Origin of the sequence: Thalassobellus citreus (genome assembly GCF_044385915.1) — a bacterium.
Taxonomy (GTDB): Bacteria; Bacteroidota; Bacteroidia; order Flavobacteriales; family Flavobacteriaceae; genus Thalassobellus; species Thalassobellus citreus.
Genome location: NZ_JBISCC010000120.1, coordinates 173,015 through 230,685, shown reverse-complemented (window position 1 = coordinate 230,685; position 57,671 = coordinate 173,015). Strand labels below are relative to the sequence as shown.

Here is a 57,671-nt window from a genome sequence, read left to right as displayed (position 1 = left end):
ATCTTTAAGACGCAATGTTTTTAGGTAGTGGTGAAACCTGTCTAATCCAAATGTTTGTAACATGCGTACAGCAGGTACATTTAAAGATCGTGATAAAGCGCGACTAGCAGGTACAGCACCATCGTAGGTTTTATTATAATTTTCCGGGTTGTAACTTCCAAATTGGGTAGGTATATCGGTAACTAACGTATTGGGTAATAAATCGCCAGCATCTAACATAGCAGCATATAGAAAAGGTTTTAAAATACTGCCTGTGCTTCGGGGTTTATTAATAATATCTACATCTTTTTGATGCGCTTTATCGGTAGGGGTATTGCCTACATAAGCTAAAACCTGCCGTGTTTTTACGTTTAAAACTAAAACCGCTGCATTATAAATTTCATTCTGACTTAATTGGTTATAATGATTTTTAACAATAAAATTAACCCGTTTTTGAAGTTTAGAATCAATAGTTGTTTGTATGCGTTCCCCGTTATTTAATTGTACTATTTTTTGCAATAAATGAGGTGTTGTTTGTGGTAACGGATAAGGTTTTTGTGGTAAACCTTCCATAACAGATAAGTTATAAGTAAGCGAATCTATAATTTGATTAGCAAATAATTTTTTAAGAAGTCTGTTCCGTTTTTGTAATAATCGTTCTTGGTTTTTACCTGGGTAAATTAAACTAGGAGCATTGGGTAAAACAGCTAAGGTGGCACTTTCTGCCCAAGATAATTCGTTAGCATTTCTATTAAAATAACGCCATGAAGCAGCATCAATACCCACAACATTACCTCCAAAAGGCGCATTACTACTATAATATGCTAATATTTTTTCTTTTGATGTTCGAAACTCTAATCGTGTGGCTAGAATAAGTTCTTTTAGTTTTTCAAAATATGATCTTTTTTGCCCTTTTCTAGATAAGCGAATCACCTGTTGTGTTAATGTGCTACCTCCTCGTTTTATACCTTCAGATTTTAAATTATCTCTTAAAGCTTTAAATATTGAAATAGGATTAAATCCTGGGTGTTTATAAAAATATTCATCTTCAAATTGAATAATGCAGGTTTTAAATTTCTCTGGAACACTATCATTATGTGGAAATCGCCACTGTCCATCTGAAGCTATTTGTGCGCCCAAAAGTTCGTCATTTGCACTTGTTATTACAGTTGCTGTAGGATCTTTAAATAAGGGGTTAGGTAAACAAAAGTAATAGGCAATCACAAGGATGGTTATGATTACCGATTTTTTTTTATGGCGTTTTATGTAGCTTGCTATTTTGTTCATTTTTTTACCCTTCCGTCTTTGATTTATTTTCTGAAATCAAATCCACCTTCCCTTAAAAAAGGGAAGAAATTATTTTTTGTTTCAATTAAAAATTGCGTTTTGTTATAATGTTTCTACTTTTTAATTCTCCTCCTTGTTTTAAGGAGGAGTGGATTCTATTTAGACACTTCGAAATAGAAGACGAGGTGGTTCAATCTTTAAAATGACTTTCTATCTCATTCAAAACTTCAGGTAAATTTTCAAAAACTAATTTGTTTTCAAATCGAATGACTTTAAAACCTAATGCTTCTAAAATTTGAGTTCTTTCATAATCATAATTTTGTTGGGCAAAATCTAAATGAATAGCTCCGTCTAATTCTATTATGAGTTTTTCTGAAGCACAATAGAAATCTACTATAAAGTTTTTAATACTATGTTGTCTTCTAAATTTTCTGTTTTTAAGCTGTTTTCTTTGAAGAGATTTCCATAATGTAGCTTCTGCTGGAGTTAAGTTTTTTCGCAACTCTTTTCTCCGTTCTTCTAAGTATTTATGGTTGTGAATTTGTTTTATGTTTTTTACCCTTCCGTCTTTAAATCTTATCAGATTTAAATCCACCTTCCCTTTCAAGGGAAGGAGTTGTTTATCGTTTCAATTTAAAATTACGTTTATTATAATATTTTTTACTTTTTAATTCTCTTCCTTGTTTTAAGGAGGAGTGGATTTAATTTCTATACCTCGAAATAGAAGACGAGGAGGCTTTATTTCCTAAACTCATATTCGCGTTCTACTTTACAAATTCTCACGTTATACCAACTGTACCAATCTTGTCGTCCTTTGTGTTGAGCTTGTAAATGATCGGTTTGTTGTTTCCAGTTTTTAATAGCATCAAGACTTTCCCAATAGCTAACAGTAATTCCTACTTCATTTCTAGCACTATCTATTCCTAAATAGCCCGATTGTTGCTTAGCAAGTGCTTCCATTTTATTTGCCATTTCAGAATAACCTTTAATATTTTCTTTTTGCGTTGAAGTGAAAATAACTGCGTAATAGGGTTTGAAATTGTTATTCATGTTTTATTATATTTATTCCTTTTCTGTATTCAATGAAGTTCTAACTCTTCCGTCTTTAAATCCACCTTCTCTTGAATGGGAAGGAGTTGTTTTTTGTTTCAATTTTAAATTATGTTTTATCATAATATTTTCTGCTTTTTTTAACTCTCCCCCTTGTTTTAAGGAGGAGTGGATTCAATTTCGACACCTCGAAATTGAAGACGAGGTGGTGAAATAGTTCTTATTTTCCAACAGTAATCCATTTCCCTTTAGTTCTAACTAGATAATCATTATCATACATAGCTTCAGCTTGAACACCGTATAAATAATAGGTTCCTAAATAGGATGCATTTAGCATGACATTAAACGTTTTGGTGCTACGGTTTCCTTTTCTTGGTAAATCGAAATAGAAATTCACGCGGTCGTCTCTAATATCTGTAAAGCGCGCCTGACTTGTTGTAGAGCTTCCAAAATCTGTAAATCGTGTGTTCACAATTTCCCACCCCGATGGGAAAATTTGAGTTAATGCCACATCGTTTACAGGTTCATCTTTTAAGTTGCTTACTCTTACGGTAGCAACAAAATCTTGTCCTTGTTGTAATTTTGAAACATCAATGTTATTGCCTTTTAAATCTTTATAAGCAATGGCCACACTTAATCCACGTTGTTCTGTTAGTTCTTCTCCTAGTGGTAATTTCCCTGAGTTTAAAATACGCACATAAACCAAATTGCCTTTATTGTTTGTAAACGATAAGGTATTACTGCCATCAACAACTTGTAAAGTACGTTCTGCAATGGCATTTTTAGAATTAATAGTTTCTGTTTTTCCGTTAATACTATAATTTAAACTCAAAGCTTTTCCGCTATTGGCATTCACCATTTTTGCCATAGCAAGTAAACTATAAGCAGTGGTTTGTGTGCTCATCCAACGGCTGCTCGATAGGTCTTTTGCAATATATTCGGCAAGTTCGCGCATTTTTGAGTTTTTGGTAAGTACCATGGTTTCTAAAGCCATAGCACGGTTTCTATTTACAGAACCATAGGTGTAATAATTATAACGAATAGGTTTAAAATTAATATTTGCCGATTGTGAAATGTTATCACTCGCTTCTTTTTGTCCTACTAAAGCATAGGCTGCTGCCAATCGCCACTTGGCCTCATTAGAAATTTCTGAAAATTCTCGTAAACGGTTCATGCTTGCTAAATCGGCACTTCCTGCCAATGCCAACGTGTATAATCTGTACGCTTGAGCAAGATCGGAATTATAACGTCTGTAGCTTGGTCTCCAATCTCTAGCAGCTTGTTTTTGGTATTTAATCCAATTACTTTTAAAAGTAAGTGGTAAAACAAAACCTTTCTTTTCGGCTTCAATTAAAAAATGTCCTGCGTAACTAGTTCCCCAATCGTTTGCTGAATTTTCACCCATCCAATAACTCATGCCGCCGTTTGGTCTTTGAAAATGACTTAAGCGTTTTATACCGTTTTCAATATTGGTTTGAATTTGTTGTTTTTTGTCGAAGGTTAAATCGAAAATATCACCTAAGAATAATTGCGGAAATACACTCGAAGTGGTTTGCTCTACACAGCCATGAGGATACTGAATTAAGTATTGTAACCTACGAGAAAAATCCATAGGTGGTAATGTTGAAAATTCTAAAGTAGCAGCATTTGTACCTACAACACCAAAGGTTGAAAAATCCAGTGTTTTAGTAGCGTTTGCTTCTAAAGTTTCATCAATAGCTTTTGAAGTTATTGGGTTTGGGTTTATAACATCTAACTCAACTTTGTAAGTTGATTTCTCACCATTTCCAGATGCAATCACTTCAACCCTGTTTATACCTTTTGCTTTGCTAACATCCAATTGAAAATAAGTCATTTGCTCATCAGGATTTGCAAAAGCAAGTGTTTTTGTTTTTTCGCCAACAACAGTAATACCATTAATTAATTTTAAGCTAATTTTTACGTTCTTCACTTTTGGTTCCATAGCAAATACGGTAACCGGTAAAGTTACTTTTTCACCTGGGCTTAATTTCCGCGGAAGCGATGCTAAAACCATAAGCGGTTTTTTAACTTCAACAGATTTATCGGTACTACCATAAGCACCATCTTTATTGTCTCCTGCAATAACCATAGTACGAACTGCACCAATATAATTAGGTAGTTTTATTGTGTGTTTTTTTGTTTTTCCAGCCTCTAATTTAAACGGACCTAAATAAGTAACTACAGGTTTAAATCGATTGGCTTTTTTGTTTTTTCCGCCAGCAGCACTACCATCACCTCCAATGGCAAATACTTGGTCGATACTTCCTGAATAAGCACCAATAACATCATCAAAAATATCCCAAGTCTTTACGCCAAGTGCTTCTCGTTTATAAAATTCGTTCCATGCATTAGGTGTTTTAAAACGGGTTAAATCGAGTAAGCCTTCTTCAACCATTGCAATGGTATAGGTCATGGCTTTTTTATTTTTTTCTGAAACTTGCACCTCAAAGGTTTGTTCTGGGCGTAATGTATTTGGCATTTTTAATTCGGGTTGTAATTTGGTATTTGGATCTTCTACCATCATAGGAATAATGCCGTATAAACGAATAGGTAAATCATTTTCTGAAATAGCATGTGGTTGTAATAAAGAAATATTTACAAATACATTAGGTGCCATGTCTGAAGTTATTGGCATATCGACAACTGTTTCGCCTTGTTTTGTTTTTACCCATTTATAATCTAACACTTCGGTACCATTTTCTATACTTATTAAGGCACGACCTTGACTACCTGAAGCAAAGGTTATTTTAGCAGTTTCACCAACATTGTATTTGTCTTTATCGGCAGAAAACACTAACATTTTAGCAGCTTCTTTATCGCTAGATGGTGCTTTTTGCCACCAATTTTTATAAAAATAAGCGGTTCTTCCTGTGGCATGACCACTCACAGGGTCTATAACTCTAATGAGGTAACGCCCACGATTATTATCTGGGATTTTAATTTTGAAAGTGCCTTTTCCGTTAGCATCAGTATTTATTTTTGATGTTAAATAAGGCCTGTGATAACTGCTAGATACATAGCTTGATAAATCGTCGTAAGAGGAATTCCACCACCAGCGCCACTCCACTTTATAAACTTTTACTTCAAGATTATTTCGCTTTATTGGTTTCCCTTTAGCATCAACTACTACGACATCAAATGTTTGATTTTCGTCTGTAAAATAAGAGCCATAGGCATTTCCTTTAGGAGAACGTAATCCTACAAAAGATTTGTAAGGAGCATATTGTTTGGTAAAGGCATCCATAGAGAAATCGCCTCCGTTTTCGAAAGCACGCACTAAAAATTGCACATTTAACATGCCAGGTGCATTTTTATCAACTTCTAGTTTTTTAGTTATATGTGCTAGTCCAGCGTCGTTTACGTTGCCTTCAAATACATTAATTTCTTCGGTATTAAATTTACGAGTTGGGTCGTTAAATGTGTACTTTTTATAGTTTTTAAAACTGGTATACGAAGTACTGAATTTTGCTTTAACTTCTGCTTTTAAGTTTTTTCCTGGAGCACCATGAAGCCATTTTACATCTAGAGTTCCTTTTAAAGGTTCGTTACCTGTAAGAATGTCGTTTTCAAAATCTATCTTAATTTTTAAACGATTCGGTTTTACCGTTTCAATTTTTAAACCTTTATAAAATATAGCACCACCAACCGATACTTTGGCATTATAGTTTCCTGTTTTATCTTCGGTAGATGTTGGAACCGTTAATTTATAAAAGTTGTTTAGGTTATCGGTTGTTACATCTTTAAATATCAATTTTCCGTTAGGATCTGTAATTTCCATTTTAACAGGATGTCCTTTTGGTAAGGGATTTGAAATATCGTTAAGTATGAAAGTTAAATGCAAGGTATCTCCAGGTCTCCAAACACCACGTTCACCATAAATATAACCTTTAAGTCCGCGTTGTAATTTGTTTCCTGAAACATCAAATTTACTTAAGGATAATGAGTTGCCGTCGGTTAGTTTCACATAGGTTGTATTTTTTCCTTTTGTAACAATGGCAAAGGCTGCGTGTTTTTCAGCATCAATAGTGACTAAACCTTCGGCATCTGTAACCGCATTTTCAAGAGCTTGTTGCTGAAAATTATAAAGCGTAACCTTTGCATTTGCTTCTGGATTGGTGTTTAAAATATTGGTAACTGCAAAATAATAGGAATTGTTTGTGCCACGTTTTGCAATCACTCCCAAGTTGGAAGCTAATAGATTTTGAGAGACTATTTTGTTTTCGTTATAATAAGCATCATGGCAAGGGTTGTTTTCTTCACGCCAATTATAGCTGTAGTCTTTATAACGATATATTAAATTGTCCCAATATTGTTCTTCGCGTAAATCTTCATCTTCTGATGATGTTTCGGTGTATTCATCTTCATAATAGTCTTCTTCGTAATAATCGTCATAGTCATCATTTTCAGAATTTGAATTAGCTTCACAATTGTATAGCGAATAGCTTTTGTTATAACTTAGCTCAACGCGATAAATAGCTCCTGGATCTGCTTTAAAAAACTTAGATAAATCGATGCTGTAAGCTTTCCATTTTCCTGTGTTTTCTGCTTCGGTTTGTAATTGTATGGTTTGTTTTGCAATGCGTCTACCAACCTTTTTTATATCGTAAGAATTACGACTATTTAAATTATTGTCTTGTAGAAATTGAAGCACATTATCTTCAAAAATTTTAATAATTCTAACATCAACAGCGCTTAAGTTTACAGCTTCAAAATTGAATTTTAATGCTTCTGAATTTGGTAGAATAGTACCGTTACTTATTAGTTTTACTTGAGGCTTTAACTCTTCAAAAGCAATGGTTTCAGAAAATGGTTTTTTAAGTTTATAATTATCGGTGTTTTTGATGCCTTGAAACACATCAACTTGAATATTTCCAACTAATTTACCGTCTGGATATACTTTTAGTACGTTGCCATCTACTATATATTTTGGGTTTTTTACTTTCTGAATGGTTATTAAACCATCAAAATTTTGTTGTTTTTTTAAAGGGTCGGAAAAGTTGATTGAAAGATGTTGTTCTGGCGATTGAATCACATCTACGTCTACAATAGAAAAATTATTGATTCCAGGAATAAGTACCGTGTTTTCTCCTTTATTAGAAGCGTTTATTGGTTTTCCGTTCCATGAAACAAGAATTTTACTGTCTTCAATAACTCTATTAATACTGTCAATTTTAAATTCAAAAGTTTGCCCTTGTTCATGAGCCTCATTAAAAATCAAAGCTAATTTTTTATTGTTTTGAGACGCTTTTACCAATTGTTTCGCTTGGTTGATAGAAATAATATCTGCCGATTTTATAACACCTTCTAAATATTGCCAATTTTTACTGTAAGATTGTAAATTGTTTGTAATAACATTAAAGCTTGGGGTCTTAGTTTTAAACTGAAAGGTGTAGTTTTTAAAACTATCGGGTATGTTTTTGTAAATGCTGTTTAGTTTTACAGAGACTGTATATTCGGTAGCAGGTTCTAAAAACTCATCTGGTGTAAAAAGTAATGCGTGTTTGTTTATCGCTGTTAATTTTCCTTGTATATGAGGTGAAATAGAAACAATATTATCTGTTATTTCTTCATTCATTTCCCAACCTTCAACATCATTTGATAAGCTAATTTCAATAGGACTAGCAACAGATGTTAATCCAGAAGTTGTGTAACTTATATAATCTTTAAACTTGAAAAGATTATCGGTTTCGTTTATTTTCTTTTTACATGAATAAGTAATCGCTATTAAAATTGCAACAGTCAGGAATTTTTTTAATGACATAATTTAGAAGGATTTATATGAAAATGAACAGGTTGAAAGAAAACGCATGGTATTTCTTGTAAATAGTTACGTTCAAGAATTAAAGCTTAGATTATAGGTTTATGTTAATTTGTTCTTAAAGTTACAAGTTTTTAGTGATTATCAATATTAAATTATGAATAATAAATAGGTTGCTTTTTAGGGAAGAATGCTATTTATAATCTGAATATAAATTTCAGTAAAAGCGACTTTTTATTGCTATATTCGTAAACAATTTCATTAGGAATAATAAATCAATAAAACATGCAAACTCTAGCAACTGATTTTCGAATAAACGAAGCGCTTAAAACTTTAGGTATTAAAGCTGTAAATGAAGGAACTTCAACAGGTTTAAATAACTTTTCTAATGGTGATATTATTGAAAGTTATTCGCCTGTTGATGGACAATTAATTGCAAAAGTAAAAAGCACTACAAAAGCTGATTATGAAAAGGTGATGGATGCGGCAACAACAGCTTTTAAATCATGGAGAACGATGCCAGCTCCACAACGTGGAGAGATTGTACGTCAGTTTGGAGATAAGCTTCGAGAGAAAAAAGAAGCTTTAGGTAAATTAGTGTCTTACGAAATGGGTAAAAGCTACCAAGAAGGTTTGGGTGAAGTTCAAGAAATGATAGATATCTGCGATTTTGCTGTGGGTTTATCGCGTCAGCTTCATGGTTTAACCATGCATAGCGAACGTCCTGGACACCGTATGTATGAGCAATACCATCCGTTGGGAGTTGTTGGTATTATTTCGGCGTTTAATTTTCCTGTGGCTGTTTGGGCGTGGAATACTGCTTTATCTTGGGTTTGTGGCGATGTTTGTGTTTGGAAACCTAGTGAAAAAGCTCCACTTTGTGGCATTGCTTGTCAAAATATAGCCGCTGAGGTTTTTGCTAAAAATAATTTACCAGAAGGCATTTCGTGTTTAATAAATGGCGATTACGTTGTTGGTGAGTTTATGACAAAAGATACTCGGATACCTCTTGTTTCTGCAACGGGTTCAACCAGAATGGGTAAAATTGTTGCCAAAGAAGTGGCAGGTCGTTTGGGTAAAAGTTTATTAGAGTTGGGCGGTAATAATGCTATTATTGTAACACCAGATGCCGATATAAAAATGACTGTTATTGGAGCTGTTTTTGGTGCGGTTGGCACTGCCGGACAACGTTGTACAAGTACACGCCGATTAATTATTCACGATTCTATTTACGATAAAGTTAAAAATGCTGTTGTTGATGCTTATAAGCAATTACGAATAGGAAATCCGTTAGATGAAACCAATCATGTAGGACCATTAATTGATACAGATGCTGTGAAAATGTATCAAAATGCTTTGACAAAAGTAGTTGAAGAAGGCGGGAATATAGTAGTTGAAGGCGGTGTGCTTTCAGGTGAAGGTTACGAAAGTGGTTGCTATGTAAAACCTGCTATTGCTGAAGCTAAACCAGAATTTAAAATTGTACAACATGAAACCTTCGCGCCTGTTTTATATTTGTTAAAATATAGCGGTGATGTTGAAAATGCTATAGACATTCAGAATAAAGTTGCTCAAGGGTTAAGTTCTGCAATTATGACTAATAATTTACGTGAAGCAGAACGTTTTTTGTCGGTTCAAGGAAGTGATTGTGGTATTGCTAATGTAAATATTGGAACTTCGGGTGCCGAAATTGGTGGCGCTTTTGGTGGAGAAAAAGATACTGGTGGAGGTCGTGAATCTGGTTCTGATGCATGGAAAGTGTATATGCGCAGACAAACAAATACTATTAATTATACAACCGAGTTGCCTTTGGCACAGGGGATAAAGTTTGATTTGTAGATTTTAAATATGAAAAAACCTTGCCTCAATGCCGATTTTTTCGGGAGAGACAAGGTTTATATCTAAAAAAGATTAATAGCAATGCGAAGCTAATACTTTTTCTTACGTTTGCAAAATTATAAAGTTATCTAAATGTTAAATTCGTGAATAAATTTTAACTGTATTTTACTTTCCGTAATATTCGTATAGATTCTTTATACGAATTATATAGCGTTTTGCTATGTTTTTTTAAATACGGTTTTGCTTCATTAAGTTTATTAATAGCTTCATGAAATAAATTGAAATAACAAATGAGGTAGGTAACGGGTAAGTTTTTTAAATCTAATTCTTCTACTTTAGTAATTGATAATCCTTTTTTTAGTTTTTCTAAAATAGCATTATTAGTGTTGTAGACATGATGCAACACTTTTTTATCATATTGAGGCGGTTCAAATAAAAGTTTGGTTTCAATATTATAATTAGCATTATTTTCAAAATGAATAATGGTTTCTTCAAGTTGGTAATATTTATTTTGGTTTTGAAATCCGAGATTGACGTATTCAATAATTTTAAAGCTATCGGTATTAAAAGAAATAGAGACTTCATCTAAAGCTGAAAAAAACAAACGCACACGTTCATTTATTAGTTCAATATCTACTCTAGAAAAAAACACTTCGTCTTTAACCACCTTTTTTTGTCCTGCCCAACAAACCACAAAATATTCTTTAAATACTTTGTATTGTGCATTGTAGTCTTTTCGGGTATTCATAAAATCGAAAACACCGTTTAAAGTGTGTTCTATGTTGTTTTGAGCATTGTTTTCAATAGCTTCAACTATTTTAGAGTTGATGTCTTTTATGTCTATATCAAAAACTTTTGGCATACTTATGCTGCCATCTCTAAAAAACACAGAGCCTCCATAATATTTCCAGATGTTTTTTCTAAGTGACGTAATTTTTCCAATTCCTCTAATGGTAACTAAACCTACAACTTTGTTATCTGGTAAATGTGGAAAGGGAATGTTTTCGTACTGTACAATGGGCGGATTGGTTAAATATGCGTTAATGAGATTTTGAATTTTACTGTCATCAAAAAAATCGACACCAATAATATTATTATCTTCATCTTCAACCCCAATAACTATATAAGAATTGTTTTTCGGGTTACTATTAGAAAGCGCACAAACATGTTTTAAAAACTTAGCTTTTCCTTCTTTATGACCAATATCTATTTTTCGCTTTTTGTCATAAAAACTGTTCTCATCATTGTGAGCTAAAAGGTGTTTTATAAGTAGGCGTTTATTAATCATAGCTCCATTCCCGCGAAGGCGGGAATCTTATGGTTTTAATTCAATTCCTTTTTAATCAATGTTGAGTTTGCTTGCGCTGTTGGAAATACTAATAAATCTGCAATATTTACATGAGGCGGACGTGATATAGCAAAATAAATAATCTCAGCAATATCTTTAGCTTGTAGTGCTTTAAAGCCTTTGTAAACATTATCTGCAATTTTATCGCCTTTAAAACGTACTTGAGAAAATTCGGTTTCAACTAAGCCAGGGCTAATGGCTCCAACTTTAATTCCAAACGGATTTAAATCGATGCGCATGCCTTCGGTAATGGCTAAAACAGCATGTTTACTAGCACAGTACACATTGCCTTTAGCGTATACTTCTTTACCTGCCGAAGAGCCAATGTTTATAATATGTCCAGATTGTCGCTCGGTCATTTGTGGTATAATAGCTTTACTTACATACAAAAGACCTTTTACATTAATATCCATCATCGCGTCCCAATCATCTATGTTTCCTTCGTTTATAGGGTCTAAACCATGAGCGTTTCCAGCATTATTAATTAAAATATCAATGTGTTTAAAATTTTCAGGTAATGAAGCAATAGCATCAAGCGTTTCTTGTTTGTTACTTACATCAAAATTTAAAATATGAACATTGGTTAATTTCTCTAAAGCTTTCTGTATAGTATCAAGGCGTTGTAGTCGTCTGCCACAGAGTATTAAGTTAATGCCGTTTTTTGCAAACTCGAAGGCTGTTGCATGTCCAATGCCACTGGTAGCTCCTGTTATTAGCGCTGTTTTTGTCATTTTTGTTAAATCAGGTTTCTTTTTAATAGTATTATTTATCTATAAAAATACTTAAACGATTTTAATAAATAAGTGATGTAAAAAGTATTGTTCTTTTTTTAACCAATAATTAACGGCTCTAGAAAAATATTTTAACCAATTGTTAACAGGCTTTACCGAAAAATTTTAACAATTTGCAATGCTCAAATAAGGGCAGTATATTCGGGCTTTTAAAAAAATAAAAATGATGGAAGAAACCAGTACAATTGATATTAAGACAATTAACGAGAAAATTGAAAAGGAAAGTGCTTTTGTTGATTTACTAATGCTAGAGATGAATAAAGTCATCGTAGGGCAAAAGCATATGGTTGAACGTTTATTAATTGGGTTGTTAGGACAAGGACATATTCTATTAGAAGGTGTTCCTGGATTAGCAAAAACCCTTGCCATTAATACTTTGGCGCAAGCTGTAGATGGAAGCTTTAGCAGGATACAGTTTACACCAGATTTATTACCAGCAGATGTTACAGGTACGTTAATCTATAACATGAAGCTTAATGATTTTTCTATAAAAAAAGGACCTATTTTTGCAAACTTTGTTTTGGCAGATGAGATTAACAGAGCGCCAGCAAAAGTACAATCGGCTTTATTAGAAGCCATGCAAGAAAAACAAGTAACTATTGGCGATGAAACCTTTAAGTTAGATAAGCCGTTTTTAGTTATGGCAACTATGAATCCTGTCGAGCAAGAAGGAACTTATGTATTGCCAGAAGCACAGGTTGACCGTTTCATGTTAAAAACAGTAATTGATTATCCTAAAATTGCCGAAGAGCAATTAATAATGCGTGCAAATTTAAAAGGAGCTTGGGATAAAGTAAATCCTGTGGTTTCAGTAGAACAAATATTGAAAGCACAATTAGCGGTTCGCGAAGTGTATATGGATGAGAAAATTGAAAAATATATTCTTGATATTATTTTCGCAACACGTTATCCTGAAAAATATAAACTTGCCGATTTAAAACCATTAATTTCGTTTGGAGCATCGCCTCGTGGAAGTATTAATTTAGCAACAGCTGCAAAATGTTATGCTTTTATTAAACGCCGTGGTTATGTTATTCCAGAAGATGTTCGTGCCGTTGTTTATGATGTGTTAAGACACAGAATAGGTATTACATACGAAGCTGAAGCTGAAAATGTAACCTCGGTAGATATCATCAATAAAATAGTAAACGAAATAGAAGTGCCTTAAAATTGATAATTGATAATTGACAATTGGTTATTAAGTGAAATTAATCAATAATAAATATTCAATAGACAATTGAAAAATGGATACTAAAGAATTACTAAAAAAAGTACGTAAAATTGAGATCAAGACACGTAGGTTGTCTGATCATGTTTTTGGAGGCGAATATCATTCAACCTTCAAAGGTCGTGGTATGACTTTTAGTGAAGTACGTCAATACCAGTTTGGTGATGATGTTCGAAATATAGACTGGAATGTTACTGCACGATACAGCGAGCCTTATGTAAAAGTTTTTGAAGAAGAACGCGAGCTTACCATGATGCTTATGGTAGATGTTTCAGGTTCAGAATTATTTGGTACAAACGAACAATTTAAAAATGAAGTTGTTACAGAGATAGCAGCAACTTTAGCGTTTTCTGCAACACAGAATAACGATAAAATAGGACTTATTTTATTCTCAGATAAAGTAGAACTTTATATTCCTCCTAAAAAAGGACGTTCACATGTGCTTCGTATTATTCGTGAGCTTATTGAGTTTGAACCAGAAAGTAAACACACTAATTTGGCCGAAGCTTTAAAATTCATGCAAAATGTAATGAAGAAAAAAGCCATTGTTTTTGTACTGTCTGATTTTATAGCCGATGATTACCATCAAACCATGAAAATAGTATCAGGAAAACATGATGTTACTGGTATTAGAGTGTATGATAAGCGAGAAGAAGAAATACCAAACTTAGGAATGGTACAAATGCAAGATGAAGAAACGGGTGAATTGATGTTGGTGAATACATCTTCAAAAAAAGTGCGACTTAATTACGGTAAGTTTTATAACGAAAAGGTTAATTATTATAAAGATAGTTTTAAAAAGGCAGGTGCTGGTACTATAGATTGTCGTGTAGATGAAAGCTATGTAAAAAAACTGTTAGGGTATTTTAAAAGAAGAGGTTAATGAGCACGCAGTGCGAAGTTAGAAGTATGATGAAATTAAATATGAAAAGAGAAACTATAATAAGATTGAAAAAAATTAGTGAGAAGACTTCAGGCTTCAAGCTTCAAGCTTCAAGCTTTGTTTTCTTTTTGCTCTTTGCTATGGGTTTAAATGCTCAAGTTACTTCTGCAATAGATTCAACATCCATAAAAATTGGCGAACAAATAACATATCATATTCAAGTAGAAGCCGATTCTACAAATTTGGTAGTATTTCCAGAAGGGCAATCATTTTCACCTTTAGAAATGATAGAGTCTTATAAAGTTGATACTTTAAAAAAAGGAAGCAAATTCAATCTTATAAAAAAGTATGGATTAACCCAATTTGATTCTGGTGCGTACACCATCCCTAGACAAAAAATTATTATTGGAGATAAAACATTTTTTACCGATTCGTTAAAAGTTGAGGTTAATAATGTGGTTTTAGATACAACAAAACAAGGGCTTTACGATATTAAGCCTATTATGGAAGTGAAAAAACCATCGAGTAATTGGTGGAAATACCTTTTACTTACTCTTTTAATTATTGGTATTGTTGGGTTTTTAATTTACTGGTTTATTTGGAGAAAAAAGCCATTAACTGAAGAAGAACAAATTGCTTTACTTCCACCTTACGATCGTGCTAAATTAGCTTTAAAAAAATTAGATGAAAGTCATTATTTACAGAGTGATGAGATAAAAGAATATTATTCTGAGCTGACGTTTATTATTAGAAAATATCTTGATGAAAAAGTTTATGATCGTGCTTTAGAAAGTACTACAGACGAACTTATAAGCAGACTTCATTTACTAAAAGAAGGAAATCAAGTAGATTTAAGCAAAGAAGATATTAAAAACCTTGAAAGTATTTTAAAGCGTGCCGATTTAGTTAAGTTCGCTAAATCTGCTGTCGATGTTGAATTGGCTAAATTAGATAGAAATACGATTGATATTGAAATAGATAATGTAAAAGAAGCCTTACCAGAACCTACAGAGGAAGAAAAGCTTTTAGATGAAAAATATAGAGAAGAATTAGAACGTAAAAAGAAGCGCAAGAAAATTATAATTACTGTTGTAATTGGCGTATTCCTTTTAATAGCAACATTTGTTGGGTTTGGTTTAAAATATGGTTTCCAATATGTAAAAGATACTATTATTGGTCATGATAGTATAGAACTTCTAGAAGGCGATTGGGTAAATAGCCAATATGGTGTACCACCTGTAACAATAAGTACGCCTAAAGTTTTAAAGCGTATACAATTACCAATTCCAGAAGAGGCAAAGGCAAAAATGAGTATGACGTCTTTTGCTTATGGATCTTTAATAGAATCATTTAGTGTTCTAGTAAATACAACAAATTATAAAGATTTAGGAGACAATAAAATAGATGTTGAGCAAGCTTCAGAATCAAGTATAAAAAGTATGGAAGCTCAGGGAGCTGAAGATATTGTTGTTTTAAGAGATAAGTTTACAACTCCTAACGGAGCCGAAGGTTTAAAAACTTATGGAACTCTTAAAACGAAAAATCCAATAACTCAAAAAACACAAGAAGGTAATTATATTTTATTACAATTTGTTTCAGAAAATGTGTTGCAGCAAATTGTTATTACTTATCCTAAAGATGATGTTTATTCAGATGAAATAGTAGATCGTATTATAAATTCAGTTGAACTTAAAAAAGCAGAAGAATAATGTTTGAAGGCATTGAATTTTTAAATAAACAATGGTTCTGGTTGTTGCTTACACTACCACTAGTTATACTTTGGTATATTTTAAAAAATAAAAAGCAAACAGCAGAACTTAAAATGTCTAGCTTAAAAGGTTTTAAAGTCACTAATTCATGGTTGCCAAAAGTTAAGCATGTATTATTTGTATTGCGTTTATTAGCATTGGCTTTATTAATTACTGCATTGGCAAGACCTCAAACGGTAGATGTGTCAACAAAAACAAAAACAACTAGAGGTATTGATATTGTAATGGCAATAGATGTATCGGCTAGTATGTTAGCTAAAGATTTATCACCTAATAGATTAGAAGCCCTAAAAAAAGTGGCTGCAGAGTTTATAAAAGGCAGGCCAAATGATAGAATTGGTTTGGTAGAATATGCAGGAGAAAGTTATACAAAAACACCAATTACTAGCGATAAAGCTATTGTACTACGTTCTTTAAAAAGTATTAAATATAATACGATTATTGAAGGTGGCACAGCAATTGGTATGGGATTAGCGACTTCTGTAAACCGATTAAAAGATAGTAAAGCAAAAAGTAAAGTCATTATTTTATTGACAGATGGGGTTAACAATTCCGGATTTATAGATCCTAAAATAGCTAGTGAATTAGCTGTAGAATATGGAATAAAAACATATACCATTGGTTTAGGAACTAACGGAATGGCTTTATCACCTATTGGTATTTTGCCTAACGGACAATTTCAATATGGTCGTGCTCAAGTTGAAATTGACGAAACATTACTTAAAGAAATAGCTAATGTTACGGGTGGTAAATATTTTAGAGCAACTAATAATAAAAAGTTAGAAGAAATTTACAACGAAATTAATAAGTTAGAAAAAACAGACGTAGAAGAGTTTAAGTTTTATAATTACGAGGAAAAATATCGTTCATTAGTGTTGTTAGCAGGTTTATTACTGCTTTTAGAATTACTAGGACGATTTACAATTTTTAGAAGTTTTATCTAATAACTGTTTTAAAGAATTAATAGTTAATGTATCAATTAGAAGAGAAAATATGGTTTTGGGTATTAGGTGTTATTCCTGTAATATGGCTATTGTTTTTTGTACTTCAATTTTGGAGATATAAAACACAAAATAAGTTTGCAGACAAGACCTTACTTAAAAGATTAAGTCCTAATACATCATTCTTCAAATCGGTTTTAAAAATCGTTGTTTTAAGTTTAGCTTTTGCATGTTTTGCCATTGCTTTAGTAAACCCCAAAATAGGAACTAAGTTAGAAACGGTAAAAAGAGAAGGAGTTGATATTGTTTTTGCAATAGATGTTTCTAAAAGTATGTTGGCAGAGGATATTGCTCCAAACCGATTGGAAAAATCAAAACAATTGGTAACGCAAATCATTAATAATTTGGCAAGCGATCGGGTTGGTATTATTGCTTATGCAGGAAAAGCGTTTCCGCAACTACCAATAACAACAGATTATGCCTCGGCAAAAATGTTTTTACAAAGCATGAATACCGATATGTTATCGTCTCAAGGAACGGCTATTAATGAAGCTATTGAATTGGCAAAAACATATTTTGATGATGAAGAACAAACCAATAGAGTGCTTATTATAATTTCTGATGGAGAAGATCACAATGAAGAAGCAGCAAATGTTGCAGAAGAAGCTAGCGAAGAAGGTATCAGGATTTTTACCATTGGTGTGGGCGATATAAAAGGTGGGCCTATTCCAGAAAAAAGAAACGGTATTGTTTTAAATTATAAAAAAGATAGTCAAGGAGAAACCGTTATTACACGTTTAAATGAAGAAACGCTAAAAAATATAGCTGATGCAGCTAATGGCGCATATATTAATGGAAAGAATACAAATAATGTTGTTGAAAATATCCGTGAGATTTTAAATGGTATGGACAAAACAGAATTTGAAGCAAAACAATTTGCCGATTTTAAAGATCAATTTCAATGGTTTTTAGGTTTTGGTATTTTCTTTTTATTATTAGATATTTTCTTGTTAGAACGTAAAACGGCTTGGTTAAAGAAGCTAAATTTATTTAATGAAAACCTATAGCGTCAACGAAAATATTTTATAATTTTTTTAACGAAGAAAAGCAACAAGGTTTTATATATTAGAATAAAATGAAACAAATAACAACATATATATTACTACTAATTACAACAATATCTTTTGCTCAAGAAAAAGATAAAGAGCAATTATTGGCATTAAAGAAAGCTAATAATTATGTTTATGAAGCTAATAATTTAATAGGGGAAGATGATTTTGTTTCTGCCGAAATGACCTATAGAAAAGCTATTTCAGAAAACCCATCAACAGTAGCAGGTATTTATAATTTAGGAAGTTCATACATAAAAAAAGGAAGCTTTGATGAAGCATTGTTTAGACTTCAAGAAGCGGCAGAATCTGCAACATCTAAAGCAGAAAAACATAAAGCATTTCATAATATTGGAAATGTTTTAATGCAGAATAAAAAATGTAAAGAAGCTGTTGAAGCTTATAAGAATGCATTAAGAAACAATCCTACCGATAATGAAACACGGTACAATTTAGGTTTAGCAAAAGTATGTGCAGAACAGCAAAAGCAAGACCAAAAAGACGATAATAAAGACGACGAGAATAAGGATAATAAAGATAACAAGGATCAAGATAAGGACAATAAAGACAAAGATAAACAAGACGACAAAAAAGATAAAGACGGGGATAACAAAGACCAAGACAAGAAAGACGAAGGCGATCAAGATAAAAAAGAAGGGGACGACAAAAAGGATGATGAGGGAAAACCTAAAGATGAAAAAAATGATAAAGGAAAGGGTGATGAAGAAAAGAAAGATGAGCAAAAACCAAAGCCTCAACCAGGACAAATGTCGCCTCAGCAAATGAAAAATTTATTAGAAGCCATGAATAATCAAGAACAAAAAGTTCAAGAGAAAATGAATGCTGAAAAGAGAAAGGGCGTTAAAATAAAAACTGATAAAGATTGGTAATCTGTCATTCTTGTGAAAACAGGAATCCATTGAAATATTATATTTTGAGAATATAGATTGAAGGAATATGAAGTTTATAAAATACATATCGATATTACTATTTATACTTACTACAAGTATAGCTTCATCACAAGTAAAATTTGAAGCAAAGGCGAGTAAGAAAACATTAGGAATGAATGAGCGTTTACGTCTCGATTTTGAAATGAATCAAGATGGCGATAACTTTCACCCACCAAGCTTTGATAATTTTACTGTAGTTGGAGGACCTAACCAATCTGTAAGTAATTCGTGGATTAATGGTAAGCGTACATATAAAAAAACATATAGCTATTTTTTAGCACCTAAAAAGCGAGGTGATTTCACCATTTCACAAGCACGTATTACAATAGATGGAGAAACTTATAAAACATTACCAATTAAAATACAGGTTACTGCAGCTGTAGATAAACCAAAAGATCCTAACGACCCTAATTTTATAGCATCAGAGAATATTCATTTAGTAGCAGAAGTATCTAATACTAATCCTTATTTAAACGAAGCTATAACGGTAGTTTATAAAATTTATGTATCTCCAACAATAGCTGTCGATAATTTTAATGAAGCAGATAGTCCAAGATATAATGATTTTTGGAGTCAGAATATAGATACTCAAGGATCTAAAGTACAGAACGGCACTTATAAAGGAGAAGATTACAGATATTTGGTTTATAAAAAAGTAGTTTTATATCCTCAAAAAACGGGTAAGTTAAAAATAGAACCACTTACTTTAAATCTTGCAATGCGTGTTCCTACAAATAGACGAGATATTTTTGGAAGTCGATTAATGACACGTGTAAATAGAACTATTTCTGCAGGAAGTAATACTATTAATGTAAAACCATTACCAGAGACCGGCAAACCAGCTGATTTTACAGGTGCTGTTGGTAATTTTGATTTTAATGTGTTTGCATCTAAAAAAGAATTAGATGCTTCTGAATCTTTACAATTAAAAGTTGAGGTTCGAGGAAATGGTAATTTAAAATTATTTAAACTTCCTAAAGTTTCATTACCAAGTTCTTTAGAAGTTTACGAGCCAGAACATAAAGAAAATGTAACGACTAATTTATCGGGTATGAAAGGAAGTATTTCCGATAGTTATACCGTCGTGCCACAATATAAAGGTAAATATCCTATACCAAATATTTCATTTTCTTATTTCGATCTAAAAACAAAAAGCTATAAGCGTTTAACATCACAAGAAATTATAATTGATGTTTCAAACGGACCAACAAATGGTGCTAATACTAATGAAACTGGTGCAGTTTCTAATACAGGAAAGCAACCTGTTGTTTTAAATAATGATCAATTTGCATTTATTAAAACAGCGTCAAATTTTACAAGTATAAAGCCAACTTATTTCTTTAAAACAAATTTATTTTGGAGCTTGTTATTGCTTCCTTTTTTAGCCATTCCGTTAGCTATTGTTGTAAGAAATAAAAAAGCAACAAGAGATGCTGATGTTTATGGAAACCGTATTAGAAAAGCAGATAGGTTAGCTAAGAAATATTTAAAAGGTGCCAAAAAATCTCTTGGACAAAAAGAGGCGTTTTATATTGCTTTAGAGAAAGCATTGCACAATTATTTAAAAGCAAAATTGCACATTCAAACCAATGATTTAAGTAAGGATAAAATCAATAATTTACTAAAAGAAAAACAGGTTGAAGAACAACCAATAAAAGATTTTGTAAGTATTTTAGAGAGTTGCGAATTAGCACGTTATACGCCTATAGATATTGTGACTATGCAAGAGGATTATGACAAGGCAGCTAAAGCCATTTCTTTAATTGATAAACAAGCACGTTAACATGAAAAAGCTAATTTACATACTATCGTTTTTGTTAAGTTTATCTGGTTTATCTCAAAACCAGGCTTTATTTAAAAAAGCGAATGAATTATATAATCAAGGTAAATATGCAGAAGCTATTGATAACTATACAACTATATTAGAAAGCGGAAAACATTCTGCCGACTTGTACTTTAATTTAGCAAATGCTAATTATAAGCTTAACAATATTGCACCAAGTATTTATTATTATGAAAAAGCGCTTCAATTATCACCAGATGATAATGATATAAAAAACAATATGGCATTTGCAAAAAACATGACTATTGATGCTATAGATGTTATACCTGAATCTGGATTTTCAAAACTTGTAAATAATGTAACAAATATGATGCATTTTGATACTTGGGCAAAAATATCGGTTGCTCTCGTATTTTGTTTTGTTATTTTGTTTTTAGGCTATTATTTTGCTTATTCTACTTTAAGTAAGCGTTTGGCTTTTTTGAGTAGTTTAACCGCATTAATAGGTGTTTGTATCACACTGGTTTTTGCTTTTCATAAGTATAATTTAGATAAAAATGATAATCCAGCAATTATTTTTGCACAAGAAAGTAAGGTGAAAAGTGATCCTAATTCTAGAAGTGAAGAGTCTTTTAGATTACATGAAGGTACTAAGGTTCAGGTTGTAGAAGTGTATAACGATTGGAATAAAATAAAACTTTCTGATGGTAAAACTGGGTGGATTCCTTCAAAGGATATTAAAACGTTAAAGGGTTTTTAATTATTCCTTAACAAAAATACTATATATTAGCTTTTTTAAAATTTTTAATTGAAATGTCGAAACGTTTAATTTCTTTATTACTATCAACTATTTTCGTGGTGCTTTTAGTAGCTCCAACGGTTATTCTTTTGGTTGATGATTCTATTGACGTTTCTGCTTTTTATGCCTCTTCTGAAGAAGAAGAAAAAAGCATTGAAAAAAGTAAAGATAAAGAGGTTTTCTTTTCAGAATATAATGGTATTGAATCAGATTTTGTTTTAAATGAAGCAAAAAATAATGTTCAGTATTATTTTAAGAAATATGCAAAGCCACACTTAAATCTTATTTCTCCTCCTCCAGATCATAACATATTATAATTACAGATTTAAAAGGCCTTTTTGGTCTAATTAATTTTTAACAGCTTTTAGTATTTTATACTATTAGCTAAAAATATATTATAGTATGTTTAAAACTATTAAAAAAGACTTACCAGCGAGTATAGTCGTATTTTTTGTTGCATTACCATTATGTTTAGGTATTGCATTAGCAAGTGGCGCTCCACTTTTTTCAGGAGTTATTGCAGGAATTATTGGAGGTGTTATTGTAGGGTCGTTAAGTGGTTCTAAAATTGGAGTTAGTGGGCCTGCAGCAGGATTAGCTGCTATTGTATTAACCGCTATTGGTACTTTGGGCGGTTATGAAAATTTTCTTGTAGCAGTTGTGTTAGGAGGTATTATTCAATTAGTATTTGGGTTTTTAAAAGCTGGTATTATAGGGTATTATTTCCCTTCTTCAGTTATTAAAGGCATGCTTACAGGTATCGGAATTATTATTATTTTAAAGCAAATACCTCACTTTTTTGGTTATGATGCCGATCCAGAAGGAGATTTTGCCTTTATTCAAGTAGATGGAGGAAATACATTTTCAGAAATTATAGGGACTATTAATCATATTAAACCAGGTTCTGCTTTAATTGGTTTAATAGGTTTAGCTATTTTATTGCTTTGGGATAAAGTCTTATCAAAGAAAGGAAAGATTTTTCAAATAATACAAGGTCCGTTAGTTGCTGTAGTTCTAGGTATTATTTTTTATGTTATTACAAAATCAAATGATGCTTTAGCTATATCGTCTTCTCATTTAGTTAGTGTTCCGGTACCAGAAGATGCTTCGTCTTTCTTGGCGCAATTTAGTTTTCCAAACTTTGCCGTTATTACAAATTCAGACGTATGGATTGTAGCTTTTACAATTGCTTTAGTGGCGAGTTTAGAAACCTTATTGTGTGTAGAAGCAACGGATAAAATTGATCCGCATAAAAATGTAACACCTACTAATCGTGAGCTATTAGCTCAAGGAACTGGAAACATTATTTCAGGTTTAGTTGGAGGGCTTCCAATTACACAAGTAATTGTTAGAAGTTCAGCAAATATTCAATCGGGAGGTGTTTCTAAAATGTCGGCAATTATTCATGGGCTTTTCTTATTAATATCAGTAATCTTAATTCCTAGATTGTTAAATATGATTCCTTTATCGGTTTTAGCAGCCATATTATTAATTGTAGGGTATAAATTAGCTAAACCAGCATTATTTAAAAAAATGTATGACTTAGGATGGAAACAATTTATTCCGTTTACGGTTACTGTTTTAGGGATTGTTTTTATCGATTTATTATACGGAATTGGTTTAGGTCTTACCGTTGGTATTGTGGTTATATTAATGAAAAGCTACCAAAACTCACACTTCCTTCATATTGAAGATAAAAGTAATGGTAAACATAAAATTAAAATGACGCTTGCCGAAGAAGTTACCTTTTTTAACAAAGGTGCTATTTTAAAAGAGTTAGATAGTTTACCTAGAGATACTTATTTAGAAATAGATATACTTAAAACAAGATATTTAGATAATGATATTATCGAAATTCTTGAAGATTTTGCCTTTAAAGCAAAAGAACGCCATATTGATATAAAACTACTTTCAAAACGAGGTGTTGTTGAAAATCCAGATAGTTTTATAGAGTTTTTCAAGTTAAGACCAAAGTCTGATATAAGCTTAAGTTAAACCATCATGAAAAACAAAAAGCATAAAATATTAGTACTATCAGACTTAAAAGCGTCTACTAGCAATGTGTTAAAAAGCAGTGTGAGTTTAGCTAAAATGGTTGATGGAGATATTGAGTTTTTTCATGTAAAAAAACCGACGGATGTAGTTGGGAAAGAAAGTCAATTATCGGCATTTCGAACTATTAATGAACAACATAGCGCTACAAAAAAGGATATACAGGATTTAGTAAATCCACTTTCAGAAGCATATGGTATAGCAATAAATTACAGTTATGCGTTTGGAAATGTAAAAAATGAAATTCGAGATTATATTTCAAAAAACAAACCAGATATTATTGTTATAGGGAAAAGAGTTTCAAAAACATTTAATGTTATGGGAGATAGCATTACTCAATTTGTTTTAAAAGAACATGATGGAGTTATTATGCTAGCTGCTAATAATAATGCTTTAGAGCCCAATGAGAATTTGTCTTTAGGATTATTAAACGGCGTAGATGAGTCCTTTGAATTAGCAGAAAACTTAGTAAATTATACAAATACACCACTAAAATCTTTTATAATAGGAAATAATTCTAGTCGATTAAAAGAGTCGAATATGTTTGGTGATAAAAAAACGATAGAATTTGTATTTGAAAAAAATGATAATACTATGTCGAACCTTTCTAACTATTTATCAAAAAATAATATAAATTTATTATGTGTAAATAGAGAGAAGAAGAAAACTGCAAATAAATTAAGTTTAATGAATTCCAATATAAAGGATGTTATTAGTAAGCTTAATGTTTCGCTTTTATTCTCTGGTGGACAAAACTTTTCAATACAATAATAATTTAATTAAAAGCATAAAAATATGAAAGCACATACAAAAGAAACACAAGCAACCATGACGCCACAAAAGGCTCTGGATTTTTTAAAAGAAGGAAATCAAAGGTTTCAAAATAATTTAAAAGCGAATAGAAATTTATTAGAACAAGTAAATGATACTAGCGAAGGGCAATTTCCTTTTGCAACTATTTTAAGTTGTATAGATTCTAGAGTCTCTGCCGAATTAGTTTTCGACCAAGGATTAGGAGATATATTTAGTGTTCGTATTGCAGGAAATTTTGTAAACGAAGACATTTTAGGAAGCATGGAATTTGCATGTAAATTAGCAGGAACAAAGGTTATAGTTGTATTAGGTCACACAAGTTGTGGTGCTGTAAAAGGCGCTTGCGATGATGCTAAACTAGGTAATTTAACAGCAATGTTAGATAAAATTAAGCCTGCAGTTAAAGCAGTAAGTGAGCCTACAGACTCAAGTTTAAGAAATTCTTCAAACATAGAATTTGTTAATAATGTAGCCGATAAAAACGTGCTATTAACTATTGATAGAATTATGGAAGAAAGCCCTGTTTTGGCCGAAATGCAAAATAATGGTGAAATTAAAATTGTAGGAGCCATGTACGATATTCATACAGGTGAAGTTACATTTCACGACTAAATAAAAATAGCTTTCAATGGGAAATATTATTATGAAAAAGAAAGCAACTTTGGTAGCATTAATTATTGTATTGATGCTACCTTTTTTTGGACAAAGTCAAGACAGTAGCTTTGGTAATTGGCTTATTTACATTGGAAACAAAAAATTAAAAAACAACTGGAATATACATAACGAGGTTCAGTATAGAAATTATAACGCTATTGGCGATTTAGAACAATTATTGCTAAGAACAGGTTTAGGCTATAGTTTCAATAATAATAAAAACAATATACTATTGGGTTATGGTTATATTTTATCCGAAAATTATATTGGTAATACTGATGATAAAGTTTCAGTAAACGAACATCGAATTTTTCAACAGTTCGTATCTAAACAAAATATAGGTTCTGTAAAATTAAATCATCGTTACCGTTTTGAACAACGCTTTGTAGAGTCTGATTTTAAAATGCGTTTTCGGTATTTTTTAGGTCTTAATATACCTTTAGGAAATAAAGAAAAAGCCAATAGCAAATACTATTTATCGGCATATAATGAGATATTTTTAAATACTAAAACCTCTATTTTCGATAGAAATCGAGTTTATGCAGGGTTTGGTTATACAATGAATAAAAATATACGAATTGAAGCTGGCTACATGAATCAGTTTTTTGAAACAAGTAGTAGAGATCAATTTAATTTAATCACATTTGTTACTTTTTAAAAAAGTAAAATCGTATTTTAAAACCAATACTTTTAAGTATTGGTTTTTTTTTTGACTAATATGAATTAACTTCGGAATTATTAAAAACTAAAATTACAGATGAAAAATTTATTTTCAAATATAAAAGGCGATGCATTTGGCGGTATTACAGCAGGTATTGTTGCATTGCCATTAGCACTGGCTTTTGGAGTATCATCAGGTTTAGGACCTACTGCAGGACTTTATGGAGCTATTTTTATAAGTTTTTTTGCTGCTCTTTTTGGAGGAACAAGTACACAAATTTCTGGACCAACAGCACCTATGACAGCTGTAAGTATGGTTGTTATTGCCGGAATAATTGCAGCTAACGATGGCGATGTTACTAAAGCTTTACCTGTAATACTAACGGTGTTTTTATTAGCAGGACTTATGCAAGTAGGTTTGGGTGTTTTAGGTTTAGGTAAGTATATAAGGTATATTCCTTACCCTGTGGTTTCTGGTTTTATGACTGCTATTGGGGTTATTATTTTACTAACTCAAATTTTACCATCTATAGGGTATTATCCAAAAGAAGATGTTGAATTTGTAGAAACTTTTAAGCCACAAGCACAAGAAGTTATTTTAGAAAATATTTTAAAAGAAGAAGCTGGAGAAGGTATTTTAGTATTAGAAAATTTTAAAGAAACGGTTAATAGAGCTAACGAAATATCGCAAGATGCCATATTAAATGAATCTAAAACGTTGGCAGCAAAAGAAGCTTCGGGAGCATTAGGTGCCGTTAAAATGTTACCAAGAGCTCTACAAAATATTAATTGGTTAGAATTAATATTGGCATTAGGAACTATTTTTATAATCTATGGTTTTAAACGAATTACAAAAGCAATTCCAAGTACACTGGTTGCTTTAATTGTTATGTCGGGAATAGCAGTTGGTTTTGGGTTAAATTATAGACCTATTGAAGAAATTCCTAGCGGACTTCCAATTCCAAATCTAAAAATATTTACAGGTTTTAAATTAAGTAATATTACCCCCTATGTTTTTACAGCACTTACCTTGTCTTTGCTAGGTGCTATAGATTCTTTGTTAACCAGTGTTGTAGCCGATAATATGACTAAAACAAAACACAAGCCAAACAAGGAATTGGTTGGTCAGGGTATTGGTAATAGTATTGCAGCCATTTTTGGAGGAATTCCAGGTGCAGGTGCTACTATAAGAACCGTTGTTAATATTACATCTGGTGGTAAAACAAAACTATCTGGAATGATTGCGGGGCTTTTATTATTAGTAATTTTATTAGCATTAGGGCCAGTGGCATCAAAAATTCCTGCTGCTGTTCTTGCTGGAATCTTAATTACTGTTGGTATTGGTGTTATGGATTATAAGGGTCTAAAAGCCATTCCTAGTTTGCCTAGAGATATCAAATTAGGGCCGTTAAAGTTAAGTTCAGAAGTATTAATAATGATTGTTGTTCTGTTACTTTCAACTTTTTGGGATTTAATTTATGCCGTTGGTATTGGTTTGGTAATAGCTTCTTTAATGTTTATGAAGAAAATAGGAGATTTAACTGCCGAAAGAAGTGATGTTAAACCGTTAAAAGAAGAAACGTGGAAAGATGAAATTAATTTTCCAGAAAATTTGAAAGAAGAAGTCTTTATAAAACACCTTAAAGGTCCTTTGTTTTTTGGTTCTACAAGCGATTTTCAGCAATTAACGGCCCAAATACCAGACACAGCAAAAACGGTTATAATCAGGTTAGGTCGTATGCAATATATGGATCAGTCAGGGTTATATGCTATGGAAGACATGCTTCAAGATTTAAGCAAGAAAAACATTGAAGTTCTTTTTGTAGGCTTACTTAATCAGCCTAAATATATGATGGAACGTATTGATATTATTCCAGATTTAATTCCTAGAGAACATGTGTTTGAAGATTTTAATATGTGTTTAGAATGGGTAAAAGAAAATGTAAAAGATAAATATTAAGAGAGCTATTATGAAATTAGATAAAGTATTCGAGAATAATAAAGAGTGGATTAAGGCTAAGCTGAAAGAAGATGATAAATACTTTGATAAATTAGGCGAAGGTCAAAATCCAGAACTTTTATTTGTAGGTTGTTCAGATAGTCGTGTAACAGCTGAAGAATTAATGGGATTAGGTCCAGGCGATGTATTTGTACACCGTAATATTGCCAATATGATTTCGGGTAACGATTTAAATGCTATGTCTGTTGTAAATTATGCCGTTACGCATTTAAAAGTAAACCATGTTGTTGTTTGTGGTCATTATGGTTGTGGAGGCGTGAAAGCTGCTATGCAATCGGCAGATTTAGGTATTCTTAATGGATGGTTGCGTAATATTCGTGATGTGTACAGAATACATAAAATGGAACTTAATGGGATTGAAGATGAAGAAAAAAAATACGACCGACTCGTAGAATTAAATGTTAAAGAACAATGTGTTAATTTAATTAAAACTGCTGCGGTACAAAAAGCATTTAGAGATAGAGGTTTAAAAGTATACGGATGGGTTTTTGATGTACATACAGGTAATCTGATAGATTTAAAAATAAATTTTGAAAAATATTTAAGAGATATAATGGAAATTTATCATTTAGATTAAAATATAAAAAAAGCCACTCATTGAGTGGCTTTGTTGTTAATTTCAATACAGAATTGGTATTAAATAGGTTTTATCCAAAGTAAGTGTTTCCACTTTTCTTTTTCTTTTAAAACAAGTATTATATTTATTGTAAATAAAACACCTGTTTGTATAAGATCTCCAATTTCATCAGGTTCTAAAAACAAGTGAAAAAGGAAAATGTGTAATGTAATAGGGAGCAAAAAAAGGGCGCCAATAAATCCTGAACCTTGAATAATTAAAAGTAATCCAAAGAGTAACTCACAAATTCCAAGTACTTGCCAAAAATACCCAGTTTGTTTAGATCCACTTATATATAATACTTTTTGAAGTGTTGATTCTTTTTCGGGTGATGAAAATTTATTAGCTGTTTCTAAAACTTCAATAGGACTTGGAATAGGTTTTTCAAATTTATGAATACCACCATAGACCATAAATCCACCAAGAATTATACGAACTACAATATAAAATACGCTGATTGATAATTTCATATGTTTAATTTTTATAAGGCAAATTTCAAAATTAAAAAGTAGTTACACCTTCATTAGGTTGGTATACATAGTTAAAAGTGTAGTAAGGTGTAGCATCTACAAAAGCATCAGGATTATCAGGAGCATCTTTATAATAGCTCAAAATCTCTACTTTTGCATAAAGCCCTTTATTGGTTTTAAAAACAAGAATTTTTCCAGGAGTTGGACTAATTAAATGAGTAGGAGGGCCAGCATATGTATACCATCCGTTTCCACTTCCTGTAGTAATGGCATATCCTGTATCCGAATCTTGTGTAAAAAGAGACGTGTCTACTTCGTTAATTGAAGCTATGGTGCCATTAGCAATATACACAGCAGCATTTCCTGTTCTATCAGGTTCATCAGTTGTTTCTAAAGAAACACCTCCGTTTACAATAATAGAAGTTCCTCTAAAGGCAATATCCCAATCGGTTTCACTTGTTGTTGTTTCACCTGTTTCAAAATTAAATTTAGTAAATGCACCAGATACTGGTTGCCCTTGACCACCAGATTGAGGCGCATGCAAGTTTGAAATGGTTTTAGATTCTATGTCTAAAATAGTTGGAGTATCATCATCATTACAAGATGAAAAACCAATAAAAAGAGCGACTAATGTTAAAAATTTAAATGTGTTCATAGTGTTTATATATAATTATTAAAATTGAATGTGTAATTTTCCGTAAATAATACGTCCCGAAATATTGGTGATATTTTGAGGGTCTGTAAATCCTAAAATATTATCAATACCAAAGCCTATTTTATGGTTTTTAAATAGTGTTTTATTTAGGGCAAAATCCCAAATGGTGTAGCCTTTAACAAAATCATCATAGCGGTCTAAATATGTATTTCCATTGCTATCAATAATGCCATATTTACTACGATAGGTTCCACGAATGTTGGCATCTAAATCCCATTTGGTGAATTCGTAAAATACCTTAATGTTTCCCATGTGGCGCGATCTATTAAATAAACCGAAGTAATCTTCTTTTTTAAGTTGAAAGGAAGGAGAACTAGAAGATGTTCTTGCGTAAACAGTACCATTTTTAAAAGCTGTTTCTGCTGTTTTATCTTTAGCAATAAGTAATTGATAGCCCCCAGAAATTTTTAAGTTATTATTGGGTTTCCAATTGGTATTAAATTCAATTCCTTGAGTGTATACCGTATTTATGTTGAAGTAACTAAATACATTTTGTCCATTCGTTTTATTAGCAATAACACGAGTATCTATTAAATCGTTTATACTATTTCTAAAAATATTTAGATGTAATTTTAAGGAAGAAAAAGGTTGGTAATCGGCTCCCAAATTCAAGCTTATAGAATTCTCAGAATTTAAATCGCTTTCAAATTCAGTAATAGGTATAATAAGGTTAGCAATTTGCCCTTCTGCTTGTAGTTCTGGAATTTTTGTAGCAACCGCATTATAACCTAAAACGGTGTATCCAACAGTTGCATTGGTGAAATCGAAATATAGTTGTCTAAAATCGGGAGTCTTAAATCCGTAACCAACGGATGCTTTAATGGCTAATTCGCTATTAAATTCATATCTAATAGCCGCTTTGGGGCTAAATTGCGATTTGTATTTATTATGATTATCAAAACGAGCTCCTAGAATAATATTAATATTCTCATTTGGGTTTGTATCATATTGTAAGTAAGCATAAGGTGAATTAAATTCTGGATTGGTAGAAAAGTCAGTTCTCTTCAAAGTTTCATGATTCCAACCTAAACCACCAATAAAATTACTTTTTTTAGAAGCATTAAAAGTTGCTCTAATTTCTGGACGCAATAAAAATTGATTAAAATAACTATCACTAAACCTAGATTCATCAGGGTTATTTAAATATTCGTTGGCTTTATAACGCGTAGCATAAAATTCAAAATAGCTATGCCATTTTTTACTGTAGGTATGACCTAGCTTTAAATGCGTGTTCCACTCGTTTATATTACTTTCTCCTTCTAAGGTAGACGATGCCACATAATCTTGGTTTTGTGTGTAATATTTACCAGAAATTAAAAGATTGGTAGCCTTTGAAAAGTCATAAGTAACTTTTGTGTTTAAAGTATAATTGCTAAAAGGCTCTATAGTTTTTAAATCATCACTTTTATCTAAATCATAGCCATCACTACTATATCTATTTAAAAAAGTAGTTATTCCAAGCTTCTTTTTTTTGTAATTTATAGATGTACTTAAATCATTGGTGTTAAAGCTAGCGTGCCTGTAATTTATATGACCATTTAACCCTTCTTTAGGTGTTTCGGTAATTATATTAATAACACCTCCAAGCGCTTCACTTCCGTATAAACAGGAAGATGCGCCTTTAACAATTTCTATTTGTTTTGTATTTCCAACAGTAATTCTATTAAGGTCTAGAGTACCTGCCGAACGTCCCACAAGCGGCACACCATCAACAAGAATTAAGGTGTATTGAGCGTCTAAACCTTGTAACTGAATACCATCGCCTCCACCAAAATCTGAAACTGTAATTAAACCAGTTTGTTCGTTTAAAATATCATTTAGTCTAACCGAGTTAGAGCTTTCTATATCTTTTTTACTAATTATTTGAGCGGGTAGCGGTAAGGATGATAATTGTCTCGTTGTCCGTGTTGCTGTTATTATTATTTCATCTAAATCTTTAGTTTTTGTAGAATCTTTTGAAGGATTACTTTCTTGAGAAAAAGAATAGCTCACAAAAAAAAGTGAAAAATAAATACAGAAATATTTTTTATTTAGAATCATTCTTAATTAATTTGCTGCAAATATATAAGTTATTTTAATTCAGTCTAAATAAGAATAGATAAATTTTAAACTTTTTTTAATCATTAATATCAAAACATTAAAAATGAAACGATTAGCGCTTTTACCATTATTATTTTTAGCATTTTCATTACAAACGAATGCACAAACCAAAAAAGAAAAAGATCAAAATGCCATAAAAGATATGTGTGGTTGTTATGAAATTAAGTTTAAATATGCCGAAACTTTTTCTCCAGATATTGCTTATGAAAAAGCTTATGATTACAGAGCACACGCCTTAGAATGGGCAGAATTAGTAACTGATAAAGACAATAAAATTGGCATTCAACATTTACTAGTTGTTAATGATACTATGGTTATTAAGCATTGGAGACAAGATTGGGAATTTGAAAACAAAAGTTTATTTACATATAAAGCAAAGAACACTTGGGATGTAAAACATGTAACTGAAGAAGAAGTAAAAGGACAGTGGTCTCAAAAAGTATATCAAGTAGATGATAGTCCGCGTTATTCTGGTTCGGCAACATGGATTCATGTCGATGGAAAACGTTTTTGGGAAAACAAAACCGATGCACCACTTCCAAGACGCGAATACTCTAAAAGAGATGATTATAACATTTTAGTAAGAGGAAACCGAGTACAACTTACAGATTATGGTTGGTTACACGAACAGGATAACGATAAAGTTATAAGAACAAAAGAAGCTGAAGACGAATTACTGGTTCAAGAAAAAGGCTATAATATTTACAGAAAAGTAGCCGATGAAAAATGTCAGGTAGCCAAAGCTTGGTGGAAGAAAAACAATAAGGTTTGGGTGAAAATTAGAAAAGAATGGGATACCGTTTTTGCCGAAAATACCGAAGTAAAATTAAAAGAAAAAGTAGATGGTAAAAAGCTGTATGAGTACTTATTTGCTTTAGATAATACTGCAACAAGGAAAGACATAAGAAACATCATAAATAAGTTTTTAAACTAGTAAATAATTTTTTAACAGCACATTTTTTTTAGCTATGGATGATATAAACACAATTTATTATAATAATTTCGGAATCGCATTCCAATGGAAAAGATGTGCTGCTAAAGATTTTAAGAAGATTCAGTTAGTTTTTAGAAATACGGGCTTGTTCTTAACAGAAAACGAACTTTTTCAGTTCTCTAAAAATGTAGAAAAATCTATAAAAAAATCTTGTTATTGCGATGATTGTAAAAAGAATAATTATTACAAATCATTACTATTAGAAGCACCTAATCCGCAAACAAGCTTTGCAATGAGTTATGCCGAATTAAAAGATATGCAAGATCTATTAAGCGGAACCTTGTTTCAATTAGGCTTAGATAAAATGCTTAAAAATTTTACTATTAATAACAACTGATTTTAAGCATTATCCTCAGAAGTAGCATCCGTTTCTTTAGGCGCTAAAAGATTCGGGAAAATCATTGGAAATATTTCCTTTACAGGTTTGTAAAGTATGGTTTCCTCTATGTTTTCTTCATCAACAAACGTAATCGTGCTATTTAGTTTGTCAAAAATATTTAGAACAATACTTAAAATAAGGGCGATTTTTAAAGCTCCAAAAATACCCCCAAGCAATTTATTTAAAATACCCAGCGCAGCAAAATCAGCTAATTTAGTAAGCGCTTTTCCTGCTAAGGCTATGGCTAAAACAATAATAATAAAGGTAACAGCAAAAGCAACAATATTTATGGTTTTTTCATCCCATTCGGTTTTAGTCTGCAAAAATTCGGCAGCAAAGTTGCTAAAATGTATAGCCCCATAAACACCCGCAACTAGAGCAATTAAAGAGGAAACTTCAACAAAAAGACCTTTCATAAAACCTCTAACAAGTCCAAATAAAATTAAAGCTCCTAAAACAATATCAATAACACTCATAAGTATACAATTTAAGCAAATATAAAATAATAGTCACACTTATGTTTATTAACTTTGCCGCTTTAATTAGTGAAACTAATATTTTAAACTATAGTTGTTTAAAATGTTTTGGTTGAACTAATCCCGATTTAATATCGAGAACTCATCATAATTACAAAAAAACTTAATGGCAAGAGACGAACAATTAAAGGAACGCTGGGATTTGGTGGTAGAAAAACTGTCAAATCAATTTGCCGATGGAGACCCACTAGATCTTGATGCCATTATATACTTAATTGGAGTGCAAGAACTAGGGCAGCTAGATAGAGCCTTTAAAAAGGATCAAAAGTTAGATTTAATGCACATTGCCATTTGTAAAGTGCTAACGCCTTATGGGTATTACGAACTCGATTTTGTAGACGAAGAAGGCTGGCCGCATTACAAAACCTTAGAAGCTTTACCACATTTAAAAGCAGGTGAGCAAAGCGTTTTAATGAAAGAAGCCATTGTGAACTATTTTTTAGAAACCGAATTTATAGATTAAATTAAACGTTACTTCGACTGATTTCGATTTTTTTATCAGAATCGTATCGAGAAGTTGGGCGTTACCACAAGGGTCGGGCTTTCACTACTCGCTCTCTGCGAGGAGCTCAAACAAACCGTTCAATCCCTAACGCAATTATAACAAAATTCATTAAATTTGCATTCATTTTTCAAATGACGTCATGATAGATAAGATAAAAGAACTTATAGCAGAAGCAGAAGCATTTAAAGCACAAACCAAAGAAGAAGTAGAAGCCTATAGAATAAAGCTTTTAGGACAAAAAGGGATTGTAAAACAATATTTTGCCGAGTTTAAAAACGTAGCAAACGATCAAAAGAAAGAATTTGGTCAAGTTATAAATGCTTTAAAGAAAACAGCTGAAGAGAAGGTAAATGCTTTAAAGGAAGAACTAGAAAGCAACGAAGAAGTAAAAGGTGTTTACGGCGATTTATCGCGCCCAGGAGAACCGGTTCAAATAGGAGCGCGTCACCCCATATCAATCGTTAAAAATCAAATTACAGATATATTTTCTCGTATTGGTTTTAACGTAAGTGAAGGTCCAGAAATAGAAGATGACTGGCACAATTTTACCGCATTAAATTTACCAGAATATCATCCAGCACGCGATATGCAGGATACGTTTTTTATTCAAACAAATCCAGATATTTTATTGCGTACGCATACCAGTTCGGTACAAGTACGTTATATGGAAAATAATAAACCACCTATTCGTACTATTTCTCCAGGTCGTGTTTATAGAAACGAAGCTATATCGGCACGTTCGCACTGTTTTTTCCATCAAGTAGAAGGTTTGTATATAGATAAGGATGTTAGTTTTGCCGACTTAAAACAAACACTTCAACACTTTACTAAAGAAATGTTTGGGAAAAGTAAAATTCGTTTACGTCCATCATACTTCCCGTTTACAGAACCAAGTGCAGAAATAGATGTGTATTGGGGATTAGAAACCGAAACCGATTATAAAATAACTAAAGGAACAGGTTGGTTAGAAATTGGTGGTTGCGGTATGGTAGATCCTAATGTTTTAGAAAACTGTAAAATAGATGCTAAAGAATATTCAGGATTCGCTTTTGGTGTAGGTGTAGATCGTATTGCTATGCTATTGCATCAAATAGGAGATATTCGTTTATTAAGTGAAAACGATGTTAGATTTTTAGAGCAGTTTAAATCTGCTTTATAATTGTCATTCCTGCGAAGGCAGGAAGCTTTTCAATTGAATTTCTTAGTTTATTATGAAAAAAGACATCCAAATTCCAAAAGTAGAAGGCGTTTACGTTGCTATTGTAAATGAGTACAACGACATTTATAAAACCCAAGATTGGAACGCTTACATCATAAACGATAAAGATGTTGATTTAGATATGATACTTATTGTAACCAGTGGTTATAATGAAGATAAAATTACATCTACTTTTAGAAAGAAATTAGATAAACTTCCTAAAAAAAGTTATGCTAAAATAGAGTTGATGCAAGAAGGCTTATTTGCATTAAATAACACTTTTAAAGTTACTTTTTTTGAAGGTAATACCATGTTTGATAAAACATACTTGTTTAGAAAGAATACCATTAATTTAAAGGCTTTACAGCCTATTCCTTTAATGCCTGTTAGAGGTATTTTGGTAAAGTAACATTTTCCTGAGCAGGTAGGAATCTCCAAATAAACAAGCGATACCTATGCGTTAAGCGATGACTCTAGCTGATAACTTGCGTTAGGGATTGAGCAATTGTTTGAGCTCCTCGCAGAGAGCGACTTGTGAAATATTTATATTCATGAGTTCTTCTATTTTAAATATTACCCCACGAATAAAGCCCGACCTGTTCCTGAACTTAATTCAGGATAAAGGTAACGCCCAAATATATGTTATAGCATTAATGAGATTCCTATTTTAGTCTAACTTATCAGTCAGTTTTTTAAACACTTTTTTAGGGTTTTTGTTTTCGTATAAAATCTCGTAAACAGCATTTATAATAGGTAACTGTGTTTTTTTAGCATTTTTCTGATTCAATAAAAAAGCACTTTTAGAGGCGTAGTAACCTTCGGCAACCATACTCATTTCCATTTGAGCCGATTTTACAGTGTAACCTTTACCAATCATGTTTCCAAACATGCGGTTTCGCGAAAACACAGAATAGCCAGTAACTAATAAATCGCCTAAATAAGCCGAGTTATTAATGTTGCGTTTCATTTTATGCATCTTTTTTATAAAGCGTTTCATTTCTCTAATGGAGTTACTCATAAGTACACTCTGAAAATTATCGCCATAACCTAAACCATGTGCAATACCTGCTGCAATAGCGTATATGTTTTTAAGCATAACGGCATATTCTACACCTATAATATCGTCGCTAATTTTAGTTTTAATATAGTCGCTAGATAAATTATTAGCTATGGCTTGTGCTTTATCTGTATCAGAACAAGAAATGGTTAGGTATGATAAACGCTCTAGAGCGACCTCTTCGGCATGACAAGGACCTGCAATAACAGCAATATTATCGTAAGGCACATTGTAAATAGCATGAAAATGCTCGCCAACTAAAAGCCCCGTTTCTGGCATAATACCTTTTACTGCCGATACTATTATTTTATTTGAAATATCGATATTTAATTTTTCTAATTCGCTATGAATAAAAGCAGAAGGGATTACAAAAATTAAAACATCGGCATAATTGGCAATTTCATTTATATCGTTGCTAATTTTTAGCTGTTCTAAATGAAACTCTACCGAACTTAAGTAATTAGGGTTGTGTTGTTCTTTTAAAAGATGCTCTTTAGTATAAACACTACGCATATACCAACCAATTTCATCTAAGTTTTCAGAAAGCATTTTTACAATGGCTGTTGCCCAACTACCTGCTCCAAAAACCGCGTATTTTAAAGGTTTATTCATAAAATGATAAATCGTTAAGAGTTCAAAAATACATAAAATATTAATCATTGTTATAGCTTCTAAATATTAAGAAATTCTTTTTTGGCACGCGTTTTGAAACTCCTATATGTAGAAACCCTAAAATATTTGATTATGAAGACTATAAAATTACTTTCAAGCTTTGCTTTAATAGCAACACTTTTTACATCATGTTATACCGATGTTGTTGTTGTAGATGATTTTGATGATACGCCTCAAATAAATATAAATCACTTATTAAATTCATATGAATTATGGTATGTAGACATTAATGCTACTAAAGGTTATGGTGAAACACCATTTTTGCAAAAAGCATTTACTATTTCGTTTAAAAATGGTGTTGTATATGCTAATAATAATATTGTTGGTCTTGGTGATAATGGTAATGGTTTTGGAATTGATGTAGGTGAATATGATGCTTATGATATGATTTTAGATGTTAATCATGATCTTGATGGATTTGAAACTTTTGATATCTATCAAATAGATAATAATACTATTGAGCTTTATAACCCAAATAATGATACATCGTATTTTTTAGACGGTTACCAACGTAGTAATTTTGATTACGATTTTGTGTTTTATGATAATATTCATTATTTCTTACAAGAGTATGAAGCTTGGGAAAAAACATATACGAGCGACGTTGGAGCGATTAACGAATTTGATAACGAAAATTATTTACAGTTTTTAGCTGGTGGCAACGACTCTGAATTTAGGAGTTCTCAAGATGGTAATGGTATGCCAGCAAATAATTTACAATGGGATTATACTGGAGTTTATGGTGTTGGAAATGTTAGTGGTGATATGTACTTAAAAACTTTAACATTAGATTATGATTATTTTGACAATGAATATTTTGAATTGAGCGTTATAAATGACGGGAAGATAGAATTGTATCATCCAGCTTCTGAAACGGTTTATGAGTTTGAAGGAAGAGGATATATTCAGTATTTAAAAACAGCAAACACGAAAGGTAAAAAAGCTGTAACTAAAGAAGATAAGAAACGTAAGTTTAGAAAAGATAAAGTAGCAAACCCAAGAGAAAGTAAAAGGGTTTAGATAGATAATATAAAGTGAGATCCCGCTTTGTAGCGGGATTAGTTCAACATATTAATTTGACTATGTTTTTCAAACAATTCAAATTAAAGTTTCACTAAAATTTTGGTTGGTTAGTTAGTTGAAAAACCGTTTAAAGCAATTTGTTTTAGGCGGTTTTTTTGTTTTTCGTTTAACGTTTAGTGTATGGTTTAAGAACCTAATTTATTAAGCTAAAACTAGCCATTACACAGTATTTTAATTATTGTAAGGATCCATAATTCCTATTGGTTTATGTCCTTGTTCATTTTTTAATTGTTTTTTATTAAAACTACCTTCAAATTCATTCGAGTAGATTGTTAAATTGTCGTTTATATAAAGTTGAAATCGAAATTTAGACTTTATTTTTCCTTTCAAGCAAGGAGCTTTTAAGTCCCAATATTCATTTGATTTTATAAATACACTATGATAACTGTTTCCACACCAACTACTTGGGAGATATTCTATGTCTTGCCATTTGTTTTCGTAGAAAACTTGTCTTTTTAGGTATAGTCGACTGTCTTGTGCTGGTATTTCCACAATTGAATCGGTTTTATTCACAATGAATACTTTAAAGCCTTCTATTCCTTTTTCAAATTCAGTTCTTGAATCAGTTTTTGCAATTAATTGTAAGCCTTTTTTAATAAATAGTTCAGGGCTTTTAGTATTCAGTTTTTTTGGGCTGTTTTGGTCTTCATAAAAACCACCAAGTGCAGTTGAATCGATTTGACTTGTTCCAACATAGAAGTATCCTCTAAGTTTAAATTTGACATTTAAACATTCTTGTCCGATTGAGATTTGAGAAATCAAAATGAATATTGATAAAAGAACTATTTTTTTCATTGGTAAATTGTTTTCTCAAATTTATGCTTTTAGAGTTTTTCTCTAAAGTAATAATGAGTGAACGTCATACTTCAATTAGCAAACAAGCCTGTTTCTGTGTTTTTTCGATATTATGCACAACGACGTTGATAAGAAATCGTTTTATATCATACGTTAAACGAAGTTAGCTAAAATTTCTGACAAAGTCAAGAGAGTGATTACCTATAAAAATTCATCTCATCTAAATACTCCCAAACAAATTCTGGTAGCATAGGTTTTACGTTTTTACCAGCTTTAATACCATTACGTATAAAGGTTGAAGAGAGTTGCATAATTGGCGCATCAACAGGATGTATTTTTTCATGCCCATTAAATTGCGTGTCTACTTTATTTTCAGAAATTCTAGGGTAGACATAAATATGATGGTTTTCAAGAATGAGTTGGTAGTTTTTCCATTTATGAAATCCTTTTAAATTGTCTTCTCCCATAATTAAAGCAAACTCATAATCGGGGTGTTTTTCTTGCAGATAAGTAAGCGTGTTAATGGTGTAGCTAGGTTGTGGTAAGCTAAACTCTATATCGCTAGGTTTTAGTTTTGGATACTCTTTAGTAGCACGATATACCATTTCTAAACGCTGATAGTTATCTAGTAAACTGCTTTTCTTCTTAAAAGGATTATGTGGGGTTACTACAAACCATACTTGATCTAAATCGCTATATTCTGCTATGTGGTTTGCAATAACCAAATGCCCAATATGTATGGGGTTAAAAGAGCCGAAATACAATCCAATTTTCATCTGCTTATTTTTATTTTATTAATTAGGTCAGATGTAACATCCATTTAACTTTGATTATGAATGTTTCATTAAAAACTATTTAAGATTTTAAAAAATTACTGACTAAACTTTCAGCTTCAGTTAAAGCATTTTCTAAATTATCATTAACCACAATAACATCAAATAAAGGCGCGGTAGCAAGTTCTGCCGAAGCTTTAGAAACACGCATGTTTATTTTGTCTTCACTTTCAGTTTTGCGTTTTTTTAATCTAATTTTAAGTTCATCAATACTAGGCGGTTTTACGAAAATAGCTAAGGTTTCTTCAGGGAATTTTCGTTTTATACGCAAGCCACCAGACACATCAATGTCAAAAATAACATGTTTGCCCATAGCCCAAATACGCTCTACTTCTGTTTTTAAAGTACCGTAAAAATTATCGCGATATACTTCTTCCCATTCTAAAAACTCATCATTTTTTATTTTGTTTTTAAACTCTTTTAACGATAAGAAATAGTAATCTTTTGCATGAACTTCTGTCCCGCGTTTTTCTCGAGATGTTGCCGATATGGAGAATTCTAAATTTAAATCATCAATACCTAATAAATGTCTTACTATGGTTGTTTTTCCAGAACCCGATGGTGCCGAAAATACGATGAGTTTACCTTGTTTATTTGTTTCTTTATTTACCACGAATACACGAATATTTTGTGTTTACTAATACTGCCAATTGCTACTGAGTACTGCAGACTTTTTAAAGGACATTCAATAATTGTTCCTTAATTTTTTCTAATTCATCTTTCATCTGCACGACTAATTGTTGCATAGGAGCATAATTACTTTTAGAACCAATGGTGTTGATTTCTCGTCCCATTTCTTGGCTTATAAACCCTAGTTTTTTACCGTTAGATTCAGCAGAATTTATAGTTTCTAAAAAATAGTTAAGGTGATTTTTTAATCGTACTTTTTCTTCAGTAATATCAAATTTTTCAATGTAATAAACCAATTCTTGCTCAAAACGATTTTCATCATGTTTCTCTTTTAAATCGGCAACGCCTTTAAGTAAACGCTCACGTACACCTTCAACACGTTCAGGATCCATGGCAATAACTTGGTCTAGTATATTACTTATTTCAGTAACCCGATTATTAAAATCTTGTTCAAGAACCTTTCCTTCATTTAATCTATGGTTATTTAAATCGACTATGGCAGTGTTAATTTCTTTTTCAATGGTTTTCCACTCGTTTTCATCAATTTCTTCACGAACTGTATTTAATGCATCAGGAAAACGAACCGCCATTTTAAGTAGTTCTATATCGTTACCATCTACTACATTTTTTAACTGTTGGATATATTGCTTAACAACAGGCGTGTTTATTTGTGCCGATGTGTCTTCGGCAGTGGTTTCAACATAAATTGAAAAATCTATTTTACCACGTACTAATTTACTAGCAATAAGCTTTCTAATAGCAAGTTCTTTTTCTCTGTAAATAGAAGGCATTCTTGCATTTAAATCCAGACTTTTACTATTAAGAGATTTTAACTCTATAGTTACTTTTTTTGAAGGTAATTGCAATACAGATTTTCCGTAACCTGTCATTGAATATATCATAAATTGGAGTATTAAGTTGTGCAAAGATAATTAAAAGCTAAACGATAGAAAACTAATTGTAGATAAGCCTAAATATTTGGGCGTTACCACAAGGGTCGGGCTTTATTCGTGCTTTTGCTATTTTTAAATTAATGAACTCATGAATATAAATATTTCGGCAGTCGCTTTTTTGTGTTGCATAGGTGCAACAACACAAAAAGAGCTTCTACAATGCCTTAAATGAATATTCATGATTTCCTATTTAGGAAAAAGAGAATTAATGAGTAATCCCTAACGCAAAAAAAGAAGGTTTCAGTTATGTTTAGAACTAATTATAGATATTTTTGTAATAGATTAACCTATATAAAACGCTTATGAATACTAAAATAGTTTTGTTTCTTATCAGTTTTGTTTCAGTAATAATAAGTTGTAAAAACGATACTAAAACGCCGCCAGAAGGTATGGTATGGATTCCTGGAGGTACTTTTAAGCAAGGAGCTGTTTTACAAGATAAAATGGCGATGAAGCATGAAAAACCACAACACACTGTAACTGTAGATGGTTTTTTTATGGATATTACTGAAGTAACCAATGCTCAGTTTTCAAAATTTGTAAAGCAAACAGGCTATATAACGGTTGCAGAACGTGATATTGATTGGGATGTTATGAAAAAACAACTTCCTGAAGGAACTCCTAAACCACATGATTCTATTTTACAGCCAGGTTCCTTATTATTTAAAAAGACAAAATCTACAGTTCCTAATTTATATGATTTCTCCCAATGGTGGAGCTGGTCTATAGGTGTAAACTGGAAGCATCCAAATGGCGCAGATAGTAGTTTAGAAGGAAAAGAAAATCATCCAGTTGTGCATATAAGTTATGAAGATGCCGAAGCGTATTGCAAATGGGCAGGCAGACGCTTACCAACAGAAGCCGAATGGGAATATGCTGCTCGTGGAAACAATAACAGCACTACCTTTTTTTGGGGAGATGATAGGTCTATCTTATCTAAAATGGCAAATAGTTGGGAAGGCGAATTTCCTGTAAATAATACCTTAGAAGATGGTTTTGAAAGAACAGCGCCTGTAAAATCGTATCCGCCAAATGGTTTCGGACTTTACGATATGGCAGGTAATGTTTGGGAATTTACATCAGATTGGTATAATGTGAATTATTATAATGACTTAGCTAATTTGAAATCTCTTATTGAAAACCCAAAAGGAGCCGATAAAGCATATAACCCTAACAATCCGTATCTTCAAGAAAAGGTGATTAAAGGCGGTTCTTTTTTATGTAGCGATTCTTATTGCGCTAGCTATAGAGTGTCTTCTCGCATGGGAACCAGTACCGATTCTTCAGCAGAACATATTGGTTTTAGAACAGTTTTATCCTCAGATTAATTCTCATTTAATAACGAATCTGCTGCTAGAATAAGAAACATATAATCTGTCGTACCACCACCTAAAACGTATTCAGTTTGTTGCCATAAAAATGGCCATTCTAAAAGCTCGGGGAAATCAGGACGTATTAATGCTGTTCCAGAACCAATACCTCCAGGAATGAATGAATGCTCGCCTCTATTAACTCCATAAGCCTGTGTTAATGACCTTGAACCAACGCCTGAGGCAAACGAAGATGTATTAACGCCTGGGTGAACACCCAGAATAAAATTCATGGCATTTAGCATATATGTTTTAGGAAATATATCAGGATAACTGGAGTGTAAAAAGTACTGTTGCACACCAAAATTTTGAATACCCCATCCGGCTCCCCAAATATTAGGTTTGTAAGGAACGCCATAGGGTGTTTCTTTTCCTTGTTCTTGGATATTGTTATAATAGTCTTTTACTTTATTTTTAATAGCGTTGACGAATTTTTTATTATTTATTAATGGCAATGTTGAGCCTATAATCCATCCTGTTTTATTTATATTACTAGTAATAGCTTTTTGATTTGTAATTAAAAATTTGGCATATTTTTGATCTTTAGTCGTTTTTAATAATTCCACAGCAAGACCAAATTTTAGCATATCATTTTCAGATAGGTTTTTATTCCAAACAGCTTCAGCAATTAAAAGACATTCATTGGCTAATGATGTATTATAATTTTTTAAAGCACGAGCCGAAGTCGCTAAAGCCGCGGCGGTGTTTAGTGTTCTTCTTGGGTTTTCTTCAGTAAACATCCATCTGTCGTCTGGTGCACCTATTAACCCCATAGCAATGGAGTTATCTTCTTTTTTATTAGAAAAAATCAAGTTGTCGCTATGGTTTACAGGGTCGCCTAATAATACATATTGTCTTTTGGTAGGTACAATAATGCCTCTATAAAATCGATTCATTGATTTATAGCCACCAATAATTGATAACGCACCGTGTTCTATTTGTTGTAAAATATCTGCTTTTCCATCGGGTTTGTGTATTTCTACAATTCTAGTATTTTGGTCTATGCTAGTATTGTCATAATTTACATTGAATAATTCATAGATATAAGATAAACCTTGAATTGTAGATGCTTGAGATTCTACTCTTAAATCATAATCGCCGGCATCATGCCAGCCTCCAATATTAATTCCCGGAACATGCTCGCCAGATTTATAAGATGTAAGTGTTGAAGCACCTTGTAGGTAACTATCAAAATGGTTTGTGTTTACAGGAGCCATTCTTGCATCGTCCATATGGCATAACCCATGCCAAACCTTATAGCGGTCGTTTACGCGCATGTGACACATTTGTACAGGAAGGAAATACTCTAATGTAGGTTGCCAAACATTTCTTTTAAAAACCTGGTTGTTAATTTGAAATGGATTGGATGTAAATGTTTTATATTTAATAATATACATCCCAGGTTCTTGAATTTTAGAAAAGTTAAAATGATAGTACTTATATCTTAAAAAATCACCCCAATTTTCAGGTTTTTCATTTAACACATTTGTTAAGTCTCCATTAGGTTCTACTTTTAAAAGTTGAATGTTTTCAACATCTAAATTATTTTTATCTGTTTCAATAACGGCTATCTTTTCTTGTGTTGTATGGTATCCAACCTGTGAAACTTGCACTACAGGATCATAAATAAAATTATCTTTAACATGTGGTGTTATTAACCATTCAATGGCATTTTTTGTTGCTCCTTCTGGAATTAACGATCTTACAATAAACCATCCGTTATTATGTTTTGCTCTACCATCTATAAGTTTTAGAGTGTTGTTTTGAAGGTTTTTAATGATTAAAGTTCGTTCTTTATTTTCAGGAATTATTGCTAATTCTTTTCCTTCAGCCATTGGTTTTATTTGATAGTCGTTTGAGGCATCGTAAAAACCGGGTCCATTGGCTTGCCTATTAAAAATTCCAAATTGATTATCTAAATAATACGATTTTCCAAAAAGCTCGCCTGGAAACAATTCTATATTCATGCCTACTTTTCCAATCCATTCTTTAGGGAGTGGTTTATCTAAATCAACAACAATTTTAAAAGAAGCTCCTTGAGCAATAATTTTAAGGGTGTATGAAAACTCTAAATCAGGATAAATAATAGGGTTAAATCCTGTTTTTTTACTGTCGTCAGGATATGACATTTTTACACTAATGGTTTGATTTTCTATATCAACAATTCGTGTCCCAACTTTTGGTACTGGTTGCCACTGTCCTGGAGTTGGTTCTAAACGTAAATCGCCGTTGGTGGCTATACGAATGCCATTTTGAATAATGCCTACACCGCCTTGGTGACTTTCTGGATAAAAATCGTGAGCTAACATCACATTAGCACCTCTTCGTTCAAGGTATTCTTGACTATTTATTGAAAAATCATTTGAAGAAGTGATTTTATTTTGTGCATTAAAATGGAAGATGCTAAATAGAAAAATTAGAGTGTACAATGATTTCATACTAATGTTGTTTTAGTAAAAATTAACAAGAATATTTTAAGATTTAGTCTATTTACTAATTGAAAATAGACTTATTTATCAGTTCTAATAAATTGTAAATAATCATCATTCTTTACAGAAATAATATATGGCGTGTTTTTAAATTTTATAACACCCATATCTTTAACATCACCAGGAGTGAAAAAGCCACTTTTAGAAGGTGTTATAGGCTTAAAATTACCGTTACCATTTCCTTCTAGGTACAGTCCGTATCCAGCATCATTTCTTGGCGTTTCAACTTCAGACATGTATAGATTGCCAGCAATAAGGATGTCTAAATTTCCATCTTTGTTATAGTCGTCTACCAAAATTTTATTTATACAGGAAGTTTGTGCTTCAACAGGTAGATTATGAATAACAAATTTGCCATCTTTATTTTCTAAGTAAATACTAGCAAACGATTTTATTTGATAATGTAACGATTTTTTTAAAGCCTCTTCAGTATATACATCAACTAGAGTTGCTTCAGCAAAACTTTCATAATTTTCAAATTTTTCTTTGATACCAGGTATTTGTTGCGATGAACATCCACGACCACGAACAGGATATTGTTTCCCTTCTTCATGGTAACTTAATACAATATCATCTTTGTTATTTTTATCAAAATCGTTTACGTAAATATCGAAGGTTTCTTCTGGATTCGCTTTGTATTTATAATTAAGTCCATTATTTCCTAAAACATAATCCATATCACTATCACCATCAAAATCACCTTCAGAAATACTCCACCACCAACCTGTAGTATCTTTATTTAATCCCATATCTTCAGAAACATCAGCAAAACCAGATTGTATATTTTTAAACACTTTAATGCTCATCCATTCACCAACAATTATAAAATCGTCCCATCCATCGTTATTAAAATCTGTAATAACAGCGTTTGTAGCCATTCCAAGGTTTGTAAATGCTTCAGGTTGCATACTGTTAAAAATCTCGAATTTAGGTTTACTAGTTTCTCCCACACCTTTTAATAGATAGCTGTTTACAGCTTTGGGATAGTCGCCAGGTAGTTGTCTTCCTAGTACTAATAAATCTTGTTTTCCGTCTTTATCGAAATCAGCATTAAAAATTTTCGAACTACTTGTAATCATTTCTGGTAAAGCATCTGTTTTAGAGAAATTTCCTTTTCCGTCGTTTATATACAATCTGTCTTGTAGTAATTCAGAATTTGGAGCAAATTCATAACCACCACTGCTTACATATAAATCGTTATCACCATCACCATCAGCATCAAATATTAAAGCTCCTATGTCTTCACTTGCTTTATCGTTATTTAGGAATTCTGAATCTTGTTTTACAAAACCTTGATCTGTTTGTATAAAGATACTGCCAGAATTATCTTTAGATCCTCCAATAAAATAGTCGTCTAAACCATCATTATTTAAATCGCCAATAGCCATTGCAGGTCCAAATGTTGACATTTTATGAGGCAGCAAGACTTGATCTTTAAAATCATCATACTCGTTTTCAATATGTTTATGTTGAGGAAATAATTCGCTATTATCTGTAACAAATAAATGTTTTTCATTTATAGGCTCTTCTTGTTCTGCAATAGCATTACTATATTTTAAAGTTAGTTTTTGATTGCTATCTATATCGTTTAATTTTTGAATTTTGCCATCAGTCCAAACAACTTTTAATTCTTTAATTTTTTCTGATTGCCCTAATCCAAAATGAAGTTCTGGTGCTATAGACGATTGAAAACCATGAGTAAGTGTAAGTTGTTGCATTTGAGTTTGATCATTTACAGTTACATATACTTTATTTCCTAATCCGAAATGGTTTCCTTTGTTTCCTTCAAATTCAATAGTTAAGTAATCGTTTTTTAAAGAGCTTTTGTTCTCAAATATAGAAGCTAGATCATCAATATTATTGGTAATTATTTCTAAATCGCCATCGTTATCTAAATCGGCATAAGTAGAACCATTAGAAAATCCTTTAAAAGAGATGCCCCAATTATCGTTTGCTACTTCAAAATTTAAATCACCGTTATTACGAAATACAAAATTGTCAATTCTTTCTGAAGGGATGTTTAAAGCTGCATTTAAAAAATCTTTTTCTTTAATTTTGTCTTTTTTTAGTTTATTGAAATAATCATTATTATTTATTTCTCTACGCGTACCGTTTGATACAAATAAATCTTTTAATCCATCATTATCTAAATCGACAAGAAGCGGACCCCAACTCCAATCTGTAGAAGAAGTTCCTGTTAATCTAGAAACATTTGAAAAATGAGGTATTCCATTTTTAAAAACACCACTATTCAATTGCATTGTATTATGCATGTATTGATAATGAAACCCAGCATCAACTGTATTCCAAAATAAATCTGGATTCATACTTGCCATGTTTGCTTTTTGTCTTCTATGGTTTTCGGCATCCATGTCAACTTGAAAAATGTCTAAAAATCCATCGTTATTAATATCTGCAATATCTGCACCCATACCATAAAATGCAGTATGTGCTGTTGCATTTTTAACTTCTTCTTTAAAGGTGCCATCTTGATTATTTAAGTACATAAAATCGGGTGACATAAAATCATTAGATACATATATATCATCCCAACCATCATTATTTAAATCGCCAATTGTAGCACTTAATGACAATCCAAAATTACGAACTCCAGTTTCATTTGTAACATCTGTAAAGCTACCATTGTCATTTCTATATAAGTGATCCGTTTCATTTTCTTGTACATTAGCCATTCTGTATTTAAAAGCAAAAACTGGAGCTTTAAATGGCATTGAAGGATAGTTGGCTACATAAAGATCTAAATCTCCATCTTTATCATAATCAAAGAAAGATGCCTGTACACTACTTCCTATATCATCTATACCGTAATCTTTTGCTTTTTCGGAAAAAGTGTTATTACCATTATTAATATAAAGTTCGTTGTTTCTTGGGCCAAATTTTCCACTAACCGAGCAATAAATATCTAAAAATCCATCATCGTTAACATCTGCCATAGTAACACCTGTGTACCATTTATTATCTCCGCCAACACCTGCTGATTTTGTGATGTCTTCAAATTGAAGGTTGCCTTTGTTTAAATACAGTTTATTTGAAACTTGATTTCCAGTAAAGTATAAATCTATAAGCCCGTCGTTATTAATGTCTCCAGCTGAAACACCTGCACCCATATATAAATATCCGTAAGTGAAATAATTAAGAGAATCGTTCTCAGTAAGTACATTTTTAAAGTCTATCCCAGATTTATTAGCATTAAGTGATGTAAAAATTTTATTATCTGTATGGTTTTCTTTCGAGCAATTTATAAGAAGTATGAAACTTGCTATGTATATGATTGGTTTTGTTAAGTTTTTCATATTAGTTTTCTTTGTAAACAGTTATTCTTTCGTTATTATTTGCAATTAAATAATACGGTTTATTATGAATGGTTATTTTTTTAATTCCTTTAGTGTTATTTCCGTTATAGAAATTTATGTCTTTATAAGTATTAAGATTTCCTTTGCCATCTCCTAAAAGGATATAGCCAAGATTTGCATCGTAACGAATTGTTTCAACTTCAGTTTCATGAATAGCTCCAACACCAATGACATCTTGAAACCCATCGTGGTTAATATCGCTAAATTCAAAACCTAAAGTTGGTCCTGTTTGTGCTGTGTTTGGTAATTTGTGTAATTTAAATGATTGGTTACCCGTGTTCTCAAGATAAACGGAGCTAAACGTCACTATTTTTTTATGATAAGAGGATTCTAATTCTTTATCTCCATAAATATCTACTAATGTTGAATGTGCGAAATCTTTATAAGTTTTCATTTTTTCGCTTACAAAAGCATTTTGTTGAGATGAACATTCTTTACCTCTAACAGGTACTAATTTCCCTTTATAAACTTTACTTAAAACCATGTCGTAAGTATCGTTGCCATCAAAATTATTGCTGTATATGTGTAAAGGTTTTTCTTTTGAAGGATGAAATTTATTGTTGTTGCCTAAGTTTCCAATAAAATAATCTTTGTCTCCATCATTGTCGAAGTCTATTTCTGAAATGGTATTCCACCAACCTTCTGTTTCTAAAAAATTGGTAACAGATATTTTTGAAAAATGATTGTTATCATTTTCTAAAATTGTAATAGGCATCCAATCTCCAACTATAATTAAGTCTTTATCGTTATCATTATCGAAATCTGAAAAAATTAAATCGTTAACTAAACCTATACTATTTAGTTCTGGAGCAATTTCTTTTGTAGCATCAATAAAATTGCCATTTTCGTTTTTTAAAATATAAGATTTTCCTGCTAAAGGGTATTTGCTAGGAAGTGTATGTGCTCCAATAACTAAATCTAAATCGCCATCATTATCAAAATCGGCAGATGTAACACTTTTAGTATTTGTTAGTATTTTGGGGAAGTTATTACTTCTATTTAAAACCCCATTGCCATCATTTAAATAGAGTCTGTCTTGCAGTAGTTTGTTGTTTTTAGTTAACTCATAACCTCCACTAACTACATATAAATCTATGTCATTATCATTATCTGCATCAAAAAATAGGGCATCAACATCTTCAAATCCGTTATCTTTTATTAAAGCAGGTTGTTTAAGTTCTGTAAATGTACCTTGGGTATTTTGTAAATAAATAACACCAGATTGATTTTTTGATCCACCTATAAAAATATCTTCTAAGCCATCATTGTTTATATCTGCTACAGACAAGGCTGGACCTTGTTGAGATAACTTTTGAGGTAATAATACTTGTTTATCGAAATCGTTAAATTCATTTTCTGTATGAATAAAGTTTATTCCGAGTTGTTGAGGTTTTATAGGGGTTAAGTTTCTGTTTACATTAAATTTAGTTGGAGAAGCGTTAGTTGCATCATTTATATTTAATGTTATAGTTTGATTTGCTTTTATATTTTCTAGTATTGAAACGGAACCATTATCCCAAACAACTTCTAGTTTGTTAATTGTTGATTCATTATTAAAGCCAAAATTAAGAACATTTGTAACAGACGATAAGTAACCGCGCGATGTATAAAGTTCTTGATATTGTGAGTTATTATTAGTGTAGACTTTAACTTTTGCTCCAATAGCATTTATATTTTTATTACATCCTATTAATTCTATATTTAGATAATTGCCTGTAGAATTGTTTTTATAAAGACTAGCCAAATCAGACATGTTATTCATTACCATATCTAGGTCTCCATCATTATCAAAATCGGCATAGGCAACGCCATTAGAGTTTAGTTTTTTATCAAATCCCCAGCTGTGTTTTGTGTTTTTAAAGGTTAAATCGCCATTGTTTTTAAAACTATAATTAGATAATTTATCTGATGGCATCATTTCAATAACCTCCATTTTAGTCATTTCAATATGTTCATCTAAATTCTTCTTCACCTTATGAGCATAGTCTTGGTTGGCAAAATTTCGTTCAACACCATTACTTACAAATACGTCTTTAAAACCATCACAATCAAAATCTGCAATTAAAGGAGCCCAACTCCAATCTGTTTTAGAAACTCCAGCTAATTGTCCAATATCACTAAATGAGCCATTGCCGTTATTCAATTGTAAAACATTTGACATGTAAGCATGATGATAGTTTGCTTTTACCATGCGCTCAAAGCTTTTTGTATCCATCGTTGGCATATTTTCTTTGCTACGAATATGGTCTTCTGCAGACATTTCTAAAACCATTAAATCTGGTAGAAAGTCGTTGTTAATATCGGCAAAATCAGATCCCATACTATTATAACTTATATGCTTGAAACGCGTATTGATTTGATTTGAAAACGTACCGTTTCTTTTATTTATATATAGGAAATCTGGAGCCAAATAATCGTTAGCAACATATATGTCTGGCCAACCATCATTATTATAATCGCCAATAGAAGCGCTTAAACCCCAAGCTTTGTTTATAACTTTTGCTTGTAAAGTAACATTCGTAAAATGATTTCCATCGTTTCTAAATAAATGATCGGACGTTTCTGGATAGAATTTTTGATTTTTTTCAATTCTTGATGTGTTTTCAAAATCTGTTCTATGATTTACTAGATACATATCTAAATCTCCATCTTTATCGTAATCGAAAAAATATGATTGAATGGAAAATCCATTATGATCTAAGCCCCAAGCTTTAGCATCATCTTTAAATGTGCCATTTTTTTGATTTATAAAAAGTTTGTTTTTTCTAAGTTCCGGATTATCCATTGAAGCCGACTTACAAACGTAAATATCTAACCAACCATCATTATTAATATCTATCATTGATACACCTGTAGACCATCCGTCGTTATCTGTTGTGTTTGATTTTGCAGTAATATCTTCAAAGGTGAAATTTCCTTTATTGATATAAAGTTTGTTGGAGTTTTGATTAGATACAAAGTATATGTCTTGTAATCCATCATTGTTAATATCACCTACAGCAACCCCTGCCCCAATTAATGCATACTCATAATTAAGACAATTAAAGGCATTGGTTTGTTTTACTGTATTGTTAAATTCTATTTTAGAAATAGAATTAGGAACTAATGAAAAAAGGGTACCGGTATTAGAAGTCTTTTTTGCAAAGTCTTCATTGCATCCGCAGCATACAATAAGAATTAGAATATATAATGATAATCGTTGTGAAAGCATTTTATAAAGATTGTTAATACCTTTTAAAAATAGATAAAAAAAGCGTATTATTTCTAATACGCTTTTCTTTTAAATAAACTAAAACCAAACTAATTATTTTTTAATATCCCGTATTTTGATCTGCAGGAGTTATGTTTTCATTAGAACTTATTTCAGATAATGGAATAGGGAATACTTCATGTTTTCCTGATTGAAAACCAGTGCCATTTAATACTGTACCAGCTAATCCCCATCTTATAAGATCATTGAAGCGACATTGTTCTCCAGCCAATTCTACTTTGCGTTCGTGTACTATAGCATCAAATACTTGTGGTTTTGTAAGAGTTGTAGCCAAAGGAGTTAATGAAACACTTGGTCTTTCTCTAACCTCATTGATATAATCTATTGCTTTTGCTTGTGTTCCAACTTCATTTTCGCACTCAGCCATCATAAGTAAAACGTCTGCATACCTAATAACTTTACAGTTAATACCCGAAGCCATATCTTCATGTTCGTCTTTATAATAGTTTTGGTATTTTTTCCAACCTGCATTGCCGCCACCGTTGCTAGGAAAAGCATTTACAGTAAATTCGTTATTTGCACCAAAAGTATCTCCGTTTACATAAAATGTGTCTGAAAATCTAGTATCTCCAGTTTCAAATTCGTTTAAAAGGTCATCTGAAGGAAATACATTAAACCAATCGTTAAAACCATACTCTTGTCCTCTAAAAGTTACTTCATTAAGACCTTCTCCACTCGAATCTGAGTTCCAAACAGCACTATTTCCTAAATCATCGTCATAAACAACTTCGAAGATAGATTCAACTCCATGCTCTGTTTCTTCCTTAAAATTATCATAAAAATTATTCTCTAATTGGTAATCTCCATAAATTTTTTCAAATTCGTCTAATGCTAGTCGATGCTCTCCTCTAAATAATTGGACTTTACCTAGTAAAGCTATAGCAGCTTCTTTAGTTGCTCTTCCATTTTCTTCAGATGATTTACTTAAAAGTGTATTTGAAGCATCTTTTAAATCTGTAACAATTTGCTGATAAACATCTGCCTTTGGGCTTCTTGGAGAGCCCACGCCATCTTCTGGAATAGAAGTAATTAATGGAACATCTCCATATCTAGTTACTAAAAAGAAATAATAAAGTCCTCTTAAGAATTTTGCTTCTCCAATAAACTTAGCTTTATTGGTTTGATTTAAAACACCATCAGGCAACTCATTTATTTTATCTTGATTTCCAATGACAAAGTTTGCTTTATTGATGCCTTTGTAACAGCTATTCCAATATGCAGCAATTGCTCCATGTGCAGAAGTAAAAGAAAAATCTAAATACTGTCTTTTATCTGCTTCTAATTGGTTATTACCTCCGTTTTCATGAGCCATATTATCCATCATAAAAAACATATGACGTGCATAAAGCCCTCTAGTTTGTAAGTTAGCATAAATAGCATTTACAGATGCCTGTACTTGACTAGATGTAGAAAAGAATGTTTCTGGGGCTATGTTGTTTTTGTTTATTTGCTCTAGCCCACTTTCGTCGCATGAATTAATGGTTATAACACCAAGAATTATTGCTAATATATATTTGTATTTTTTCATAATTAACGAATAAGTTTTTAAATTAAAATGATGCTTGAATACCAATTAAAAAAGATTTTGGTTGCGGGTAATTACCTCTATCTACACCAATCTCAAAAGAACTAGAATTTAGTGGATTTCCAATTTCTGGATCTAAACCAGAATAGTCTGTGATTGTGATTAAATTTTGACCACTAACATATAATCTTAATTTAGAGAACATACTTTTAAAAGCTTCTGAATCGAAAGTATATCCAATTGAGATATTTTTAAGTCTAGTATATGATCCGTCTTCAACAAAACGATCTGATGCAGATACATTTTGAGTTGCTCCTAAAGCTCTTGGTATTGTATTTGAAGTTCCAGGACCTGTCCATCTGTTTAGTATTTCTACTCCAGAATTAAATAGTCGAGGCATCCCTTGTAAATCATATATATTAGTATTATAAATGTCATTGCCAGCAACACCATTTATAAACATACTAGCATCCCAGTTTTTGTAATTTGCACTTAAATTTAAACCATAAGTAAAATCTGGAAATGGATTACCTATAACTGTTCTATCATCTGCATTAATATCACCATCACCATTTAAATCTTTAAAACGAATATCGCCAGGTTGCACTGCTGTTTGTCCTAAGTTATTAAAAAATACAGCATCTACTTCTGCTTGATTTTGGTATATACCATCTGTTTGTAAACCAAAAAAATGGAATAACGATTCTCCTGGAGCTACACGTGTTAAATTCTCATTTTCAAAATTACCACCTGTAATATCATCTAGTCCTCCTAATGAAAGGGCTTCGTTTTTAGATGTTCCTAAATTAAAATTGGCAGACCAAGTAAAGTCGCCATCAAAATCATTATAACCTAAACTAAGTTCTAATCCTTGTGTTTTTACTGAGCCAACATTATCGTAAACAAAGTTATTAGTAAACCCAAAAGAATCAGCTAGATTTAATCGCATTAATAAATCGTTACTTTCATTATTGTAATATTCTAACGCCATTGTTATTTTATCATTAAATAACCCAGCATCTAATCCAATATTAATCATGGTTGTTTCTTCCCATTTTACATTAGGATTTGCTACACCTTCAGCCGTAACACCTGTTGCGTTATTACCACCAAAAGGGTAAAAGAAATTAGGTGTTAAAGACGTAGTATATGCATAGTTTCCAATATTATCATTTCCTGCTACACCCCAACTACCTCTTAATTTTAAATTACTGAAGTTAGAATCAGATAAAAAGTCTTCTTTTGCAATATTCCAACCTAAAGCTAGAGAAGGGAACCATCCCCATCTGTTGTTTGCTCCAAACCTAGAAGAACCATCTCTTCTCAAGGATGCTGCAAATATGTATTTTTGATCGTAGTTATAGTTTAATCTTCCTAAATAACTAACTAAAGTATATTTATCTGTTCTTGAAGATAACGTAGCATTTGTATTTGATAATTCTTCTATACCATCAGTTAGGAAATTTCTGCTTTGTGCGTTAATAGAGGTAAACTTACTAGCCTGTCTTTCTGTTAAAAGTAATAAATCGAAATTATGAACATCATTAAGGGTTCTTTCATAATTTAAACTATTAGTAAAAATAATGTTTTGATTTACTCCTGTATTTTTATCTATTTGAGCATAAGTTTGAACACCTGTACCAGTATTTAAATCATCGTCATTATGAGACGGTGAGAAAGCACTATTTTTGTAATTTCTATAATCAAAACCTAATTGAGATTTAAATTTTAATCCTTCAATGATATCATATTCGCCAAATAAGCTTCCAGTTATAGCTAGGTAATTATTTTGTCTGTTACCTAATTCCATGATTCTAACAGGGTTCTCAGCATCCTGTCCATCAACACTTGAACTTGGTCCTTGATAACCGCCTAAATTAGTTGAGTTATAAACTGATAAGTATGGAGCCATTTTTATAGCATGTTCAATTAATGAACGTCCACCTGATGCAATTTCTGGTGCTTGATTATTAAACGACATGGCTAACGTTTCTCCAAATTTTACTTTACCAAGAGAAAAGTTACTGTTTGCTCTAAATGAATATCTTTTAAACCCAGTTTCAACAACCGCTCCATCTTGGTCAGCATATCCTGCAGAAATCTTGTAGTTGCTATTTTCTCCACCACCAGAAATTCCTAAGTCGTAGTTTGTCATTAAACCCGATGTAAATAACTCATCTTGCCAATTTGTTTCACCACTAACATCTGTTCTACCAATAGTTACTCCTAAATCATTAGCGTATTGTAAATATTGTGCTGTATTTAATACATCATATCTGTTTGAAATGTATTGTACACCTGCATAAGTATCAAAAGTAACATTTACTTTTCCGTTTTTAAGACCTTTTTTAGTAGTCACCATAACAACACCATTAGCTCCACGTGATCCATAAATTGCTGTTGTTGAAGCATCTTTTAAGACGTTCATAGATTCTATGTCATTTGGGTTTATACCAGATAAACCATTTCCTGATACTACACCATCTATTACAATAAGTGGGCTATTACCATTCGTAGTACCCAATCCTCTAATACGTACAATTGGAGATGCTCCAGGTGAACCATTATTAATAACTGTTACACCAGCAGCTCTACCTTGAAGTGCTTGTTCAGCGTTTACTACAGGAGTTGCTGTAATAGATTCAGAACTTACTGAAGAAATCGCTCCAGTAACTTCGGCTCTACTTTGTGTTCCATAACCTACAACAACGACTTCAGCAAGTGATTGTAAATCTTCGGTTAAAACAATGTTAATAGATGTTTTTCCGTTTACAGAAACTTTTTGGCTAGTATATCCAACATAGCTAAAAACTAGAGTACCGTTAGATGGTACATCGTTAAGCGTATAGTTTCCATCAAAATCTGTGGCAACACCATTAGTTGTGCCCTCAACAATAACGCTTACACCTGGTAGCGGACCATTTTGGTCAGACACAGATCCTGTAACTGTTGTTTGAGCATTTGCCCCTGCGCAAAAAACAAGCATTAGGAATACGTATCCTAACTGTTTAAAGCTTTCCTTTTTTAATAGTAAAAAGTTTGTCATAAAATTTAGTTTAGAATGTGTTAGTAATTATTTAGTTTTATTTGGTTTATGAGTGTTATTTGTTAAAAAACAATAACAATAAGAAATAGCAATAGTGCAATAATTGCAACTATTAGAAATATTTCTACAAATTGTTTCTTATCTGAATTACTCCCCATGGAGTCAAATTTATGTTTAAGGGAATAACATTAATATGAAATATTGCGCAATAGATAAGAATAATGTAGCAATTGGAATGTGTATTACACGAAATGCAACATTTGTAGTATTATGTGCAACATTTTTTAATTTTGTTTTAGAGAAGAATAGTCTTGTATTTATTTTTATACATATATGTATTTGAAAAACAAGCTTTTAATTGTTGTGTTGTTAATAAAGAGTATTGGATGCTGTAGATATTTATTTAACCTCTGTGGGTAAGTGTCCGAAATAACTTTTGAAGCATTTAGTAAAGTAAGATGGCGATGAAAACCCTATTTTATAACATACGTCACTAATATTTGTATTACCTTTTTCTATTATTTGTTTTGCTTTTTGAAGTCTAATATTTCTTAAAAACTCATTGGCCGTTTGATTTGTTAGGGCTTTAATTTTTCTGTAAAACTGACTTCTACTTAAATTCATTTCAGAGGCCATTGATTCAACACTTAAATCTGGATTTCCAATATTTTTATCAATATAATTCAGTACTTTATTAATGAATTCTTTGTCTAAAGAGGTTGTTTTAATATTTTCTACATCACTTATTAAACTGAAATATTTATTGAAAATTAATTGCCTACTTGTTATTAATTGAGATAGGCGTAATTTTAATAGCCTTATATCAAATGGTTTGACCATATAAGCATCTGCGCCATGTTCAATACCTTCCATTCTATCGTCTATTTGTGTTTTTGCTGTAAGCATTAATAGAGGAATATGACTTGTTCTTAAGTCGTTTTTAATTTTTTTGCAAAAGTTAAAGCCATCCATTTCAGACATTACAACATCTGTTATAATAATGTCTGGTAATATTTTTTTTGCTGCTTCTATACCTTCTTTTCCATTGTTTGCAGTCAGTACTTTATAGGTGTTTTTAAATTCTTCTTTTAAATAATTTCTAAGTTCAACATTGTCTTCTACTATTAGTAAGGTGTAATCTTCATTCATGTCACTTTCGCTAATAGGTGTATTGTTTTCTGAACCAGTGTTTACATTTGTTCGTATAAAGGGTTCTTTTTTATTTGAAACACCAAAAGAGTTTGAAGCTAATTCGTTTTCATTAAAATGAGATTTGCCAATTGGTAATAGAATTCTAAACGTAGTTCCTTTACCTAATTTACTTTT

General features: G+C 31.7%; 44 protein-coding genes (2 of these 44 running past the window's edge). 23 read left to right on the top strand and 21 right to left on the bottom strand.

The window, feature by feature from the left end:
• From pbpC to ACH5TX_RS05915, 4 genes are all read right to left on the bottom strand, one after another.
• A protein-coding gene (pbpC, locus tag ACH5TX_RS05930) for a penicillin-binding protein 1C (RefSeq protein ID WP_439338610.1) crosses the window boundary here: on the bottom strand, positions 1–1,266 show its 5' portion. Its footprint begins 1,086 nt before the window's first position; only the first 1,266 of its 2,352 coding nucleotides appear in the window; the start codon lies at positions 1,264–1,266; its stop codon lies beyond the left edge, outside the window.
• 190 nt (positions 1,267–1,456) lie between these two features.
• Positions 1,457–1,873 carry an endonuclease domain-containing protein gene (locus ACH5TX_RS05925; protein ID WP_439338609.1) on the bottom strand — a complete coding sequence of 139 codons (417 nt, stop codon included), beginning with the start codon at positions 1,871–1,873 and terminating at the stop codon, positions 1,457–1,459.
• Positions 1,874–2,004: 131 nt separating this feature from the next.
• On the bottom strand, positions 2,005–2,316 hold the full coding sequence (locus ACH5TX_RS05920; RefSeq protein WP_439338608.1) for an antibiotic biosynthesis monooxygenase family protein: 312 nt from the start codon (positions 2,314–2,316) through the stop codon (positions 2,005–2,007).
• A gap of 220 nt (positions 2,317–2,536) precedes the next feature.
• Positions 2,537–8,098 carry an alpha-2-macroglobulin family protein gene (locus ACH5TX_RS05915; RefSeq protein ID WP_439338607.1) on the bottom strand — a complete coding sequence of 1,854 codons (5,562 nt, stop codon included), beginning with the start codon at positions 8,096–8,098 and terminating at the stop codon, positions 2,537–2,539.
• A gap of 282 nt (positions 8,099–8,380) precedes the next feature.
• Between ACH5TX_RS05915 and amaB the strand changes: the two genes are divergently transcribed.
• Entirely contained in the window at positions 8,381–9,934 is a 1,554-nt protein-coding gene (gene amaB / locus ACH5TX_RS05910; RefSeq protein ID WP_439338606.1) for an L-piperidine-6-carboxylate dehydrogenase, read from the top strand.
• A 154-nt stretch (positions 9,935–10,088) separates the two neighbouring features.
• Here the strand turns inward: amaB and ACH5TX_RS05905 are convergent, their stop codons facing one another.
• Together ACH5TX_RS05905 and ACH5TX_RS05900 are read right to left on the bottom strand one after the other, a co-directional pair.
• Positions 10,089–11,222, bottom strand: a complete 1,134-nt coding sequence (locus ACH5TX_RS05905) for an ATP-binding protein (protein WP_439338605.1) — start codon at positions 11,220–11,222, stop codon at positions 10,089–10,091.
• A 35-nt stretch (positions 11,223–11,257) separates the two neighbouring features.
• The gene (locus ACH5TX_RS05900; protein WP_439338604.1) at positions 11,258–12,013 is read right to left on the bottom strand and encodes an SDR family NAD(P)-dependent oxidoreductase; all 756 of its coding nucleotides are present in this window, start codon (positions 12,011–12,013) and stop codon (positions 11,258–11,260) included.
• A 226-nt stretch (positions 12,014–12,239) separates the two neighbouring features.
• Between ACH5TX_RS05900 and ACH5TX_RS05895 the strand changes: the two genes are divergently transcribed.
• The 15 genes from ACH5TX_RS05895 to ACH5TX_RS05825 all read left to right on the top strand — a co-directional run bounded on the left by ACH5TX_RS05895 (position 12,240) and on the right by ACH5TX_RS05825 (position 28,311).
• Complete coding sequence (locus ACH5TX_RS05895) at positions 12,240–13,241, top strand: AAA family ATPase (RefSeq protein WP_439338656.1); 1,002 nt, start codon at positions 12,240–12,242, stop codon at positions 13,239–13,241.
• Positions 13,242–13,317: 76 nt separating this feature from the next.
• The gene (locus ACH5TX_RS05890; RefSeq protein ID WP_439338603.1) at positions 13,318–14,184 is read left to right on the top strand and encodes a DUF58 domain-containing protein; all 867 of its coding nucleotides are present in this window, start codon (positions 13,318–13,320) and stop codon (positions 14,182–14,184) included.
• The gene (locus ACH5TX_RS05885; protein ID WP_439338602.1) at positions 14,184–15,893 is read left to right on the top strand and encodes a hypothetical protein; all 1,710 of its coding nucleotides are present in this window, start codon (positions 14,184–14,186) and stop codon (positions 15,891–15,893) included. The genes ACH5TX_RS05890 and ACH5TX_RS05885 overlap by 1 nt, the downstream gene beginning before the upstream one ends.
• The gene (locus ACH5TX_RS05880) at positions 15,893–16,897 is read left to right on the top strand and encodes a vWA domain-containing protein (protein WP_439338601.1); all 1,005 of its coding nucleotides are present in this window, start codon (positions 15,893–15,895) and stop codon (positions 16,895–16,897) included. Before ACH5TX_RS05885 ends, ACH5TX_RS05880 begins: the two co-directional genes overlap by 1 nt.
• A gap of 26 nt (positions 16,898–16,923) precedes the next feature.
• Positions 16,924–17,961, top strand: a complete 1,038-nt coding sequence (locus tag ACH5TX_RS05875) for a VWA domain-containing protein (protein ID WP_439338600.1) — start codon at positions 16,924–16,926, stop codon at positions 17,959–17,961.
• A gap of 68 nt (positions 17,962–18,029) precedes the next feature.
• The gene (locus ACH5TX_RS05870; RefSeq protein ID WP_439338599.1) at positions 18,030–18,893 is read left to right on the top strand and encodes a tetratricopeptide repeat protein; all 864 of its coding nucleotides are present in this window, start codon (positions 18,030–18,032) and stop codon (positions 18,891–18,893) included.
• Between the two features lie 67 nt (positions 18,894–18,960).
• Positions 18,961–20,736, top strand: coding sequence for a BatD family protein (locus ACH5TX_RS05865; protein WP_439338598.1), 1,776 nt, complete (start codon positions 18,961–18,963; stop codon positions 20,734–20,736).
• Position 20,737: 1 nt separating this feature from the next.
• Positions 20,738–21,496, top strand: coding sequence for a tetratricopeptide repeat protein (locus tag ACH5TX_RS05860; RefSeq protein ID WP_439338597.1), 759 nt, complete (start codon positions 20,738–20,740; stop codon positions 21,494–21,496).
• 53 nt (positions 21,497–21,549) lie between these two features.
• Positions 21,550–21,852 carry a hypothetical protein gene (locus ACH5TX_RS05855; protein ID WP_439338596.1) on the top strand — a complete coding sequence of 101 codons (303 nt, stop codon included), beginning with the start codon at positions 21,550–21,552 and terminating at the stop codon, positions 21,850–21,852.
• Between the two features lie 85 nt (positions 21,853–21,937).
• Complete coding sequence (locus ACH5TX_RS05850; protein ID WP_439338595.1) at positions 21,938–23,530, top strand: SulP family inorganic anion transporter; 1,593 nt, start codon at positions 21,938–21,940, stop codon at positions 23,528–23,530.
• Positions 23,531–23,536: 6 nt separating this feature from the next.
• Positions 23,537–24,358: a universal stress protein gene (locus ACH5TX_RS05845; protein ID WP_439338594.1), complete on the top strand. Its 822-nt coding sequence runs from the start codon at positions 23,537–23,539 to the stop codon at positions 24,356–24,358.
• A 24-nt stretch (positions 24,359–24,382) separates the two neighbouring features.
• Positions 24,383–25,012, top strand: coding sequence for a carbonic anhydrase family protein (locus ACH5TX_RS05840; protein ID WP_439338593.1), 630 nt, complete (start codon positions 24,383–24,385; stop codon positions 25,010–25,012).
• Between the two features lie 16 nt (positions 25,013–25,028).
• A complete protein-coding gene (locus tag ACH5TX_RS05835) occupies positions 25,029–25,712 on the top strand; it encodes a DUF2490 domain-containing protein (RefSeq protein ID WP_439338592.1) in 684 nt (227 codons plus the stop codon).
• 99 nt (positions 25,713–25,811) lie between these two features.
• On the top strand, positions 25,812–27,674 hold the full coding sequence (locus ACH5TX_RS05830; protein WP_439338591.1) for a SulP family inorganic anion transporter: 1,863 nt from the start codon (positions 25,812–25,814) through the stop codon (positions 27,672–27,674).
• 10 nt (positions 27,675–27,684) lie between these two features.
• Positions 27,685–28,311, top strand: a complete 627-nt coding sequence (locus ACH5TX_RS05825; RefSeq protein WP_439338590.1) for a carbonic anhydrase — start codon at positions 27,685–27,687, stop codon at positions 28,309–28,311.
• A gap of 59 nt (positions 28,312–28,370) precedes the next feature.
• On the opposite strand, the gene ACH5TX_RS05820 is transcribed toward ACH5TX_RS05825, so the two are convergent.
• Genes ACH5TX_RS05820 through ACH5TX_RS05810 form a run of 3 tightly spaced genes read right to left on the bottom strand, consistent with a single transcriptional unit; the run spans position 28,371 to position 31,527 of the window.
• The gene (locus ACH5TX_RS05820; protein WP_439338589.1) at positions 28,371–28,820 is read right to left on the bottom strand and encodes a DoxX family membrane protein; all 450 of its coding nucleotides are present in this window, start codon (positions 28,818–28,820) and stop codon (positions 28,371–28,373) included.
• Between the two features lie 31 nt (positions 28,821–28,851).
• Entirely contained in the window at positions 28,852–29,475 is a 624-nt protein-coding gene (locus tag ACH5TX_RS05815) for an HmuY family protein (protein ID WP_439338588.1), read from the bottom strand.
• Positions 29,476–29,493: 18 nt separating this feature from the next.
• Positions 29,494–31,527, bottom strand: coding sequence for a TonB-dependent receptor plug domain-containing protein (locus tag ACH5TX_RS05810; RefSeq protein ID WP_439338587.1), 2,034 nt, complete (start codon positions 31,525–31,527; stop codon positions 29,494–29,496).
• 151 nt (positions 31,528–31,678) lie between these two features.
• On the opposite strand from ACH5TX_RS05810, the gene ACH5TX_RS05805 reads away from it, so the two are divergent.
• Together ACH5TX_RS05805 and ACH5TX_RS05800 are read left to right on the top strand one after the other, a co-directional pair.
• The gene (locus ACH5TX_RS05805) at positions 31,679–32,569 is read left to right on the top strand and encodes a DUF6607 family protein (protein ID WP_439338586.1); all 891 of its coding nucleotides are present in this window, start codon (positions 31,679–31,681) and stop codon (positions 32,567–32,569) included.
• Positions 32,570–32,603: 34 nt separating this feature from the next.
• On the top strand, positions 32,604–32,966 hold the full coding sequence (locus ACH5TX_RS05800) for a hypothetical protein (protein WP_439338585.1): 363 nt from the start codon (positions 32,604–32,606) through the stop codon (positions 32,964–32,966).
• 2 nt (positions 32,967–32,968) lie between these two features.
• On the opposite strand, the gene ACH5TX_RS05795 is transcribed toward ACH5TX_RS05800, so the two are convergent.
• The gene (locus tag ACH5TX_RS05795; RefSeq protein WP_439338584.1) at positions 32,969–33,484 is read right to left on the bottom strand and encodes a CvpA family protein; all 516 of its coding nucleotides are present in this window, start codon (positions 33,482–33,484) and stop codon (positions 32,969–32,971) included.
• A gap of 166 nt (positions 33,485–33,650) precedes the next feature.
• Here ACH5TX_RS05795 and ACH5TX_RS05790 point away from each other — a divergent pair, with 166 nt between their 5' ends.
• The 3 genes from ACH5TX_RS05790 (at position 33,651) to ACH5TX_RS05780 (ending at position 35,656) form a co-directional block, all read left to right on the top strand.
• Positions 33,651–34,007, top strand: a complete 357-nt coding sequence (locus tag ACH5TX_RS05790; protein ID WP_439336172.1) for a hypothetical protein — start codon at positions 33,651–33,653, stop codon at positions 34,005–34,007.
• Positions 34,008–34,188: 181 nt separating this feature from the next.
• Positions 34,189–35,208, top strand: a complete 1,020-nt coding sequence (pheS, locus tag ACH5TX_RS05785) for a phenylalanine--tRNA ligase subunit alpha (RefSeq protein WP_439338583.1) — start codon at positions 34,189–34,191, stop codon at positions 35,206–35,208.
• 52 nt (positions 35,209–35,260) lie between these two features.
• A complete protein-coding gene (locus tag ACH5TX_RS05780) occupies positions 35,261–35,656 on the top strand; it encodes a hypothetical protein (RefSeq protein ID WP_439338582.1) in 396 nt (131 codons plus the stop codon).
• 258 nt (positions 35,657–35,914) lie between these two features.
• Here the strand turns inward: ACH5TX_RS05780 and ACH5TX_RS05775 are convergent, their stop codons facing one another.
• Positions 35,915–36,916 carry an NAD(P)H-dependent glycerol-3-phosphate dehydrogenase gene (locus tag ACH5TX_RS05775; protein WP_439338581.1) on the bottom strand — a complete coding sequence of 334 codons (1,002 nt, stop codon included), beginning with the start codon at positions 36,914–36,916 and terminating at the stop codon, positions 35,915–35,917.
• Between the two features lie 132 nt (positions 36,917–37,048).
• Between ACH5TX_RS05775 and ACH5TX_RS05770 the strand changes: the two genes are divergently transcribed.
• Positions 37,049–37,996: a nicotinic acid mononucleotide adenyltransferase gene (locus ACH5TX_RS05770; protein ID WP_439338580.1), complete on the top strand. Its 948-nt coding sequence runs from the start codon at positions 37,049–37,051 to the stop codon at positions 37,994–37,996.
• Between the two features lie 234 nt (positions 37,997–38,230).
• Here ACH5TX_RS05770 and ACH5TX_RS05765 read toward each other — a convergent pair whose 3' ends face one another.
• The 4 genes from ACH5TX_RS05765 to ACH5TX_RS05750 all read right to left on the bottom strand — a co-directional run bounded on the left by ACH5TX_RS05765 (position 38,231) and on the right by ACH5TX_RS05750 (position 41,219).
• Positions 38,231–38,854, bottom strand: a complete 624-nt coding sequence (locus ACH5TX_RS05765) for a hypothetical protein (protein ID WP_439338579.1) — start codon at positions 38,852–38,854, stop codon at positions 38,231–38,233.
• Positions 38,855–39,051: 197 nt separating this feature from the next.
• Positions 39,052–39,630, bottom strand: coding sequence for a nicotinate (nicotinamide) nucleotide adenylyltransferase (nadD, locus tag ACH5TX_RS05760; protein ID WP_439338578.1), 579 nt, complete (start codon positions 39,628–39,630; stop codon positions 39,052–39,054).
• A 79-nt stretch (positions 39,631–39,709) separates the two neighbouring features.
• The gene (gmk, locus tag ACH5TX_RS05755; protein WP_439338577.1) at positions 39,710–40,300 is read right to left on the bottom strand and encodes a guanylate kinase; all 591 of its coding nucleotides are present in this window, start codon (positions 40,298–40,300) and stop codon (positions 39,710–39,712) included.
• A 61-nt stretch (positions 40,301–40,361) separates the two neighbouring features.
• The gene (locus ACH5TX_RS05750; protein WP_439338576.1) at positions 40,362–41,219 is read right to left on the bottom strand and encodes a YicC/YloC family endoribonuclease; all 858 of its coding nucleotides are present in this window, start codon (positions 41,217–41,219) and stop codon (positions 40,362–40,364) included.
• 353 nt (positions 41,220–41,572) lie between these two features.
• Between ACH5TX_RS05750 and ACH5TX_RS05745 the strand changes: the two genes are divergently transcribed.
• On the top strand, positions 41,573–42,598 hold the full coding sequence (locus tag ACH5TX_RS05745) for a formylglycine-generating enzyme family protein (protein WP_439338575.1): 1,026 nt from the start codon (positions 41,573–41,575) through the stop codon (positions 42,596–42,598).
• Here ACH5TX_RS05745 and ACH5TX_RS05740 read toward each other — a convergent pair.
• The 6 genes from ACH5TX_RS05740 to ACH5TX_RS05715 form a co-directional block, all read right to left on the bottom strand.
• Positions 42,595–45,078, bottom strand: a complete 2,484-nt coding sequence (locus ACH5TX_RS05740) for a glycoside hydrolase family 9 protein (RefSeq protein ID WP_439338574.1) — start codon at positions 45,076–45,078, stop codon at positions 42,595–42,597. The two genes, ACH5TX_RS05745 and ACH5TX_RS05740, sit on opposite strands and share 4 nt — an antisense overlap.
• Before the next feature lie 71 nt (positions 45,079–45,149).
• Positions 45,150–48,443, bottom strand: a complete 3,294-nt coding sequence (locus ACH5TX_RS05735; RefSeq protein ID WP_439338573.1) for a VCBS repeat-containing protein — start codon at positions 48,441–48,443, stop codon at positions 45,150–45,152.
• Between the two features lies 1 nt (position 48,444).
• Entirely contained in the window at positions 48,445–51,714 is a 3,270-nt protein-coding gene (locus ACH5TX_RS05730; protein ID WP_439338572.1) for a VCBS repeat-containing protein, read from the bottom strand.
• Between the two features lie 100 nt (positions 51,715–51,814).
• Entirely contained in the window at positions 51,815–53,302 is a 1,488-nt protein-coding gene (locus ACH5TX_RS05725; RefSeq protein WP_439338571.1) for a RagB/SusD family nutrient uptake outer membrane protein, read from the bottom strand.
• A gap of 22 nt (positions 53,303–53,324) precedes the next feature.
• Entirely contained in the window at positions 53,325–56,345 is a 3,021-nt protein-coding gene (locus ACH5TX_RS05720; protein WP_439338570.1) for a SusC/RagA family TonB-linked outer membrane protein, read from the bottom strand.
• Between the two features lie 399 nt (positions 56,346–56,744).
• Positions 56,745–57,671, bottom strand: the 3' portion of a protein-coding gene (locus ACH5TX_RS05715; protein ID WP_439338569.1) for a two-component regulator propeller domain-containing protein. 3,228 nt of this gene lie beyond the right edge of the window; 927 of the gene's 4,155 nt are visible here — the last part of the coding sequence; its start codon lies beyond the right edge, outside the window; its stop codon occupies positions 56,745–56,747.

Coding starts and splice junctions, on each gene's coding strand:
- ACH5TX_RS05920 (WP_439338608.1), bottom strand. CDS start 2,316: ATGAATAACAATTTCAAACCCTATTACGCAGTTATTTTCACTTCAACG.
- ACH5TX_RS05915 (WP_439338607.1), bottom strand. CDS start 8,098: ATGTCATTAAAAAAATTCCTGACTGTTGCAATTTTAATAGCGATTACT.
- amaB (WP_439338606.1), top strand. CDS start 8,381: ATGCAAACTCTAGCAACTGATTTTCGAATAAACGAAGCGCTTAAAACT.
- ACH5TX_RS05905 (WP_439338605.1), bottom strand. CDS start 11,222: ATGATTAATAAACGCCTACTTATAAAACACCTTTTAGCTCACAATGAT.
- ACH5TX_RS05900 (WP_439338604.1), bottom strand. CDS start 12,013: ATGACAAAAACAGCGCTAATAACAGGAGCTACCAGTGGCATTGGACAT.
- ACH5TX_RS05895 (WP_439338656.1), top strand. CDS start 12,240: ATGGAAGAAACCAGTACAATTGATATTAAGACAATTAACGAGAAAATT.
- ACH5TX_RS05890 (WP_439338603.1), top strand. CDS start 13,318: ATGGATACTAAAGAATTACTAAAAAAAGTACGTAAAATTGAGATCAAG.
- ACH5TX_RS05885 (WP_439338602.1), top strand. CDS start 14,184: ATGAGCACGCAGTGCGAAGTTAGAAGTATGATGAAATTAAATATGAAA.
- ACH5TX_RS05880 (WP_439338601.1), top strand. CDS start 15,893: ATGTTTGAAGGCATTGAATTTTTAAATAAACAATGGTTCTGGTTGTTG.
- ACH5TX_RS05875 (WP_439338600.1), top strand. CDS start 16,924: ATGTATCAATTAGAAGAGAAAATATGGTTTTGGGTATTAGGTGTTATT.
- ACH5TX_RS05870 (WP_439338599.1), top strand. CDS start 18,030: ATGAAACAAATAACAACATATATATTACTACTAATTACAACAATATCT.
- ACH5TX_RS05865 (WP_439338598.1), top strand. CDS start 18,961: ATGAAGTTTATAAAATACATATCGATATTACTATTTATACTTACTACA.
- ACH5TX_RS05860 (WP_439338597.1), top strand. CDS start 20,738: ATGAAAAAGCTAATTTACATACTATCGTTTTTGTTAAGTTTATCTGGT.
- ACH5TX_RS05855 (WP_439338596.1), top strand. CDS start 21,550: ATGTCGAAACGTTTAATTTCTTTATTACTATCAACTATTTTCGTGGTG.
- ACH5TX_RS05850 (WP_439338595.1), top strand. CDS start 21,938: ATGTTTAAAACTATTAAAAAAGACTTACCAGCGAGTATAGTCGTATTT.
- ACH5TX_RS05845 (WP_439338594.1), top strand. CDS start 23,537: ATGAAAAACAAAAAGCATAAAATATTAGTACTATCAGACTTAAAAGCG.
- ACH5TX_RS05840 (WP_439338593.1), top strand. CDS start 24,383: ATGAAAGCACATACAAAAGAAACACAAGCAACCATGACGCCACAAAAG.
- ACH5TX_RS05835 (WP_439338592.1), top strand. CDS start 25,029: ATGGGAAATATTATTATGAAAAAGAAAGCAACTTTGGTAGCATTAATT.
- ACH5TX_RS05830 (WP_439338591.1), top strand. CDS start 25,812: ATGAAAAATTTATTTTCAAATATAAAAGGCGATGCATTTGGCGGTATT.
- ACH5TX_RS05825 (WP_439338590.1), top strand. CDS start 27,685: ATGAAATTAGATAAAGTATTCGAGAATAATAAAGAGTGGATTAAGGCT.
- ACH5TX_RS05820 (WP_439338589.1), bottom strand. CDS start 28,820: ATGAAATTATCAATCAGCGTATTTTATATTGTAGTTCGTATAATTCTT.
- ACH5TX_RS05815 (WP_439338588.1), bottom strand. CDS start 29,475: ATGAACACATTTAAATTTTTAACATTAGTCGCTCTTTTTATTGGTTTT.
- ACH5TX_RS05805 (WP_439338586.1), top strand. CDS start 31,679: ATGAAACGATTAGCGCTTTTACCATTATTATTTTTAGCATTTTCATTA.
- ACH5TX_RS05800 (WP_439338585.1), top strand. CDS start 32,604: ATGGATGATATAAACACAATTTATTATAATAATTTCGGAATCGCATTC.
- ACH5TX_RS05795 (WP_439338584.1), bottom strand. CDS start 33,484: ATGAGTGTTATTGATATTGTTTTAGGAGCTTTAATTTTATTTGGACTT.
- ACH5TX_RS05790 (WP_439336172.1), top strand. CDS start 33,651: ATGGCAAGAGACGAACAATTAAAGGAACGCTGGGATTTGGTGGTAGAA.
- pheS (WP_439338583.1), top strand. CDS start 34,189: ATGATAGATAAGATAAAAGAACTTATAGCAGAAGCAGAAGCATTTAAA.
- ACH5TX_RS05780 (WP_439338582.1), top strand. CDS start 35,261: ATGAAAAAAGACATCCAAATTCCAAAAGTAGAAGGCGTTTACGTTGCT.
- ACH5TX_RS05775 (WP_439338581.1), bottom strand. CDS start 36,916: ATGAATAAACCTTTAAAATACGCGGTTTTTGGAGCAGGTAGTTGGGCA.
- ACH5TX_RS05770 (WP_439338580.1), top strand. CDS start 37,049: ATGAAGACTATAAAATTACTTTCAAGCTTTGCTTTAATAGCAACACTT.
- ACH5TX_RS05765 (WP_439338579.1), bottom strand. CDS start 38,854: ATGAAAAAAATAGTTCTTTTATCAATATTCATTTTGATTTCTCAAATC.
- nadD (WP_439338578.1), bottom strand. CDS start 39,630: ATGAAAATTGGATTGTATTTCGGCTCTTTTAACCCCATACATATTGGG.
- ACH5TX_RS05750 (WP_439338576.1), bottom strand. CDS start 41,219: ATGATATATTCAATGACAGGTTACGGAAAATCTGTATTGCAATTACCT.
- ACH5TX_RS05745 (WP_439338575.1), top strand. CDS start 41,573: ATGAATACTAAAATAGTTTTGTTTCTTATCAGTTTTGTTTCAGTAATA.
- ACH5TX_RS05740 (WP_439338574.1), bottom strand. CDS start 45,078: ATGAAATCATTGTACACTCTAATTTTTCTATTTAGCATCTTCCATTTT.
- ACH5TX_RS05735 (WP_439338573.1), bottom strand. CDS start 48,443: ATGAAAAACTTAACAAAACCAATCATATACATAGCAAGTTTCATACTT.
- ACH5TX_RS05730 (WP_439338572.1), bottom strand. CDS start 51,714: ATGCTTTCACAACGATTATCATTATATATTCTAATTCTTATTGTATGC.
- ACH5TX_RS05725 (WP_439338571.1), bottom strand. CDS start 53,302: ATGAAAAAATACAAATATATATTAGCAATAATTCTTGGTGTTATAACC.
- ACH5TX_RS05720 (WP_439338570.1), bottom strand. CDS start 56,345: ATGACAAACTTTTTACTATTAAAAAAGGAAAGCTTTAAACAGTTAGGA.